Consider the following 55,747-nt stretch of genomic DNA (forward strand, 5'->3'; position numbering starts at 1 on the left):
TAACCACACCGAGCACCCCCACACCAAGGACCCCTGAAGCGAGCCCACCGGAACAGGACCCACCACCAGGTCGATGACCACCAGCAGGCTGCCAGCGGCACACACGCTCCGCGTGTGCCGCGCACAGTCATGCCCGCAACAGCAAGGCCGAACGAACGGGGGCGCAGTTCGAGGCGTAAGAGAACACTGGCGGAGCGGCGGCCAGTACAGTCAGCGAGTCGAGCCTGGCGGGCAGCAGTGGTGTTCCAGCAAGCAGTGGGTCTACCAGACCGGCAGTAGCAGAATGCAGCTGCTGAGACAGGCGCATTTTCGTCGACGGACGGCCATAATCGGAGGCTATGCAGGCAGCTGGTCGGGCGGTGACCGTGGTGGTGCTGACGCTCGCGGCGACGGCGCTGGCACCCCAGCTGGCGCCGGGTGGGTTCGACGCTGTTCAGCCTCCGGTTGCGTTGCCTCCGGCACCACCACCAGCGCCCGCGGGGCCCCCGCTCACACCGGAGCAGTTGTCCGCCCGCGTGGATCCGACGGTGGTCACGATCTCCGCCGAGTTCGGCACGTACGGAGTGGCCGGAACGGGATTCGTCGTCGGCGCGGACGGGTTGGTTCTGACGAACTTCCACGTCGTCGAACAGGCGACGGATGTGACTGCCGTGCACATGGGCAACGGCCTGATCTACGACGCGTCGGTGCTGGGCTACGACAAGTCCCGTGACCTTGCGGTACTGGAGTTGGCGACCGCGTCGGATCTCCCGCCGGCGCCCATCGGGTCCTCGGCCGACCTCGCGGTCGGTGACGCGGTCACAGCCGTCGGGAATGCGGCAGGCGGCGGAGTTCTCGTCCCGGCGCCGGGGAAAATCGTCGCACTGGATCGGGTTGTCACCGCGCAGAACTCGGTCGACGGAACCAGCAACGAGCTGACCGGGATGATTCAGATCGACGCCGACGTTCGTGCCGGCGACTCGGGCGGACCGCTCGTCGACGCATGGGGAGACGTCATCGGAGTGGACGCGGCCGGGCTCTCGGACGACGCCAGAGCCACGCAAGCTCCGGAGGCGTACGCCATCCCGATCGACGACGCCATGGCCGTCGTCGAACAGGTGCGGACCGGACGCTCGGGTGGGACTGTCCACGTCGGCCCGACGCCGTATCTCGGGGTGTCGATCCGGGACGTGTCGGCTTTCCGTTCGGCGGGCCCGTCGCAGGGAGCTGCGGTGACGTCTGTTCGGAACGACTCTCCCGCAATGAGAACCGGCCTGGCCGACGGCGATGTGATCGTCTCCGTCGACGGCAGACCTGTTCGATCCTCGAAGGACATGTCGGCGGAGATGATCGGGCGCAGGCCGGGGGAGACGATGCGTCTCGAGTGGGTGACCGAGCAGGGTATTCGTCAGGAGCAACCCGTGACGCTCGAGCTGGGAACTCCCACCGCCTGATTCGCACCCGCAGTGTTCACGCCTGCAACACGGACAGGATGTTGCCGGACGGGTCGGTGAACCAGGCGATCAGCGGTCCGCCGTGGCGGAAGATCCCCTTCTCGTCGGTTCCCATGTCCGGATACTGCTGAAAGACAACTCCTTCGGCCGTCAACGCGTCGACGGCGGCGTCGATGTCCGCGACCGGAAAGTTGAGAATGGTGTACGGCGCGGGTTCGTGCCGCTCCCGCGGGTAGATCAGAATCTCGACGGCGCCGCTCAGGCGAAGGTGGAGCATGCCCATCTCACCTGTCTCGACGGTCAGCCCGAGCGTGTCCGCGTAGAACGCTCGGGCCGCCTCCATGTCGTCGACGGCGAATCCGGAGAACGGTGGTCCTGTGAGTTCGAGTGTCGGCATGGTCCGATTGTTCACCCAATGCACGTGTTCTGCAGCGAAAACCTGCTTCAGACCCGTTCCAGAACCGTCGCGTTCGCGAGCCCGCCTGCTTCGCACATCGTCTGCAGACCGAATCGGGCATCGTTCTGCTCCATGGCGTTGACCAACGTCGTCATGATTCGTGCTCCGCTTGCCCCGAGTGGGTGGCCGATCGCGATGGCTCCGCCGTTGACGTTCACCCGGGACGAGTCTGCACCGGTTTCCTTCTGCCATGCCAGAACCACCGAAGCGAAGGCCTCGTTCACCTCGAACAGATCGATGTCGGCCAGGCCCAGGCCCGCCCGCTTCAACACCTTCTCGGTCGCTGGAATGACGCCGGTGAGCATGTACAACGGATCGGATCCGACGACAGCGACGCTGTGCAGGCGCGCGAGAGGCTTCAACCCCAAGCGCGTGGCGATCTCGCTCGTCGTGATCAGCAAAGCGGCGCTGCCGTCGCTGAGCGGACTACTGTTCCCGGCGGTGACGGACCAGTCGATCTGTGGGAAGCGTTCACCTACTGCATCATCGACGAATGCCGGCCGTAGAGCAGCCATCGATTCCAGCGTTCCGCCGCTACGGATGATCTCGTCGTGATCCAACTCCGCCAGGGGTGCCAATTCTTTCGAAAACCTGCCTCCGGTGGCGGCGGCGTAGGCCTTGGCATGACTGTTCAATGCGAACTCGTCCTGAGCGGTCCGGTCGAATCCCCACTTCGCTGCGATCAGCTCGGCGCTGTGACCCTGCGCCACAAGCCCTTCGGCGTATCGTTCGCTGAAGCCGATCCCTCGCGGATCGGAACCCGGCCTGACGTTGGAACCCATCGGCACACGTCCCATGGATTCGACGCCGGCAGCAACGACGATGTCGTACGCACCGGACATGACACCCTGCGCGGCGAAATGCACTGCCTGCTGGCTGCTTCCACATTGGCGGTCCACCGTAGTGCCGGGCACGGACTCGGGGTAACCGGCAGCCAGCAGTGCCGTCCGAGCGATGTTGAAGGCTTGTTCGTCCACCTGCGTGACCGCCCCGGTGATGACGTCGTCGATCATCGCCGGGTCGATCCCGCTTCGTTCGACGACGGCCCGGAGGCTGTGCGCCAGCAGATCGGCTGGATGCACACCGTGCAGCGCCCCGCTGGCCTTGCCTTTACCGACCGGAGTACGGACCGCCTCGACGATGACTGCGTCGCGGCCGAATGTGTGTGACATGGCAAGACCCCTTCGACTGGCTTTGGTTTACCCTAGCTAGCCTGACTATATCTTTGCATAGTCAACTCGTCCAGGTGGCATACGTCACCGACGGGAGTAGCGTTCAGTACGTGACTATTCGTCTCGGTTACCAGATGCCCAATTTCAGCTACGAAGGTTCCGTCAAGGAACTGTTCCCCACGGTCATCGCGCAGGCGCGCGAGGCAGAAGCCGCGGGATTCGACACCGCGTTCGTCATGGACCACTTCTACCAACTCCCCGGAATCGGCAAGCCGGACGAGCCGATGCTCGAGGCGTACTCCGCCCTCTCGGGGCTGGCCACTGCCACGGAGACCATCCAGCTGTCGGCCCTCGTCACCGGCAACACCTACCGGAACCCGGCAATACTCGCCAAGACCGTCACCACGCTCGACGTCGTCAGCGGCGGACGCGCGATCCTCGGCATCGGTGCGGGCTGGTTCGAACTGGAGCACACCAGCTTCGGGCTCGAGTTCGGCACGTTCACGGACCGTTTCGAGCGTCTCGACGAAGCCCTCCAGATCATCGAACCCATGCTTCGCGGTCAGCGACCGACGTTCGACGGCCTCTGGTACCAGGTCGAGAACGCGATCAACGAGCCTCGCATCCGCGACGATCTGCCCATCATGCTCGGCGGCGGCGGCGAGAAGAAGACGTTCGGTCTCGCGGCGCAGTTCGCGGATCACCTCAACATCATCTGCAACGCAAGCGAATTGCCGCGCAAGGTCGCAGCCGTCGAAGCGCGCTGCGAAGAGGTGGACCGCGATCCCAAGGATCTCGAAACCAGCTTCCTCGCGTTCGTCATCATCGACGAGGACGGCGACAAGGCAGTGAAGCTGAGGAACGACTACCTGCTCTCCACCGGCGTCGACGTGTCCAACCTGTCCGACGACGATGCCGCGGCCGCCACCGATCGCATCTTCTGCGGCACTCCCGACGACATCGCCGGGCAGATCCAGAAGCGCGTTCTCGACCACGGTATCGACGGAATCATCATCAATCTGGTCACCAATGGACACGAGCCCGGCGTCGTCGAACTTGCAGGTAAAACCCTGAAGCCGCTCGTCGGGTAAAGCTGGCACGGGGGAACTGCGCGTGGCATAGTTCCCCCGTGGCTCAGCTGACTTTGAACGGGCACCGAGTGCTCGTCGCGAATCTGAACGGTGACTCGCTGCGCGCGATCACCGGATCGATGGTCGCGTACGAGGGCGACGTCGCCTTCAAGAACGCCGGAATGGGCGGTGGTGGAGGTCTGCGCGCTGCGCTCAAGCAGAAGGTGACGGGCGAATCCCTCTCTCTGATGGAGGTTTCCGGTAAAGGCACCGTCTATTTTGCCGTCGACGCCCAGGACGTCACCATCGTCGACATCTCCGGTGACTCCATGCACGTCGAAGCGTCGCAGCTACTGGCTCTCACCGGTCAGCTGAAGACCGAGGTCAAGTTCTCCGGCCTCCGCGGAGCGTCGTCGGGCCAAGGACTGTTCACGACGGTGGTCAGCGGAACCGGCCAGGTCGCACTGCTGTCGGCGGGCGGGCCGCTCATCGCGCTGGCCGTCGACCCGCAGTACCCGCTCGTCGTCGATCCCGACGCGTTCGTCGCCCACCGCGGGCAGCTGAACCAGAGCTTCGTGACGGACGTGACCTGGCGATCCGCCATCGGAGGCGGCAGCGGCGAAGCCTTCTCGCTGCGTTTCGACGGCCACGGCGTCGTCTACATCCAGCCCGAGGAGCGCTGACATGCCGCTGGAACTCGTCAACAGCAAAGTCGTCAAGTCGACCCTCGCACCGGGCCAGAACGTGTTGGCACGCAAGGGTTCCATGCTCTACTACACGGGCGACGTCCATTTCATCCCGCACTCGATGGGTGGATCGGCGGGTGCCATGCCGTCGATGGGTGGCGTGGCGGGCATGGCGGGGAGGATGATGTCCGGCGAGCACGTCGCGATGATGGCGGCCGAAGGCCAGGGTGAGGTCTTCTACGGCCACGCGGGCCTGTACGTCGAAGTGATCCACCTCGACGGGTCGTCGAGGCTGACCGTCGAAGCGGACCGCCTGCTCGCGCACGACGGTTACCTCCAGAGCTCGATCGTCGCGCTCACCTCACAGGGTGGTGTGCGTGGAGCAGTTCGAGGAGCGATGACCGGCCAGGGCTTGTTCACCACTCAGCTGACCGGGCAGGGCAGCGTTGCCGTTCTGTCTCACGGCGGGGCCATTCCACTGCAGGTCGGGCCGGAGCACCCCCAGGTGGTGGTCGATCCCCAGGCGTACGTCTGTCATATCGGAAACATCGAGGTCGACATCTCCGCCAACGTCGGATGGCGTGACGCCGTCGGTAAAGGCAGCGGCGAGGCCATCCAGTTGAAGATGACGGGCTTCGGGACTGTCTGGGTCCAGGCCTCCGAGCAGAAGTTCTAGGAGCTGACATGAGCCTCGAGATCCACACCCCACACACGCTCCCGGTCAACGACAACGTCCCCGGCAACGACTATGTCTTTTGCGTCGAACTCGCCGGCCAGCCCTGGTTCACGTCGAAGGGCGCGATGATCGCCTACTACGGCAACGTGCGCTTCGAACCGCTCGGCCAGACGTCGATGCCTGCCATCGTCGCCGCGCGATTCTCCTCGCCGCTGTACTCGAACGACTGGGTGCTCGCACAGGGTCAGGGCAAGCTGATCCTCGGCGACCGCGGCTTCAACATCAACTCCTACGACCTCGACAACGGCAATCTGACCATCCGGGCGTCGAACCTTCTTGCGTTCGAGCCGACCCTCGATCTGAAGCAGTCGATCGTTCCTGGATTCCTGACCTTGCTGGGTACCGGCAAGTTCCTGGCGTCGTCGAACGGGCAGGTCATGTTCGCCGAACCTCCACTGCGCATCGACCCGGAAGCTCTCGTCGGATGGGCCGACTGCCCGTCGCCATCGCATCACTTCGACGCAGGCTGGATGCAGAACTTTCTGGGCGCAGCGCGCGGATTCCTCGGCGCGAACAGTGGTGAAGAACGCCAGTTCGACTTCACCGGCGCAGGCACCGTGCTGATCCAGTCCAGCGAAAAGGTCCTCGACGACGGTCACCTGCTGCGCCACATCGAGTCGCAGACCGTCACCCTCGGTCAGAACAGTCTCCGGGCCCTGCACAACACGATCGGTGCACGGCTTCAGCAGTAACTCCGCAGCAGGCGCACACTGGAGACATGACCAACAACGGACCGTTCAACATCGACCCCGAAGACTTCGATCGCTTCGCCAAGGAAGCGAGCGACGGACTGCGTGACGTCGTCGGCCAGGTCGGCAAGATCATCGGCCAATCCGGTGCGATCGGGCCATGGGGTGCATTCTTCGGTGAGGCGGCAGCGCCGACGAGGAAGTCCGCTCCGGAGCCTGAGACCACCGGCGACAAAGGCGACGGCGTCTGGACCATCTACACCGTCTCCGACGACGGTGCTGCCATCGACCAGGTGTTCGCCACCGAACTCGACGCCCTGCGAGCACACAAGGACAACACCGACCCGACGAGAAAGGTGCGTTTCCTGCCCTACGGCATGAGCGTCAGCGCTCTCGACTAGACGCGAGCAGTAGAGGTCACCTCGCTGCGCTCACCACCGCATCGGCCGCCTTGTCGATCCCACCGCATCCGCGGACGTCGGCACCGATGTCGGCGAGGCGTCGGCGCATGTCCGCGGAGTCTGCGACCTTCCCGACGGCGTCGCGCAGCGATTCCACCGTCACCTCGTCGTTCTGGAGCTGGACGCCGACTCCGAGTTCCTCGAGCAGTGACGCATTTCCGAACTGATCCACCGCCTGCGGGATGGCGACCGTGGGGACCTCGAACCACAGTGCCTCGGTGCAGCCGCCCATTCCTGCGTGGGTGACGAACACCGACGCGGCACGCAGGACCGTGAGCTGCGGAACGCGCGCATGGATCTCGATGTTCGACGGCACGTCTCCTAATTCCGCTGCGTCGACACGGTTTCCGATGGAGATCACCACGTGCCAGTCCGTTCCGCCGAACGCATCGATGCAAGTGCGGTAGAACTCCGGCCGCTCGTTGAACCCGGTACCGAACGAGATGTAGAGAACGCGTGCATTCGGGGCCGTCCAGCCTGTCTCGGCAAGACGCCCGGCATCGAGACACGGGCCGACGAATTGCACCCGGTCCGGTACCCGGTCCGCATTGGGCTGCATCGCACGCGGAATCAGCGACAGAACGTGTTCGGGATGGGAGATCCAGTCCCAGGCGTCGACGTGAATACCGTTGTCGGTGAGCCATGTCGAGTACGCGGCGTGGTACTTCTGCCCCGTCTCGGATGCTCGTAGTGGACCGAGCATCTCGGACAGATCGTCCTCGTATCCATCCCATGCGACCATCGCGGGTGAGAGTTGGACGGCCTTGACGTCGTAGCGACGACCCAACACCGGTGCCGCCAGACCGCCGATGTCGTACAGGAACAGATTCGGGCGGTCCTCGTCGTAGAACGCCGCCAATCCGGCGAAGGATTCCAGCGCCTCGTCCAGGAACACGTGCATCGCCGACGCCGGGTCGTCCGGCCAGTCGTCCTCACCCTGCGGGAGGATGGAGGAGAACGAAACCACCTCCACCCCAAGGGTTTCGACCAGCCCGGCCAGCTGTTCACCGACGGCGTACGTGACCCGATGCCCGCGGCGCACCAACTCGGCGATCAGGCCGAGAGAAGGGTAGATGTGGCTCGGCGCCGTCGTGCCGATCATCGCGATGTGCATGTCGACGACGCTAACGCGTGCTCTCGCGCGGTGCTACCCGATTTACGGCGACTCGTTGGCGATGAGGTCCAGCAGGCCGGGGAACCGCTCGTTCAGTTCCGGCCTGCGCAGCGTGACCTTGCGACTGTTGCCCCGATCGACCTGGAACACCAAACCGGATTCGCGCAGAACCCGAAAATGATGCGTCAGAGTCGATTTGGTGACGCCCAACTCGAACGACATACACGTTCGCTCGGCACCGTCGTCGTCGCCGACCAGCTCGGTGATCACCTTCCTCCGCAACGGATCTGCCAACGCGGACATGACTTTGCCCAGTTCCATCTCCGACACCTCGGGGTGCCCGTTCTCGTCCATGGTCCCACTTCCTAGTTAATAGGTACGGCTTGCGTCGTACCTATGTTTCTGCTTGTCTGGTACGGCAATCATCGTACCTAGGGGGAGCCGATGCAATCCAAGAACACTCTGGTCGTCGTTCTCGCGGCGCAATTCGTCGTACCCATGTCGATCGCGGGAACGGCCATCGCACTACCGGACATCGCGCGCGACCTCGGCGACGCCCCCGGTCCGCTGCACTGGGTCGTCAACGGGTTCAACCTCGCATTCGCGCTGTTCACGGTCGTGTGGGGCGCAGTGTCGGACCGCATCGGGCACCACATCTCGTTTCGGCTCGGTGTCGCGCTGACCGGCCTGGCCGGCATCGTGAGTGCCGCCGCTCCCTCGGTGGAGATCCTCGACGCCGCCCGGGTTATCGCCGGAATCGGCGCCGCGGCTGTGCTCGTCGGATCGACATCGATCCTGTCGCATCTCTACACCGGTGCCGACCGCGCAACGGCTTTCGCCGCGTTCGGCACAGTCAACGGGCTCGGACTTGCGCTCGGCCCCACGATCTCCGGCTTCCTCGTCGGCGGAATCGGCTGGCGAGGAGTCTTTCTCGCGCAGGCAGCGGTGTTGATCGTCGCGCTGGCGGGGACAGTCGTACTGCCACGCATCCGGCCCGAACGCGTGGGCTCGGCCCCTATTCTCGACGTCGGCCTCCTACGCAACCGCACCTTCCTCGGCCTGTGCCTGGTGCCCGTCGCGGGCGCGATCGGATTCGTCACCCTCCTGACCTACCTGCCGAATGCACTCAGCGGCATCACATCGATGGATCCGACGTCCGCGGGCCTGTTCATGCTGACGATGACGGTCCCCGTTCTGCTCGCACCTGCCGTCGTGGCCAAGCTGATCACAACGGGGTCGGTTACGCCGAAGACGGTCATCGGCGTCAGTCTCGCCGCTCTCGTTCTGGGCGATCTCGGGATGCTCGCGCTGCGGCCCGACTCTTCCCTGTGGTGGATCGTGGTGCCGATGGTGGCCGTCGGCCTGGGATTCGGTCTACCCATCGGTTTGGTCGACGGAGAAGCTCTCGCGGCGGTTCCCCCGGAGCAGACCGGCACGGCTGCGGGCGTCCTCAACCTGTTCCGCATCGGCGGCGAGGCTCTGCTCGTCGCCGGCTATGCGTGGACGCTCACCGCGTTCGTCACGGCCTCGATGCCCGACAACCCCGTCGCCGACGCCACCGCAGCCGGGATTCCCGGCCATCCGCACGAGTACGCGGCGGCATTCCACGATGTCGTGGTCGTCCTTGCGCTGCTGGTCGCGGTGACAGCCGCTGCGGTCGTGCTGCTCACCCGCTCGCGCAAGCGCACTGACGTATCGTCGGCCGCGTGACTTTCCTGCAGCCGGTGACGTTGACCAACGACGTCGTGACGCTCGAACCGCTGAGCCACGACCACCTCGAAGGACTTTCCGACGCCGTTCGCGACGGTGAACTCTGGAACCTCTGGTACACCTCGGTGCCGAGGCCGGAGAACATGGCCACCGAGATCGATCGGCGACTCGGCCTGCTCGACGCCCAGTCGATGCTGCCGTTCACCGTGCGCCGTAACGACACGGGGCAGATCATCGGCATGACGACGTACATGAATGCCGACGCCGCGAACCGCCGACTGGAGATCGGGTCCACCTGGAACGCCACCTCCGCTCAGCGCAGCGGAACCAACACCGCGAGCAAATTGCTGCTGCTCACTCATGCGTTCGAGGAAATGCACTGCATCGCAGTCGAATTCCGTACCCATTGGATGAACCTGCAATCACGCACCGCCATCGCACGGCTCGGCGCCAAGCAGGACGGCATCCTGCGTAACCACCAACGCATGCCCGACGGCTCCCTGCGCGACACCGTCGTGTTCTCCATCGTCGAGTCCGAATGGCCCGCTGTTCGTAACGAGCTGGTGCGTCGACTGGCGCGGTAGTCGGCCGGTCGGCGGCACCGCCACGGTAAGTTGGCGCACGTGCGAGTCGACGGGCGGGACATTCCGGTCACCGGGAGTCTGTTGCAACCGCTCGTCCGACGGACAAGCGACATCCTGCGTGTGGTGCTGTCCGTGCTGCTGCTCGCGACGGTCATCGCGGGCTCGCTCATCACCCGTAATCAGTGGGACGCCCTCGAGATGTCGGTGTCGAACATCCTGGGTGTACTGAGCCCCGATCAGTCGAATCTGGTCTACCTTCTGTACGGCGTCGCGATTCTGGCACTGCCCTTCGGCATCCTCATCGGGTTGATCGCCGGACGGAAATGGAAGCTCCTCGCGGGGTATGCGGCGGCAGGACTCATCGCAGGCCTGTCCCTGTCCATCACCGGGACCGGTATCTCGACCCCGGACTGGCACCTCGACGTGCCGGATCGTCTCGACACCTTCCTGTCCCAGTTCCTCGACGACTCCCGTTGGATCGCGATGCTGGCTGCCGTCCTCACGGTGTCCGGCCCGTGGCTACCCGCGCGGTGGCGTCGGGTGTGGTGGTTCCTGCTGCTCGCCTTCGTGCCGATCCACCTGTTCGTCAGTACCGTCGTGCCGGCTCGGTCGATGCTCGGCCTGTCCGTCGGGTGGTTGGTCGGCGCACTGATCGTTCTCGTCGTCGGCACGCCTGCGCTCGAGGTTCCGCTCGACGCCGCCGTCCGGCTCCTCGCCAAACGCGGTCACACCGTCATCTCGCTGGAAGTACTGAAGCCTGCGGGGCCAGGCCCGCTGGTTCTCTCGGCGGCAGCGGAAGGACCGGAGCCCGAGATCATCGTCGAGATGTACGGCCAGAACCAACGTAGCGGGGGAGCCCTCCGGCAGGTGTGGCGATGGCTGTCGTTCCGTAACAGCGAGAGCGCGCCTCTGCACGCGTCGATGCGCCGAGCCGTCGAACACCGCGCACTGATGGGCATCGCCATCGGCGACCTCGGCGTCGCCAGCAGCAGGCCTCTGGCCGTGTCGGCACTCGACCGAGGTTGGGCGTTGTACGCCCACAGCGCACCCCGCGGCGTCCCCGTCGACGAGACCTCACCCGACGAGTTGGCGTCGAGCATCTGGAACGGACTCCAGACACTGCACGAGGTTCAGATCTCCCACGGTGATCTGCGCAGCGCGGAGCTCCGCAACGACGACGGCACGGCCCTGTTCGGCGGGTTCTCCAGCGCCGAACTGGGCGCATCGGACGCGCAGATGCAGTCCGACGTCGCGCAACTTCTGATCTCGACATCCGCGCTCTTCGGTGAGGAGCGGGCAGTCCGGATCGCCGTCGACACCCTCGGCGAGGACATCGTCGTCACTGCAGCCGGGCGGTTGACCAAGACCGCGATTCCCACGCGCGTGCTCGAGTCCGTCCCCGACGGCAAGGGCATCATGAAGTCGGTACGCGACGAAGTCGTGAAGCAGACCGGCACCGAGAAGATCGCCACCGAGCAGGTCACTCGCTTCACCCGGAACCAGATCATCCAACTGGTCCTGCTGATCGGTCTCGTGTACGTCGCCTACCCGTTCATCAGCGCCGTCCCGACCTTCGTCACCGAGTTGCAGACTGCCAACTGGTGGTGGGCACTGCTCGGACTCGCGGTATCGGCGCTGACGTACGTCGGTGCGGCCGCGGCACTGTGGGCGTGCGCATCCGGACTCGTCAGCTTTCGGAACCTCACGATCATGCAGGTGGCCAACACGTTCGCCGCGACGACGACGCCTGCCGGGGTCGGTGGCCTCGCGCTGAGCGTCCGCTTTCTGCAGAAGGGCGGCCTCGGCGCGGTACGTGCGACCGCCGCTGTGGCACTGCAGCAATCGGTCCAGGTGATCACGCACGTCTCGTTGCTCGTCTTCTTCTCCGTCGCCGCAGGCACATCGGCCGACCTGGCGCACTTCGTACCGGACGCGACGGTGCTCTACCTGATCGCGGGTGTCGTCCTCGGCATCCTCGGCACCGTCCTGTTCGTCCCGACGCTTCGGCGCTGGCTGCGCAATGCCGTGCGCCCGCAGCTGAAGGAGGTGTTCGGTGAACTCGGAGATCTGGCCAAGGACCCCAAACGATTCGCGATCATCGTCCTCGGCTGTGCGGCAACCACTCTGGGCGCCGCACTGGCCCTGTGGGCGAGCGTGGAAGCGTTCGGCGGCGGCACCACGTTCGTCACCGTCACCGTCGTGACGATGATCGGCGGAACCCTCGCATCGGCAGCGCCCACACCCGGTGGCGTCGGCGCCGTGGAGGCCGCCCTGATCGGCGGGCTCGCGGCGTTCGGACTCCCCGCGAGCGTCGCTGTCCCGTCGGTGCTGCTCTATCGCGTGCTCACGTGTTGGCTGCCGGTCTTCTGTGGGTGGCCGACTCTCCGATGGCTGACGAACAAGGACATGGTGTGACATGCCCACTGCCGACGAACTCCTCGGCGCCGGAGTCGTTACCGAATTGGTCCGGCACCTCGGCGGGCGAATGCCCGCGACACTGGCCACCACCAGGGACTTCGACGGACTGAGCCTGAGCGACCGTGCCCGCGTCGTCCGGGACGCCCTGCTCGCGGAACTGCCGGCGGCCTACGCGCCGTTCGAGAAGAAGATCCGCACTGCGCTGAAGAAGAGCACCTTCACCGGATGGATGATCTGGCCCGTCACCGAGGCCGTCGCCGTCAGGGCAACCACTTCCGGCAAGCCCGGCCCGGAAGGAGAGGCACCGACAACGGCGGACACCGCCACGTTCGATTCCGGCTTGGCGCTGCTCGCCGACCTCACCCCGCGTCTGACGTCCGAGTTCGCCGTCAGGACCTTCATGGACGCGAACCTGGACCGCACGCTCCAGGCCGCCCTCACGTGGACCTCACACAAGGACGAGCATGTCCGCCGACTCGCCACCGAGGGCACCCGTCCGTTCCTGCCGTGGGCGAGGAGAGTCAAGGCACTCACCGCCCGGCCCGACGCGACCGTCCCGATCCTGGACGCGCTGTACCGCGACGAGTCCGAGTACGTGCGTCGATCGGTAGCCAACCATCTGAACGATCTGAGCCGCACGGACCCGACGCTCGTCGTCACGACCGCACGCCGCTGGACCGAGGCGCCGGACGACAACACCCCGAGACTCGTTCGGCACGCGCTGCGCACCCTGGTCAAGAAGGGCGATCCCGACGCCTTGGCGCTGCTCGGTTTCGCGCCGCCCGACGGCGTCACGGTGCACGACCTGACGGTGACCCCGACGAACGTGATCAGCGGCGGCGAGCTGACGTTCCGGTTCGAGCTCGCGTCGACGTCGGAGCAGGCGGTCGCTGTCGACTACGTCCTTCACCATGTTCGAGCGAACGGCACACGCAGCCCCAAGGTCTTCAAATTGACCACACGGACGCTCGCACCCGGCTCGCCCGCGGTTCTCACACGGTCACATTCGTTCCGGCCCATCAGCACTCGCCGGTACTACCCCGGTGAACATGTGCTCGAGATTCAGGTGAACGGTTCGACCCTCGCTCGTACCGTTTTCAACCTGGGCTGATCGAGCAGATACCATGCTCGCGTGACGAAGGTACTGCATGAACTTCCTGTCGGTGAGCGCATCGGCATCGCATTCTCCGGCGGCCTGGACACGTCCGTTGCCGTGGCGTGGATGCGTGAACACGGCGCTGTCCCGTACGCGTACACCGCCGACATCGGCCAGTACGACGAACCGGATCTGTCCGACGTTCCCGCCCGTGGCCGCGCCTACGGTGCCGAGCAGGCTCGCCTCGTCGACTGCCGCGAACCGCTGGTGGAAGAGGGATTGGCCGCGCTGACGTGCGGCGCCTTCCACATTCGTTCGTCGGGGCAGACCTACTTCAACACCACACCCCTCGGCCGCGCCGTCACCGGCACTCTGCTGGTCCGCGCGATGCAGGAGGACGGCGTCTCCATCTGGGGCGACGGTTCCACCTACAAGGGCAACGACATCGAGCGGTTCTACCGCTACGGTCTGCTCGCCAACCCGGAACTGCGAATCTACAAGCCGTGGCTGGACAAGGCCTTCGTGACCGAGCTGGGTGGCCGTCAGGAAATGTCGGTCTGGCTCACCGAGCACAACCTGCCCTACCGCGACTCCGCGGAGAAGGCGTACTCCACCGACGCCAACATCTGGGGCGCGACGCACGAGGCCAAGAGCCTCGAATACCTCGACACGTCGCTCGAGATCGTCAACCCCATCATGGGTGTCCGCTTCTGGGACCCCGAGGTCGCCATCGACACCGAGGACGTCACGGTCGAGTTCGAGCGTGGCCGTCCCGTCGCGATCAACGGCAAGCGCTTCGATAATGCCGTCGACCTGGTGATGGAAGCGAACACCATCGGCGGACGTCACGGTCTCGGCATGTCCGATCAGATCGAGAACCGCATCATCGAAGCCAAGAGCCGTGGCATCTACGAGGCACCGGGCATGGCGCTGCTGCACATCACCTACGAGCGCCTGATCAACGCGGTCCACAACGAGGACACCGTCGCGTCGTACCACAACGAGGGCCGTCGACTCGGTCGGTTGCTGTACGAGGGCCGCTGGTTCGACCCGCAGGCCCTGATGCTGCGTGAAGGCCTGCAACGGTGGGTCGGCAACGTCGTCAGCGGAAGCGTCACCGTACGTCTGCGCCGCGGCCAGGACTTCACGATCCTCGATACCCAGGGATCGAACTTCAGCTACCACCCCGAGAAGCTGTCGATGGAGCGCGCGAAGGACCAGGCGTTCTTCCCCGGCGATCGCATCGGTCAGCTGACCATGCGCAACCTCGACATCGCGGACTCGCGCAGCAAGCTCGAGCAGTACGCGTCCCAGCATCAGGTCACGGCGTTCGAGGATCTCGTCGGTCAGGTTCCCGCCGGTGGGGCAGCAGCCATTTCCGCGGGCGGGAACTCCGACCAGGTCAATTCGGACGCCCTCGACCACGCCGCCATCGAGTCCGGTACCGACTGACGTCCGACTGCCCGAAACCCCGTCGCATAACCTGATCGCTGGTACGGTTCGACCAGGTCGATTCGACGGGGTGGGGGCCCTCGAAGTACAGGGAGTGCGCCTGCCTCGCTCGACGCAGGCTCGATCGGCGTCGAGCGAACGAGAGGTCCAGTGACCGTGGAGGGTGTCACCGAGTCCGGTTCGGATTCGCAGACCGATCGGTCGCACCCCCAACCGCCGACTCGGCACGGCATCAACACCTACGAACCCGACGTCCCGGTCGCCGAAGCTCCCGAGGGTGAAGCCTGGGGACGAAAGCTGATCGGGCTTCTCACCGCGTCCTTCGGTATCGCCGGCCTGTTGATGATCCCGTCGGGGCAGTTCACCGACGTGGAATCGGTGTTGGTGGCGCTGGCGTCGGCGTCGACGGTTCCCGTTGCTCTCGCCTGGATCCTGGGCCGGTGGCCCAGCCGGCGGATGGCCAACGTGTACGTCCTGTGGGCGGACATCGGCATCCTCTTCGTTCTCCTCGCGCACGAATCACCGTTCGTGGCCATGCCTGGGTGCGCGATGTTCGCCATCGTCGCGCTGTTCGCCATCGTCGGAACGTCGCCGCGAGTACTCACTGCGCACCTGATTCTCGCCGCCCTCGTTCTTGTCTATCTCGCTGTGATGGCGGCCCGCAGCGGTATGGAACCGTGGTCGGTCGCCTCACGCGTCGTCACGATCGGCTCTCTCTTCATCACACCGTTCGCGCTGCGCCCCTACATTCGCTTCCTTCGTCAACGCGCACAGGTCGGACTCCGCGACTCGTTGACCGGGTTGTGGAACCGCCGCGGACTCTTCGACATGGTCGACCAACTGAACTACGCCCGAGCAGGCACGAAGGTGGAATCCCGAGCAATCGGCGTGGTGGTCGTCGACATCGACCGGTTCAAGGCCATCAACGACCGCTACGGACACCCGACCGGTGACGCCGTTCTCGTCGAGGTCGCAGACCGGTTGCAGCAGGCGGCGTCGACCGGGAGTGGAGACGGCAGAAACGACCCGACCACGGACTCGGTGGTGTCACGGCTCGGCGGAGACGAGTTCGTCTGCGTGCACATCGGCACTCGCGCCGAGGTCGACGACGCCGAGCAGCGGCTACGCGCCGCGCTGGAAGAATCGTTCAGCGGTCCGCCCTTCACGACCAGCGTCGGATCGGCCGGAGACACGACCATTCGCGGTGACGCCACCGGCACCCTCGTCCGAAAATTGATCGCGTTGGCGGACATCGAGCTGTACCGAAACAAACAGGAACACTCCGACGGAGATCCCCGCCGCTCGCACGATCCACTGCTGGTTCGGGACCGGATCGAAAGTCTCGTCTCCGACGGCGGCCTGACGGTGGTGTTCCAGCCGATCTGCGAGACTGCGACCACTGCCGTCGTGGGATACGAAGCGCTGTCGCGCTTTCCGTTCGGACACGGATCCCCACTGATGTGGTTCAAGGACGCGACCGCGGCCGGAGTCGGACCACAACTCGAACTGGCCGCGATCGACGCCGCATTGAGTGCGATGCACGTCCTGCCGGAGACGGCGTTCGTCTCGCTGAACGCGTCCGCGTCCACCATCCGCTCGACGGATCTGCTGTCGCGGCTGCGCCCCCACCTTCACTCTCGGGTGCTCTACCTCGAAATCACCGAACACGAACGCGTGGACGACTACCGGGCCATTGCCCGATCGGTCGAGGGGCTACGAGCGGCAGGCGTTCGCATTTCCATCGACGACGTCGGCGCAGGATTCTCCGGCCTCAGGCAGGTCGTCGAACTCAAGCCCGACACACTGAAGATCGACTACACCCTCGTCCATGGGATCGACACCGACCCGACACGGCGAGCGGCGACAGCGGCTCTCGCCGCGTTCGCGCGTGAGGTCGGTGCGACCTTGATCATGGAGGGCGTGGAGACGGAGGAAGAACTCCGCGTCGCCGTCGAACTGGACGTCGACATGGTGCAGGGTTTCTACACCGGTCGTCCGGTGACCACCTAGATGTCGGACACCGTGTACTTGGTCAACCCGGGCACGGCAGCCAACAGTGGACCCAACTCGGTGGTCTTGCCCGGACCTGCCCTGAACTCACGGTACTTGGCGTCCGCCTCCGCCGATTCCCAACGCTCGTAAGCGATCCAATGGGTCTCGTCCTCCTCGTCGACGAGGACGTCCACCCCGAGGCACCCCTCGAACGCCCGCGTCTCGGCGAGCACCCGTCCGAGAACCTGCTTGCCCTCGTCGAGGGCTTCGGGCTTCAGTGTCACATCGAGCAGGGCAACCAACGTCATGGTGAATCTCCTGGGTAGTTTCTTTTCGAGCATTCGGCTGTGCAGCTGTTCGGCCCAGCCTATGCCTCGTCGTCGGACAGCGGCTTCGCATCGCGGCAGAACGCCCGCACCCGCTCGTCCGTCCAGACCTGAGCGGGGACTGCGCCGCCCAGCAACTCCCGGGTCAGTGCCGGGTCGTCGCCGAGTGGGACGTCGCTCCCCGCGATCACGACGTTGCCGTAACGACGGCCCTTGAGCATCGCCGGATCGGCGACGATCGAGGTGTACGGGAAGATCTCACCGATGGTCGCGGCCTCACGCTTCGCCATCGTCAAGTCCCGGGTGTCACCGCAGTTGACCACGTACAGCCCGCCGGGGGACAGAACCCGTCGGACATGCTCGGTGAACTGCCGGGTGGTCAGTGGCCGCGGAGTCACCGCACCGGCGAACACATCTCGCACAACCAGATCGCGACTGTTCTCGGACAAGGTTTCGGTGACGGCACGCGCCTCGCCCACCCGGATGCGGAGCAGCGGTGCACGAGGTAGATCGAACCAGTCACGTACCAACTCCGCGAGCTTGCCGTCCAACTCGACTACCACCTGCCGCGCATCGGGATACACCGCCGAGAAGTACCGCGCGAGGGTGCACGCGCCACCGCCGAGATGCAGGGCCCGCAGCTTGCCGTTCGAGGATGCGGAGCGCGAAGCAGACGTGCCCGAAGAATCGTGATGCTCGACGAGAGACGCGATCCACCTCATGTACTCGAAATCGAGCCGCTGAGGATCCAGGGCGTCGATGTGCGAGCTGGGTACGCCGTTCACCTCGAGCGTCCACCCGTCGGCGGACAGGGAATCGCGCACGAGTGTCGCTGTCCCGGTGTCGATTCGATACTCGCCGGCCTCGGCCGTTCCCGAGCGCGCCGCGGGCGGTCGACGGGATTTCGGACTGCGCGCCTTCGCACTCATGGTCGTGGTCTCATGGTCGCCGTCTCATGATTGCGACACACAGAACGCGCGTCGGACGGTCTCGGCGAGAGCCGATTTGCGGCGCTCGTGTACGGCGTCGCTCTCGTCGGAGTCGGCGACGTGGACTATCGCGGCCTGCGCCCACGTGGCTGCCAGTGCAATCACCATCGACCAGAGATCCTCCACGGCAACGTCGTTCACGACCGTCCCGCGCTTCTGCGCGTCGTGCAGCGGAGCCAGCTTCTGATTGTCGTGGTCCTCGCCGCGGTGGTGGAACAGATTCCCGGTCGGGGTTCGTTCCAGCCGCGCCCAGGTCAGCAGACGAACCAGCTGAGGGTCGCCCAGGTACATGTCGTACAGCGACGTGACGTAACCCGGCAGATCGTCGGCATCGAGGGGAACCCCGGCAATGTCTTCGTCGACGCGGGTGTCGAAGACCGTGTCGAACAGCTTGTCCTTGCTGCCGAAGTAGCTGTAGATCTGAGACTTGTTGATGGACGCGTTCGCCGCGATTCGATCCACCCGCGCGCCGGCGATTCCGTAGCGCGCGAACTCCTCGGTCGCGGCATGAAGTATCCGCTCCCGCGTTGCCACTGCGTCACCCATGCGCGCCAGCCTAGCCTGCTGTAACCAACTGGTTGGTTGCATCCTCGGCAAAAGCAGCTACGGTGGTGTGACCAACTAGTTGGTTGGAACCATCCGCCGAACACATCGACACCTCGGGAGACGCCATGCGAGCCACGACGGGATACCGCGCCACAGCACCGAACACCCCGCTGGAGAGGGCCGTTCTCGAACGACGAGAACTGCGGCCGGGCGACGTCGCCGTCGAGGTGTCGCACTGCGGCGTGTGCCATACCGACCTGCATCTGACGAGCGATCCGTCCGGCACCTACCCGGTGACACCGGGCCACGAGTTCGTCGGCACCGTCGCCGCCGTCGGCTCCGACGTCACGGACTTCTCGGTGGGCGACGCCGTGGCGGTGGGCAACATCGTCGACTCCTGCGGTCGATGCGACATGTGCGTCGCCGACCAGGAGAACTTCTGCCGCGAGTTTCCGACACTGACTTACGGCGGAACCGATCGAATCGACGGGACGACGACGATCGGCGCGTACTCGCGGGAATACGTGGTCCGCGACGCGTTCGTCTACCGCCGCCCGGTCGGCCTCGATCCGGCCGCCATTGCCCCGCTGATGTGTGCAGGTGTCACCGTCTGGGAACCGCTGCGGCGATGGAACGTGGGTCCGGGAGTACGCGTCGGGATCGCGGGGATCGGCGGTCTCGGTCACCTCGCCGTGAAGTTCACTCGAGCACTGGGCGCCGAGGTCACGGTCATCACGACGTCGGCGACGAAGGTCGGCGAGGCCGCCGCACTGGGCGCCGACAGCACGGTAGTGTCCACGAACACCGAGCAGATGTCCGCCGCGCGCGGGAGCCTCGATCTGATCGTCGATTGTGTACCCGTTCCGCACGACGTCGCGCCCTACCTGTCGCTTCTCGCCTTGGACGGCACCCTGTGCTCGCTGGGTTTCCTCGGTCCGCAGTCCATCGAGATCATGAACCTTCTCGTGGGCCGGAAGTCCTTGAGCTCGGCGGGAAGCGGTGGACGTCGCTACACGCAGGAGATGCTGGATTTCTGCGGAGAACACGGGATCACCGCGGATGTGGAGACCGTGCCGTCCGCCGAGGTGGGCCACGCGTTCGATCGGTTGAGGAAGGGCGACGTTCGCTACCGATTCGTCCTCGACATGTCCGATCTGGACTGAAGCCCCCACTGCGACGAGGAGTCGCCTTCGGGTCGACTTTGCGGGAATGGGAGCCGAGGCGCATACTGACTTGCATCGTGCAAGTCACTAGCCGCTAGGGGTAGCCATGCTCACCGAGGAACACCAGCGTTCGCAGACTTTCTCCTGGGTCAGCCCCCGAGAGGTGCTGCGTCACGCTTCGACGCTGAGCGGATTGGAAATCATGCAGGCGGTGGCCTCCGGCGAACTGCCACCACCGCCCATTGCGGTCCTCATGCAGTTCGCTCCCGTCGAGGTGAGCGACGGCAAGGTCGTCTTCGAGTGCACACCGTCCGAAGCGCACTACAACCCCATCGGTACCGTGCACGGCGGGTTGGCCTGCACCTTTCTGGACACCCTCGTGGGCTGCGCCGCGCACACGACGCTGCCCGCCGGCGTCGGCTACACCTCGATCGATCTGAACGTCAGCTACCTCAGAAACATTCTCGACACCTCCGGTCCGCTGGTCGGGACGGGAACGGTCACCAAGCGGGGCTCACGCGTGATCTTCGCCGAAGGTTCGATCGTGGACAAGGACGGTAAGCTCGTCGCTACCGGCACGAGCTCACTGCTGGTCATCCCTCCGAGGTAAGGCCGAGGTACAAACCGTGCAGCGCAACGCTTTCGACACGATGGGCTGCCCTATCGCGTCCGCGCTCGAACAGGTCGGCGAGTGGTGGACGCTCCTGATCCTGCGCGACGCCCTCGACGGCTTCACCCGGTTCGACGAGTTCGAGCAGAACCTCGGCATCGCGCCGAACATGTTGACGCGCAGGCTGAAATCGCTCGTCGAATCCGGGTTGCTCGAGCGTCGCCGGTACAGTGATCGGCCTCCGCGATTCGAGTACGTCGCCACGCAGCGCAGCCGTGAACTCAGCTCGGTCATCGTGGCGTTGTACGCGTGGGGCAACGAACACATCGAACACGAGGACCGAGAGGTCGTTCTCGTCGACGCCGACGGCGAAACCATCGACCCGGTCTTCGTCGATCGGCGTACCGGACGCACTCTGGCCGAGAGCAGAGCTCACTTCGTCGCCGGGCCTGCCGCGTCGGACATGATGCGCGAACGGCAGGATCCGGACAAGCGGCGCTCACGCAGGAGCCGGGCGGCTTCCGTCGGTCGCGAGCCGAACAGCCAACAGGCCCAACACAGTTCCCATGACGTAGCGCTGCATCCTCATCCAGGTCGGACGTAACGCCAGGAACCGAGCGATGGACCCGGCACCGACGACGATCAGCGCATTGACGGTCACCGCGACACCGATCTGCACCCCACCCAGGGCGATGCCCTGCAGGAACACCGAACCCGCCGCGGGATCGACGAACTGTGGAATCACCGAGATGTACATGACGGCCATCTTGGGGTTGAGCAGGTTGGTGAACAGCCCCATCGTGAACAATCTGCGGTTCGAATCCCGATGCAAGCCCTCGACTTCGAACACTTTCGTCGTACCGCGCACAGCCGAGACAGCCAACCACAGCAGGTAACACGCGCCGACGATCTTGATCACGAGATACAGCGTCGGGACCGCCGCGAACACGGCAGCGAGGCCGAGATTGGTGGCGATCACGTACACCACCAACCCCAGCGCGACACCGCCCAAGGACACCAGTCCAGCACAGCGTCCCTGGGAGATGCTGCGCGACACCAGATACACCATGTTGGGGCCGGGAGTCAGCACCATCGCCAGAGCGACAGCGAAGACCCCCAGCACAGCTGCCGTGGACACCATGCCTCCCACAGTGTCACCGACGGACGCCGATGTATCGGTCCACTTCTACGATCCTGGCCCGCTCACTCTTCGGACAGCTGATCCGGTGCGCCCCCGTCGGGCGCAGTCGGCTAGAGACCGATCGAATCCGCGACGACCCGGGCGAATGCCGCCATTCCCGCGGCAGTGGGATGCAGCGGCGCTGCGGGATTCGCCGGAACGACACCTTCGAGGTACCTCTCCGCGGGTGCGGCACATGCATCGTGTCCGACGCTGACCGGACGCACGTCGACGAACCGAGCACCGTGCTCGGTTGCCTGCTGGGCCAGTGCGTCGTTCATCCGGTCGACGCTCGCCTGCAGATAATCCGCATCGCGGGCCCACACCGCCTGCGTTCCGTAACACCCACCGGGGCGAACGTACGTTCCGTATCCGACGACGACCACCTGCGCGTTCGGCGCCCTCTCGCCGATGGCCTCGAAAACCTCACCCCACCCAGGAGCCGCCGCGGCGATGGCGTCGGCAAGCACATCGGTGCCTCCGGCGGTCGATGCGTCCGCGCACGACTCTCCGTTCGGCTCCGGTGAGAAGTTGACGCATCCGCGGGCCTGCCCGACGAGGTCGACGTCGTTGCCGCCGATGGTGACGGTCACCAGATCGGTGTCCGACGACAACGCATCGAGCTGCAGCGGGATCGGCCCACTGTTGGTCTGTTGTTGCTCGGTGACGATGTTCTCCGACCGCGCCCCGGAGCAGGAGACGTCCGTGAACGACGCCGCACCGACGAGCCCGGCGAGGACATGCGGATAGTTGGAGTCGGACTGCAGGCACCCGGGCGTCCCCGTCGACCGGGGAATCAACGGCCCCGATGCTGCCGAATCACCCAGTGCCACGTAGTCGATGTCCGTGCCGCCGGAGACCGTCGGCGTAAGCGATTCGAGCCCGGGCGATTCGAGCACGGACGACTCGAGCCCGGACGACTCGACCGCGGAGGACTCGGGAGCGTCGGGGGATTCGGTGGAGCAGGCGGCCAGCATGCTCACCGCGCCCAGGACGAGTGCAGCAGTGAACCTGGTGGATACAGAAATCCCCAGTGCTGCGCGCCGCATAGTGGACGACGTTACTCCCGCGCGACGACTTCCCGGACGGCGTCTGCGACCAACTCGTTCATGGCCGCGGCGTCGGGATCGTCGTTCGCGGTTCTCGACAGCACGACCACGAGAATTCGCCGCCCGTCGGGCCCGAGCAGAAGACCCGCGTCGTTGGAGACTCCATAGGACCCGGTGCCGGTCTTGTCCGCCGTCGTCCAGCCGGCTGGAACTCCGGCTCGGAAACGGGTGTCCGACGTCTGCGTGCCCGCCATCCAGTCCAGGAGCGTGGCTCTCGACGAGTTCGACAGCGGCCCGTCGGTGAGCAGGGACCGATATCCCGCGGCGAGGCCGGCCGGGGTCGTGGTGTCGCGGTCGTCGCCGGGCAGGGCGGTGTTCAGGTCGGGTTCGATGCGGTCCAGACGGAACTGAGCGTCGCCGAGGGATCGCGCGAACGCCGTCAGCTCGCCGGTCCCGCCGACTGCGTCGATCAACAGGTTGCCTGCGGTGTTGTCGCTGCGGGTCAGTGCGGCCACGCACAGCTGTTCCAGAGTCACCACCTGGCCGGCCTCCCAGTCGATCGCCGATTCCGGCACCTTGTCCTCGGCCTCGACGATGCGTGTATCGGTCAGCGACAACGTCCCGGCGTCGGCAGCGGCGAGTACGGCACCGGCCGCATACACCTTGAAGGTCGAGCAGAACGCGAATCGCTCATCCGCCCGATAGGTCGTGGTCACCTCCGAACCCAGGTCGACGGCGAACACTCCCAGCCGCGCGTCGAACCGCTGCTCGAGCGCGGCGAACTGCTTCTCGGCGCCGGTCGGCTGTTGTTCGGAGGCATCCGACTGCCTGGATCCAGCGGGGTCGGGGGAGGGGTCCGTGCCACAGGAGACCGCGAGAGCCGCCGAACCTGCGATGACGAAGAACTGCCTACGAGATCGTGTGTGCGCCATGCGTCCCAGGAGACCACGAGTACCGATTCACAGGAACCTCCCAGTGCCGACGGGCCCGTGTACCTGGTCGGGCCCGCATTCGACCGGTACCCTCGACCGGGTTCACCTGGAATACATACGAAAGACGAGACACCTATGATCACGAACTTCATCAACCTGATCCTCGGCGGCGTCGGCACCGCGTCCGCCGGCAGCAGCGGCTTCGAGTTGCAGCCGGGCGTTCTCCCCTTCGGTCTCTGACAGTTCGCTCTCCTCTGACAGCCCTCCTTCGGGTGTCCGTCACGGGTGATCGGCTGCCGATCTGCGCGACCTGCGGAGTCCAGTACGACCACGACTCCGCAGGCCGCGACGTTCTTCCCGCCACGTGCATCATCTGCGAGGACGAGCGGCAGTACGTCGGCTACGACGGCCAGCGATGGACGTCGCTCGCGGAACTCCGGGAGCAGGGCCACAGCGTCGAGATCCGTGAGGAAATTCCGGGTCTGTGGGGACTCGCGACCTCCCCCGCGCTCGCCATCGGACAGCGTGCACTCCTCGTCCCCGGCCACGGCGGGACCGTCATGTGGGATTCGGTCACCTACATCGACGACGATGCCGTCGACCGAGTCGCCCAGTTGGGCGGCATCTCCGCGATCGCACTGTCGCATCCGCACTACTACAGCTCGATGGTCGAGTGGTCCCACGCCTTCGACGACGCCCCCATCTACGTTCACGAACGTGACGCCCGTTGGCTGACGCGGACCGACAACGTCGTCCTGTGGTCCGGTAAGCGCACGGAAGTACTGCCCGGCCGCACCCTCCTCCGTGCAGGCGTCCACTTCGACGGCGGAACGGTCATGCACTGGGCCGACGGCGTCGACGGGCGCGGGGCGCTGTGCGCGGGTGACATCTTCACCGTGGTTGCCGACCGCCGCTGGGTCGGTTTCATGTACAGCTATCCCAACTTGATTCCCGAACATCCGGACACCATCCTGCGCGCCGTGAACATGGTTGCCCCGTTCGGCTTCGAATCCCTCTACGGCGCATGGTGGGACCGGATCATCACCGACGATGCCCACGCGGCGGTCGTCCGCTCTGCCCGACGGTACTTCGAGCACATCGGCGCCCGCGAACACGCACTCGCGCTGGAAAAACCGGGCACTGTGGACCGCGGCGTTATCCACAACCGTCCCGACTGACGCGGTCGTCGTTGCCGTCCACTGCTTCTCGCCGCTCGCGAACTACGGAATCGCCGTCGTCACGATCTTGACCCTGTACATCGTCAACGGAACGGTGAAGAACGTTCTCATCGCGACCATTACGAGCTCACAGAAACTGGCCGACGAAGGTAGCCACCCTGGCGATGAGCAGACCAATTGTCGGTAGTGAGTTCCGCAGTGAGGTCCGTTCCAGCGGAGCTGTAAATCGCCAGGCAGTTCATTCTGCTCGAGAACATTTGCGGTCAGGTCACACCGCGAGATTTGCTGCCGCCCAATTCATGTGCTGACATGCTCCTTCCGCCGGCGCGAGAATCGCTGGGTGCAGACGGCGTCGACTGGATAGTAGTTTCCCCCGGTGTCCATGTTGCCCAATGCTTTTACTCGCCCGGCAGCCTCTATTGACAGCGGATCGAACCCTCGAGATTGCTCCACGAGTGCAGGAGAGTCTCGCTGTCCGCAGATCTGCAGAGTAGACGGTGGAAGTCCAACTCGGCTTCGATTCGGCGGCCGCATTGTCCCGAACCGTGATGCCGCGATCGCGCAGTACTCCGGTGGCTCTTGTTGCTGCGAAGCAGTTCTCCGCAAAGTAGCCTTGGCGCGTCGAGCATGACAAACCCAGCCGCAATCCACTATCTCCGACATCGGCCATGGTTCCGGTGATGCGTCCGAGACATGACAGCTTGATTAAAGTTGTCGGCGTCAGCGTGCATGATCCCTGCCACACTTGTTCGATGACGTCCACTCTCAACGAACAGTCTCGCATCACGATGCCTCGCCCGGTTGACATGGAACCGCCACTCCAGTATTCGTCCTCTTCGACGCGAATGACGTTTCGACGCTTGGTAGTAGCCCTGAGTTCGCAGCACAACAACGACTCGCATGTGCGGCAGATCCGTGCCGCGGATCTGGGAACTGCAACATCCATACGCAGACAGGTCACTGCCGAAGACGACCAAGCGGTGGTACTACTCGATCTCGAGTTCCTGATCGCACCGACTGCACGCGCTGCACGGATCACCTATGCCGGTCTCGCTGACGCAGGCGATCCCGTTACCTCCACCGTTCGATACATAGGAACGCCGTCTGGTTTGGCCTGCCTCATCGCCGACATCGGTGCGGCACACGTAGCGGACGGGGTCACCCTCACCGATCTAGGAGACTCGGAGTCCGCTGATCTGTTCGTGACGGAAACTATCGCGGTTCTGGTCAGGGACGGCACCCTCGACATCGAAACGGCCGAAGCGCTGCGAACCGCCGCGATCTCGTGACTTCCTCTGCCGGGTATGAGGCAGAATGTGTGCACAGTATTACATCCGCGGCGAGGAAGTGACGGTGCCATGGAAGTTCGTGAACTCGAATGGTTCGTCGTTCTGGCGCGCACAGAGAATGTCACCAACGCCGCGGTCCAGTTGCATGTCAGTCAGCCGACGCTGTCGCGTGCGTTGGCCCGGATCGAACGCCAGCTCGGCGTCAAGTTGTTCGACCGGAACCAGAACCGTCTCCGGTTGAACAAATACGGCGAAATCTATCGTGCCCATGCGATGCGAGCTATTCAGGAACTGGCCCAGGGTGAGGAACGAATCAGGACCCTGGTGGATCCCGAGCGCGGAGTAGTCTCGATCGGCTTTCTCCACTCCTTCGGGTCCTGGCTCGTGCCGTCATTGTTGGACCGATACCGCGCGGCGGCGCCGCTCACCACTTTCGAACTGGAGGGCGGTGCGGCCGATTCCATAGTCGAAGCCGTGCGAAGTGGGCGTATAGACGTGGGTTTCGTGGCACCGCGGCCCAACGCCGACGATCTCGCCTGGGTGGCGCTCGGGCGCGAACTGCTCTGCCTCGAAGTGCCCCCGGGCGACGAGTTCGCCGATCGGGAGTCGATTTCGATCGCTGAGATCGCCACCCGCCCGATGATCGCCCTAGGACCGACGTACGGCCTGCGCCACGTCGTGGACAGACTGTTCGACGATGCCGGATGCGTGCCGTCGATCAGCATCGAGGCAACCGAACTGTCGACTTTGCGTGCGCTCGTGCGACACGGAAGCGGTATAGCGATCGTCCCGGTTCCGCGCGCGGATCAGCAGTCCCCCACGGTGACTGTTCCGATTTCCGACGCCAATGCCTTCCGCTTCTACGGCGCGATCACCCGCATCGACGGACCGACCGGACGTGCAGCGCAAGCGTTCTTGGACTACGTGACCGGGGAGTTCGCGACCTCGGTTCTCGAGGACGAGTGACGGTCTCCAGAGGGTTCCGGTGGCGTCGTCGGGCCGGTCGCTCGAGCGGCCCGACGGCGCACTCGATTGCTCTAAGCCGGAGCTAGGACGATGTCGAACGTGACGTCGGTCCACGACGACACCGACCGACCTTCGGGCGCCGGGCCGGACGAGTGGCGCGTGAATGACTTGATCAAGGACTCCTTGACTCCGAACACAGCGTCTTTCCAGCCGATTTCGTCACCGTCCACGAAGATATGAGTTACCAGTCGGCGGAATGCCGGCGCGGTAACCATGAAGTGCAGATGACTTGCTCGCATGGGCGAACGACGTACTGCAGCAAGCATTTCTCCCACCGGCCCATCATGCGGGATCGGGTACGGCGTCGGCGTCAAACCCCAGAATCGGAACTCGCCGTTGCCGTCCGCAAACAGATGTGCTCGGGCCGCCGTTCGATCATCGCTGTACTGGACGTCGTACCGTCCGTCCTCGTCTGCTTCCCAGACCTCGATCCTTGCGCCGGGAACCGGATTGCCTTCGATATCACGAACGCTACCGGTTACCCAGCACGGCTCGCCTGAGGCGCCGAAGGCCATGTCTCCTCCGAGTTCGATGTGCGGCGCACCGTCTACGAAAAATGGCCCGAAAACGGTTGCCTCCGTGGCATTTCCGCACGGTGGATTGTTCATGCCGATCACCTGCATCGATAGTCCGAGCACGTCGGAAAGAAGGATGAACTCCTGACGAGTGTCCGTGCAGGCCTGCCCGGTTCGGGTGAGAAATGCAATCATGGCATCCCATTCGGCTTCGGTCAGACGAAGCTCCCGTGCGGCAGCATGGACGTGACGGACCACCGTCTCCATGATGGCCCGAAGCCGGGCGTCCGACGTACCGTCGAAGGAGCGGACGACGGTGTCGACCAAACCCTGCTCACGAGTCGTCTGAACGTCGTTCTCGGTCATCACTTCTCCTGAGAATCGTTGTTTCCGAGCGGATCGCCCGCCCACGCGGCCGCTATCAACGAACGTAGATCTGCCCGATCCGCAGGTCGCGGATTCGAAGCCGGCACCAACTCGCACACAATGTCGGCAGCATGATCGATACCGTTCTCCGGCATACCCAGTTCGCGCAGCGAATCGACGACTCCCAGTTCGCGACGGAAATCGTACAGACCTTGTGCCGCCGGTGCGACACCCAGCGCATGCGGTGCACTACCCAGTGCATCCGAAACCCGTTGCGCAGCAGTCGGTGCTGCAGCGCCGTTGAAGTCCATCACGTAGGGCAACACCACCGCGTGCGTTTCAGCGTGCGAGAGCCCGAAGGCGCCCCCGAGGACATGACAGATCTTGTGATGAAGCCCGCTTCCCGCGGATGCGAACGCCACTGCCGCGAGGTACGCGCCATAGATCGTGCCTTCTCTGGCGTCGAGGTCGTCTGTGTCGGCGGCAATCCCGCGTAGGCCCGGCACGAGGGCCCGCAACCCTTCTGCACCCAGAGCAGCATTGATGGGATCGGCATTCGGCGCCCAGAATCCGTCGACCGCGTGAGCCACGGCATTGAGGCCGGACGCCACCGCCATCGGTCCGGGCAGGGACGCGAACAGCGTCGCATCGTAGATCACGATGCGCGGCAGCACATTCGGGCTCGTTCCGGTGGTCTTCCTATCTCCGTCGGTGTGGCCCCACACACTCGTTGCCTCCGACCCGGCAAACGTGGTCGGAACGGCAACGATCGGTATACCGGTCTCGCGGGCGACGTATTTGGCCAATCCTGTGGCCGAGCCCCCACCGATACAGACGACGGCGTCCGCCGACGCGCTGCGGGCCGACACAACCGCGGCCTCGCCACTGGCCACCGGCACGTGTTGAATTACCTCGCCGACCCGAGCGACGACTGGGACTCGTCGGGCGACGCCGTCGGCGATCTCGCCGACGAAGGAGTCCGCGACGAGCAGGACGCGTGAGGCACCGAGCGCATCGACCGCTGCTGCAATGTCGTCGACCGCACCTCCGCGCCGAAACATCACACGCTGCCCGGAGGTGGTGTGGTCGAAGGACTTCACTGCCCAACCTCGGCAGACACGTTCGACGTCGCTGCGATCCCGGCGATCCATCGACGAAGTACACCGGCGACGGCATCGGGCGCCTCGAGGGTCGAGAGGTGACCGACGCCGTCCAGGAGGTCGAACTCCGCGCCGGGCACCGAGTCGGCGACTTCCCGGCCGAGATCGCTCGGAGTGATCGAATCCTCGCTCCCCGCGATCACCACGGTGGGCACGTCGAGTGACGACAACTCGTCGCGGCGGTCGTCGCGCGTCATGACTGCTATCTGCTGCTCGACGAACACGTCGACGCCCAGATCGAGCGCCATCAGGGCCGCTGACTCGGCGATGTCCGACCGCCCCGGCGCGACCGCCGAGGTGATGAGTGCAACCGCCTGCTCGAACTGTCCTCGCCTGGCCATTTCGACGACGCGGAGGGAGTTGGCCCGACGGTGTTCGTCGGCCGCGATAGCGGAGGAGTTGAGCAGGGCGAGTCCGGCCACCCGCTCCGACTGCTCGCGTATCGCGACGTCCAGCGCCACGTATCCACCCATGGAGTTTCCGGCCAGGAGGAACCTCTCGGGACTGCGCTTCAACACGCTGTCGGCCATCGCTCGGATCGAGTTACCCTCACCCCGAACGACAATGGTTTCGAGGACGCCTGCAAGCCGGTCTGCAACCGGCTGCCACAGCCTGTCATCGCACCCGAGTGCGGGGACGAACACCAGCGGCGGGAGCGCCATCACGAGGCCGCCCCGTCCACAGCGAGAATGCAGCCGGAGGTGAATCCGGCATCCTCGGACACGAGGTAAGCGACCGCGGCCGCGATTTCCGTGCCGGTACCTGTCCGACCGACCGGGATCGCTGCACGTGTAGCCGTCTGCGCGTCCTCGGACAGTGCATCGAAGATCGTCGTCACGCGGCCTTCGTTGGGCAACACCAGGCCCGGCGACACCGCGTTGACGGTGATACCCGTCTTGCCTAGATCCTTGGCCAACTGCTTGGTGAAGCCGTTGATCGCAGCCTTGGAGGCGGCGTAGGGCAACCGGGCGCCGACCGTGCCCGACGGTCCGGCCAACCCGTTCGCAACTGCAGACGAGAAGTTCACGATCCGGCCGTATCCACCTCGCTCCATGAGGGACACTGCCTCACGACTGCAGAGAAAGGCACTGGTGAGGTTGTTCTCCAGCACCTTTCTCCAGACGTCGGCACCCAGTTCGCCGAGCTGCCGCACCGGATCTGTACCACTGCCGCCCGCGGTGTTGACCAGCGCGTCGAGTCGACCGAAACGTCGATCGATCGACTCGAAGGCTGCGACCACAGCGTCCTCGTCGGAGAGGTCGACCACTTCGGTGGACAGCTCGACACCGGGTGTCACCCGCGCGATGTGCTCGCGTGTCGCATCGAGCCCGGACTTCTGCATGTCGAGGAGAACGAGCGCGAAGCCCTCTCGCGCCAATCGCTCGGCAATCTCGGCGCCGAGGCCCTGCGCAGCGCCGGTAACCGCCGCGACGCGCTTGTCGATTCTGTGTTCAGGCACGTGTTTCCTTGGATTGCAGTGTGCGTGGAAGGGTGTTCGAGGATTCCGTCACCCGAGCGGTCCCCAGAACGTCTCGCCGCCGTACGTGTCGGACATCGGCTCCAGCGTCTCGGGCCAGATGCCGGCCTCGACGACGCGTCGACTCTCGGGAGGCCGAACTGCACCGTCCCAGCCAACCTGCTCCATGTAGTAGTAGAGCTGCATGACGTGGCCGTCCGGCCCGACCGCATGTACGGCGTAGTCGATACCCGGGTGGATCTCGGGAGGCAGATCGATCAACTTGACGCCGCGCTGTTCGAGAAACTCCTTGGCCTTGCGGAGCTGCTCGTACGATCCGAGCTGAATGCCGAAGGACAGGAGGGTGGATCCGTCACCCAATCCGAGTGATTCGCGCGCCTCGACAGGGAAGAGCGCAATGCTGTGATGCTCGGTGTTGGCCCGCATGAACACCCCGCGATGCCCGAGGACGGTGGTTTCCTCGGACTTCACGAGCCCGAGAGTCTCGGTGTAGAACCGCTCTGCCGCGTCGAGATCGGCGACGAAGATGCTGACCGGTCCGATACGAACAGGTTTGAACGGACGGGCCAGGAGCACGCCGCCCACGTCGTATGTCTTGGGCAGCGTGTCGATCCACCGGTGACCGGAGGTCAAGTCGATGCCCTCGGCCTCTGCGTCTTCGAGCTCGGTCGCCTCGGATCGCGTGGGCAGATCGGGGTGCTCGTTTGCCCACGGCCACATCACCTCGGGTTTGCTCATCCCGTCCCAACCGACCTGCTCGATGCCGTACTCGAGCTCGTTGGTGTGTCCGGTGGGATCCGGAAAGTACGTGTGCCAATTGGATCCTGGGTCGCGGCCGTAGCGGTCGATCTTCGAACCCTGCTCCTCGAGCCACAGCCGTGCCTGCACCACCTCACGCAAAGATCCGACCTGCCAGGTGATCTGGTTGACCGTGATGTCGCTTCGAGCGGGGTTGTCGTTCTTGTCCACCCACGAGCGCGGCATGATGACGAAGGTGTGGTGGTCACTGTTGTGACGCAGGAAGTAGATCTTGGTGTCCGCAACGCCGTCCAGCCACGGGCCCGGATCGTACTTGTTCAGATCCAGCATGTCCGCGACGACGAAGCCGAGCAGATCGCGATAGAAGCCGACGGCCTCGCCGGTGTCGGCCACGCTGATACCGAAATGATTGAGCCTACGAATCTTGAACGGGCGCTCGTAGGAAACGCCGCCGACGGAATACTTCTTCTCTCCCATTTCTACTGCTCCCCACGCGTTCCGGATACAGTATTGGTGATCGAACCGATCAACGACGAGCTGATCTCGACCACATCCCCGGGGTCGAGGAACTTGGAATCGTCGGCAAAGCTGCCGTCTGCGTCGCGAGCGCTCGAGTCGACGGCCGTCCCCTTCGGCGTACCGCCGCTGATCAGATCACCGGGAAACAGCGTGGAGTCTCTGGACAGGTACTCGCCGAGGGATGCGAAGTTGTGAATCATGGATTTGGTGTTGCCGCTTTGGCGGATCTCTCCGTTGATGCGGGCCTCGACCGGGATGTCCTGTGGATCGAGTCCCTCGTCCACCACGATCCACGGGCCGACCGTGGCAGCGCCGTCGAAGTTCTTGGAGTACTGGAAGTCCGGGCCGAACGAGACGTTGTCGCGAATGGACCAATCGTTGACCAGGGTGTAACCCCAGATGTAAGAACCGAATTCGGCGGCGGAGATGTCCTTTCCGCGTTTGCCGATCACGACTGCGACTTCGGCCTCGTAGTCGAGGAGATCGGTGCGCCGCGGAAAGGCGAGGTCGTCGCCATCGGACGACACCACCCGCGGGTCTTTGATGAAGTACTTCGGCCCACCGGCGACGAGCCGGTCCAGGGTCGCCTTGTCGTTTCCGCTCGACGTGTTGCTCGCCGCGGCTTGCATGTGATCGGCAAAGTTGGCCAGTGCCGCGAAAATTCGTGACTTGCCGTCGATCGGCGCATACAAGGCGACCGAGTCCAACGCGTGAATCAACTGTTCACCGTCGATGCCGGTCGTGACCGAGCTTTCTGCGAGGTGATCGAGTGCAGCGCGGGACCCCGCGAGCGCGTCGTCTCCCTGCTCGATGAACCCATTGAGATCTGCCGGAACCTCGTGTGCGGCTCTGGCTCTGGGACGAACGCTGTTCTCGACGTCGGCCAGGTATCTGGCGTATGCGCCGTTTATGTCGACGATGTCGTTGTCCAGAACGACGCCGACGCGTCTGCCCGGCCCGAAGACTGCGATTTTCATAGCTGGTTCCTCTACTGGTCTTTGCGTGAAGTACTGGATGAGGTCGGGTCGACGCCCACTTTGTTCAGGAGCCGTCCGCCGTCCGGGGACAAGCTGTAGATGGCCAGGCGGACGATCTTTCCGTTGCGAACAGTGAAGAAGTCACCGAGCACGACCGTCGACCCTGCTGTGTGGAGATCGATCTCCACGGCCACGTTCTCACCGTCAGCGATGACGTGCCGTGGAGACGGCGACATTGCGCCCGGTGCCAACCCACCGAAGTACATCCGCGATATCGCTTCCGCACCGGTGAGGGTCCCAGCTGCATTGTGCAACAGGGCATCTTCGGCGAACAGGGCACTCACCGCGCCGGCGTCACCTGCCCGCACTCCGGCGAAGTACGCGTCCACGACCTCGACGGGACTGGCCGCGGTCATGACTGCAGGTAGCGGGTCGAGGCGTACACGGACTGGTACTCGAGGTATGCGTCGATGGCTTCGGGTCCCAGTTCGCGCCCGATTCCCGAGTCCTTGAATCCACCGAACGGTGCGCCGAGATCCAGTGTGTAGTAGTTCAATCCGATGGTTCCGGTGCGAACGCGTCGAGCGACTGCCAGGGCACGGTCCTCGTCGGCACTCCAGACGGATCCACCGAGGCCGTAGTTGCTGTCATTTGCCATTCGTACCGCTTCGTCGTCCCCGCCATCGAACGGAATGAGTGCCATCACCGGGCCGAAGACCTCCTCCCGCGCCAATCGGTCGGAATTGTCCACATCGGCGAAGACAGTGGGCTGAACGAACCATCCACGATCGAGGCCGTCGGGACGTCCACCGCCGGTCACCAAGCGTGCATTCGAGTTCTTGGCGATCTCGACGTAGCCGAGCACCTTGTCGCGGTGGCCGCTGGTCGCCATCGGGCCCATGGTGGTTTCAGGATCGAGTGGATCGCCCAGGGTGTAGGCATCGGCGAAACCTGCGATCGCATCCACCACCTCGTCGTATCGAGAGCGCGCGATGAGAATGCGCGACTGCGTCGTACACGTCTGGCTGTTGTTGAGGAACGAGGCGTTGTCGAGACCCGCGAGCAGAGTGTCGATGTTCGCGTCGTCGAGGACGATCGCCGCGGACTTGCCGCCCAGCTCCAAGGTGGAACGCCGGAGCAAACGCCCGCATTCCTGTCCGATGATGCGACCGGCCTCGGTGGAGCCGGTGAAGGCAATCTTGTCGACCAATGGATGCGAGACGAGCGCGGCACCAGCGTCGCGGTCGCCGAGCACGATGTTCAGAACTCCAGCCGGCAATCCGGCCTCCTGAGCCGCGTCCGCGAACACGTACGAGTCCAGAGCCGTCTCGGGTGACGGCTTGAGAACGACCGTGCATCCAGCAGCGAGCGCAGGGGCGATCTTGAACATCGCCAGAGCCTGCGGGAAGTTCCACGGGGCGATGGCACCGACGACACCGACAGGGAGTCTACGAACGATGGTCGATCCGGCTTGGCTGGGACGAATTTCTTCGAGTTCAAGGTGTTCGACGACGTCTGCGTACATCCTCAGCAGTGCGCCGGGGGCTCCGCCGTTTAGTGCTTGGGACAGCCCGAGAATCATGCCGTTCTCGCGGCTGACCAAGGATGCGGTATCGCCTGCGCGGGCGTCGAGCGCATCGGCGAACGCGCGAAGAACGACTGCGCGTTCAGCGGCTGTCGTGCGCCCCCACGGCCCCTCGTCCAGCGCACGCCGTGCGGCGCGCACAGCGGCGTCGATATCGCCCGCGCCGCCGAGCGCGGCAACTCCGATGCGCTTTCCGGTCGCGGCCTCGATCTGGTCCCGTAACTCGACCTGGACCGGGTCAGTCCAGTTCCCATCGATGAAGAAGCGGGTGCGGTCCAAGCTGCTCGGCCGGTCGACGGTGACTGACATTGAATTCTCCTTGAGACGAGGACGGTGCGTGATCTCCCGACACCGAGTGGGGGTGCCCGACCGAGCTCGACGCGTGCTGCGTCGAGATCTCGATCACTGTCGATTTTGTGCCCTGCACCACAGCGTGCACAACGCCAGGATGTTCTCAGCGCCCATGCTCCTGACGTATCGCCGCAGGTTGAATGACATGACGGCAGATCCGACCCGTTGACACGGCGGATACTGTCGGGGGCATGTCAACGACGAGAATGCGCTACGTGCAGTGTCCGTGCGGAACGCTGATGGAAGGCGCCACCGACGATGTTCTGGTAGAGGAAGTCCATCAGCACCTTCGGTCTGAGCATCCTGGGCTCGAGTACCATCGTGACCAGATTCTGGCGATGGCGTACTGACCGTCGACCGTCGCAGCGGTGTTCAAGCCCGCCGACGGATCAGTTCGATGGCAGACCTCGTAGCAGACGGTGCGCCGCTGCGAGTATCGGCGCGTCGACCATGCGCCCGTCGACCTCGACCGCTGCACCACGAGAGGCAGCAGCGACGATCCTGCGGGCTCTCTTCACGTCTTCCTCGCTGGGGCGCAGCGCATTCCGGATCGGTTCGACCTGCGCGGGATGGATCAGAAGTTTGCCTGCCATACCTAGCTCGACGCCGTGCAGCATGTCGTCGATCGTCGATGCCGAGTCGGTCAGCTCTGTGGTGACCCCATCGATCGGAGCAGGCTTTCCGGCCAACCGTGACGCAAGGACGAGCTGCGACCGGGCGTGCAGCATCGCAGTCCGGGTGGGATGGGCGGCGACGTCCACTGCGTAGTCCAGATGGCCGAAAGCCAGACGCGCGACGGAAGGATCGCGAGCGATGCCGTTCGAATCGTGCACGCCAGCAGCCGATTCCACGAGAGCGATCACCGGACAGCTCAGTGAGCGACGAAGGTACCCGTAGTCGACGATCTCCACGGCCTTGGGAACCATCACGGCAGTCAAGCCCCGCACACCTTGGAGCGCGTCGACGTCTCTGAGGTGATGAAGCTGATCGACGGCATTGATCCGAACACACCCTCTACCTCCTCCCGACAACCATGAAGCAACGTGGGCGCGTGCGCTCGATTTGTTCTCCGAGGCCACCGCGTCCTCGAGATCGAGCACGACGACGTCGGCGCCTGCTGCCGCAGCCTTGTCGAATCGGTCCGGCCTGTCACCGGGAACGAACAGGAACGTCCTGGCGTACGCGACGAGAGCGTCCTTGTCCGCCAGTGTCGGCACACTGGGAAGCTGCTCAGGCACTGGCTGACGCCACACTGGGCGTGGCGAGCCCGAACTCAGCAAGAACTGCGTCGGTGTGCTGTCCGACCTCCGGGATCGGTGCCATCACAGCCTCGAAGTCCGACATGGTCACCGGTGGAACCAGTGCGCGCAGTTCGCCGGCAGGCGATCCATACGACCGCCAACGGTTCCTCGCTATCAGTTGCGGATGGTCGGCCAGGCCATCCATAGTGCGCAGCAAAGCATTTGCGATGGAAGCATCTTCGAGTTGCGCAGCGACCTTTTCTGCCGTCGAACTCCGGAACACCGCCTCGATGACGGCTCGAAGTTCCGCAGCGTGTTCGACCCTCAGCGAGTTTCGGCTGAAGCGAGGGTCGACGGCGAGCTCGGGTGAGTCGAGGATGCCTACGCAGAAGGTAGCCCATTCACGTTCGTTCTGGATACCCAGAAAAACATCGTTCCCGTCGCCGCACGTGAATGGACCGTAGGGCGCGATCGCCGCGTGACGTGCGCCGGCCCGTACGGGCGAAGAACCGCCGTACATCGCATAGTTCAGTGGAAAGCCCATCCATTCGGCCAAGGCCTCCAGCATCGATACCTCGATGGTGGCACCTACTCCACTTCGCTCGCGCCTGATCACCGCCGTCAGAACACCCGTATAGGCGTACATTCCCGAGGCGATGTCTGCGATAGAAATCCCGACTTTGGACGGCTCGTCCTCGGTTCCGGTGATGGAGACCAGTCCCGCTTCGCACTGCACCAGAAGGTCGTACGCCTTCTTGGCCGAGTACGGCCCGCCCTCGCCGTAACCGGAGATCGATACGTGAATCAGCCTCGGATTGCGAGCTCGGAGCTCCTCGGCACCCAAACCCAGCCGTTCGGCCGCTCCCGGAGCCAGATTCTGTACGAAGACATCGGCCCGATCTATCAACGCGTGCACAGCAGCCTGCCCCTCGTCCGTCTTCAGATCAAGCGCGACCGATTCTTTGGAGCGGTTCAACCATACGAAGTGGCTGGCAAGTCCGTTGACCGTTTCGTCGTATCCCCGCGCGAAATCACCGACTACCGGTCGCTCGATCTTGATGACGCGTGCGCCGAGGTCGGCGAGTTGTCTGGTGGCGAAGGGGGCCGCGACAGCCTGTTCCAACGACACGATCGTGAGTCCGTCGAGAGGGTTCATGCTGGTGCTTCTTTCGTTTCGGGGGTGTTCGCCGCTCCGCTTCACACGGTCAGCAGCGACGGGCTTTCGAGCGTCTTGGTGAAATACAGTGCCTCGGCCGCGAATTCTCGGTCTCGCGCCATTCGACGAAAGACCTCGAGGTCCTTTTCGCGCTTGACCGGATCCGACGAGTGGAAGAGCAGCTTCTTGTTCGACGCCGCGCGTGGGCTCGCTTTGTCCACGAACACGGTTCGCCGCTGCCGCGCGTACTCGGTCAGGATCTCGTCGCTCGCTCGGCCACGCGAGACAGCTCCGAGACCTTCGATCAGCGCATACGAGTCGAACAAACCCATGGTCAGACCGAGCCCACCGGTAGGGTTGGTCGCATGCGCGGCGTCGCCCGCAAGCAGCGCGCGACCCGAACGAAAGGCGTTGGCGGCGCGTTGATGCATCCGATAGGGAGACGCTGCGACGACGTCGATATTCTCGCCCACCTCCGGTCCGAACACGGCGGCGAGGAAGGCCGGCATCCGCTGGTCTACCGAATCGGCGGGCAGCGCAGCGTCTTCCATGTAGGTGTAGCGCCACATTCCGTGATCACCGGACTCGTCGATCTTCGCGATGATCGCTCCGTACACGTCGTCGAGGTAGAACGTCGACTGAGCCCATCCGACGCGATCATCGGGAAATCTCACGTTGGTGGCCACGAATCGCTCGGGCCACGTCATGCCTTCGAAGTCGAGCCCAAGGAGTCGCCGAACGGTCGATCCCGCACCGTCGGCACCGACAAGCCAGTGTGAACGCAGCGTGGAGATGCCATCGGGGCCGCGCACCGCGACATCGATTCCCACCGCATCCTGTTCGATCCCGGTTACTTCGTGGCTCCACAGCACACGAACGTTGTCGAAGCCGCGTAGGTCGTCGAGAATGACGGCCGCCAGCGCACCCTGGCCGAGATGCAGGTTGTACGGTCGGGCGACCTTGCCGTCGAGCGCAGCCAACCCATAGGCGATCGTCTCGCCGGTGGCCCGCACGCGGTAGGCGTAGTCCTGTTTGAGGAATCCGGCGGCGCTCGCTTTCTCCAGCAAGCCGAGGCGAGCGAGGCCGTCCAGTGTGGACCAGTGGTAGACGATGGCGCGCGGGGTGTCCTGCACGGCAGGTGCGCGCTCGACGACAGTGACACTGATCCCTTGTTGAGCAAGCCCCAGTGCGGTCAGCAACCCGGTCGGGCCGGCACCCACCACGATCACTTCTTGGTCTTCGGACACAGTTCCTCCAAACCGCATGCACGGCAGTTCGAGGCTGCCGGTTCGATGTTCACGATCCTTCACTTGGCCGCAGATGGCCAATACCATTGCAATGCCGTTGCCATACACTCGGCGCATGGACATCCGGACTGTGAAATACTTCCTGGCCGTCGCAGACGCCGGATCCGTCACCGAGGCAGCACGAATTCTGCATCTTTCCCAGCCACCGTTGAGCAGCGCGATGACAAAACTCGAGGCCGACCTCGCTGTCCAACTCTTCGAGCGTCACCCTCGCGGCATCACCCTGACCGACGCCGGGCGCTACCTGCAGAGCGCGGGTCGGCGTCTGGTCGCCGAGGAGAAACGCATCACCTCGGCACTCCGGTCGATGGGCCAAGGCCTCGAAGGCGACCTCCGACTCGGCGCCGAACCTATCGGCCTGTGGCACTTCGTCAGTGCCGCCGTCTCCGATTTCGTATCCGAGTATCCCAGAATCACACTGGAATTGGCCGACGCCAATCCGTTGGTGTTGCTCGAGAATCTGGCGAACGGATACCTCGACCTCGCCGTCGTTCCGGTGCTCGCACAGGAGCCGTTGCCGATGGTCAACGAAGTGGCCTTCACAACGACCATCCTCGCGCACTCCCCGCTCACCCTGGTGGTTCCACGCTCGTCCACGTTGAGTTCGCAACCATCCCTTCACCTCTCGGACCTGCGCCGAGAACGATGGATTCTCCCCTCGCGGCTGCCCGGCGCGCGTAGCCTGTCGAGGTTGATCGACGATCGTTTCGCCGTCGTCGGCGGCAGCCCAGATTCCGTCATCTCGGTACCGACCGTCGAGACGGCTGCCAGCTTGGTGACCGCTGGTGTCGGTGTGTCGGTGGTGAGCAGAACGCTCGCGGAACGACATCCGGGAGTGGTCGCGGTACCGGTCGAGGAGGGTTGGCCGGACCTGCCGTTGGGCGTGGTGACCCGACGCGACGGCGTCGTGACACCCGTGGCCGAACGATTCGTCGACATTCTTCGATCGCACGGTGACCGTCACGAGCCCGGAGACGATCACATCGACACAGCACCGGCGGGCAACATGGGCTGAACAGCCTTCCATGATGTCGGACGCCGCAGCAAAGCACGGAGTTTCACGAATTCTGCGCGCCGTTCGAAGGCGATAACGCCCGTGACCGTATCGCCCTTCCGGTACACGAACAACGAACCGCCGTCTTCTCGGCTCTCGACCACTTCTTCGGACCCGGTGAGGAAACCCGCGAACTGAATACGAACACCGTGTTGATCGGACCAGAAGTACGGGACCGTTGCACACTCGATCGAAGGCAGATCGGACACCGTATTTGCGGCATTGATGCCGGCCACGCGCCCGTGTTCGGCCGCGTTCGTCCAGTGTTCGATGCGCATGGTGGCGTCGAATCGCCCGTTCGGCCACTGCACCACATCACCCGCAGCGAATACCCGGTCGGCGGCCCGGAGCGTGGCGTCGCACAGGATCCCATTACCGAGCGTCAACCCCGACGGCTCCAACCACTGCGTCGCCGGGCGTACGCCGATACCGACCAGAATGACGTCGGCGGGTACAGTCCTGCCGCTGGCAAGTCGTAACACTCGGGCGTCGACGGAGTCCTCGACGCCCACCACCCCATCGCCGAGTTCGAGTGTGACACCGCGGTCTCTGTGCAGCGCTGCGTATTCCGCTGCAACCAGGTCGCCGAAACGGCCCAGTGGCCGTTCGGCAAGATCGACGATGGTGACGTCCCGGCCGTCCTTGGCCAGCGTCGCCGCGAACTCGCCACCGATGAAACCGGCTCCGATCACCGCGACAGAGCGACTTCGGTCGGAGACGGCCGCTCGCAGGTCGGCCGCGTCGCCGAATCGTCTCAATACGAACACATTCGGTAGATCTCGAAACATCGGTGGAAGGATCGGTTCGCATCCGATGGCCAGAACCACTGCACCGTAATCGATGTCGCCTCCGCTGGTGCCGACACGTCGACTGGTGACGTCGAGGTTCGTCACGCGGGTATTCAGCTCGAACCGAACACCGTGCTCGCGTAGACCTGCCACGGATGGATAGGTGAGTTCTGCCAGATCGAGGCTGTCGGTCAATGCGATCTTCGACAGCGGGGGACGCTCGTAGGGCAGGTGTGGATCATCGCTGGCCAACGTCACCGACAACTCGGGCGCATGGCGCGTGATCGCCTCCGCCGCGCGCACTGCAGCGACGGAGCCACCGACGATGAGGACGTCAGCGGTGTGTGTCATCGGGCGAGTCCTTCGGTCAGAGTTCCGCGGGCACAGACGACACCCGCGGCGCTTCGTACCTCGGCACCGCTGACGAGCCCCTCCCGAGCAGGCACGACTGTGAAGGTTTGCGGACGAGTCATCGGTGAGATCAGTCGATAGTCGAAAGTTCTGCTCTGCAGCGAGATTCCCTGTCGCCTCATGTGTTCGGCCATCATGAACGCCAACAGCGGGCCGTGTACCACGAGTCCGTCGTAACCTTCCTTACGACACCACTCGAGATCGTAGTGAATCCGATGCGAGTTGTAGGTCAACGACGAGAACCGAAACAGAAGCTTCTCGTCGACCGACAGAGACAGCGACGGTTCGGCCACCGGATCCGTCGCGGGAGCGGGCGTGGGCAAGGGCGCAGATCCACCGTCGCGATAGACGATGTCCTGCTCTTCGCGGATCATCAACTCACCGTTCTGCGTGATCTCGTGCAGCACGGTCGTGAATGTGAGGGCGCCGGTGCGTCCCACCTTGTCCACCGACTTCGCGATGGAGGTGACCTTCGTGGCGGGCTCGCCGATGCGGAGGGATCCGAACGTGGTGACCCGTCCGCCGGCGAACATCCGCCGTCGTCCCGCACTGGGAGGCGCGGGAATGCCGACAACGGCGTGGCCGTCCTCACCGAGGTCGCGCTCGGCATCGCGTGGCAGCAGGTACAGCCAATGCCAGATCGGTGGAACGACGTCGCCGATTCCGTGCGGGGTCTCGATGTCGAGGACTGCCGCCATCGACTCGGCCGGGACGGACGAGATCACCTCGCTACGTTCTATCGTGTTCGGAGAGTTCATGATGTCGGTGCCCTTTCGGCTGTCAGAACGGCAAGGAGTTCGGTCAGGTCGTCAGCGGTGTCCAAGTTCTCGACTGCGGAGACGAGACGGGCTGCCACGTCGGGTCCGACAGCCTCGAGCAGTACGGTCGCCTTCTCCACCACGTCCTCGTGGGTCATGGGTGTCACCGCGGATCCGCGGGCGTCGGTAGGATTCCCAGCGTCGACGGTGATCGTCTCGCCGTCGGTCAGCGCGAAGGTCAGCCTCGGGCCGTCTTCTATCTGGATCGACTCGTCGACGACCATCGACACCTTGTCGAACACAGCGGAGATGCGCGGCTCGGTCAGTCGAGGTGGATCGTAGTCCTGCAAGCCGAGATGACTCCCGCACAATGCGAGGCTGACGGCATAGGGGAGGCTGAACTGCGCGTCGAACACTGACTCGATCGGAGAGACCGACAGCATGTTCACTGCGGTGGAACCGGCGGTGATCGTCACCGATTCGATACTTTCAGGAACCAGGCTACGTTGGGCAACAACAGCTTTTACCGCATCTACCGCGGAGTGACTGCCTCGACAGCAGGCATAGGGCTTGAGGTAGGACGACGCCACGTTGAAGTCGGAGCCGAGATTGCGCAGTGCTCGATCGGTATGCCCGACACCCCCAGCCATCACGGAATACAACCCTCCCCATTCGGCTTCGAACACTCGCCGCGGTCCGGTGATTCCCCCGGCTGCGAGAAGCGCTGCGTCGACACCGGTCTCGCCCGCTTTGCCGGGGTGCAACCGCTTGGTGAGTGCGCCGTCGTCGATGAACGCCCAGACACCACCGGTGAAGGAACCGGCGATCCCCAGCGCGTCCGCAAACGACTCGGCCTCTGCGCCGAGGCATTTCGCAGCCGCAGCAGCCGCACCGAGGCTGCCCATGGTTCCACTCGAGTGCCACCCGCGATCGGTATGCGCAGCGAAACCGCCGAGCGCACCGAGAGCGCGATATCCCACGTCGTATCCCGCGACAACAGCGGCAATGAGCTCGCGGCCGCTGCACCCCGCACGCTCCCCTACCGCGAGCGCAGCCGGAAGAACCGTCGAGCCTGCATGTCCGGCACCACCGCCGTCGTCGAAATCTCTTGCGTGAGCTGATGTTCCGTTCACCAGCGCGGCGTGCGCGGGTACGAATCTGTGATCGGTCCCCCAGACCAGTGAACCGGTAGGAGAGGACGAACACGACGCCAGTGCCGTCGTCACCGCTCGCACCTCCGGGGTGGCCGCTCCGACCAGCGCGACGGCGAGCGTGTCGAGGATGTGGTCCTTGACTCCGTCGATCACCTCGGACGGGAGGTCGCCGTATTCCGTCTTCGCCCACAGTTGCGCGAGGTGCTCTGTCACCGAAGGTTCGGGATTGTTCACGAGATGTCCTTCGACACCGACGGCCCGAGATCCACCGCCAGCGACCCGACCAACCACCGTCCGCCGCCGTGCCCGATGTCGGTGCCCTCGTCGACGACGGTCGCCTCGGGATACCTGTCGAGGAGGAAGCGAACGACCTCTTCCATTTCCACTTTCGCGAGACTCTGTCCCAGGCAACCGTGAAGCCCGGTACTGAAGGTCAGCGGCTGGTTCCGTCGACGATCCAAATCGAAGTCGTCGGGGTTCTCGAACCGTTCCGGGTCGCGATTGGCTGACCAGACGGCCACGTGGACATCGGATCCTGCCGGAATCACAGTGTCGGCAAGTTCGATGTCGGCGGACGCGATCTTGCTGACGATGCCAGGCCTAGGGTAGAGGCGGCATGCCTCGACGACGGCGGCCGGGATGAGAGAGGGGTCGCTGCGCAGCCGCTTCCACGTGTCGCGCTCGCGAAGCAGCGTCCACACCACGAGGCCGGTCTGGTGAGCGGTGTTCACCGAACTGGCCTCGAGCATCGCGGTTGCTTCGCTCAGCAGCTCCTCCGAATCGAGCTTGCCCTCGTCCTCCTGGCGAATGAGGAACGACAGCATGTCGTCGCCGAGTCCGATCTCCCGTTTGCGTGCGATCAACGCGCGCAGATAGGTGAACAGCTCGTCGTACGATGCGAGGATCGAGTCGGTCAGACGTGGATCTCGCTGCAGCAGCGCGAGGGTTCCTGCGGACAGGCGAGCAACGAGCGGGGCATCCTCAGCGGGAGCCCCGGCCAGGTGGCAATAGATTCGAGCCGGAATCTTCTGCGCGATAGCCGCATTGAGGTCGACGGGCCCGCTCGCGCCCCGACCAGGGTCGATATCGTCGAGGATACCGCGTAGTACCGCGCGGATGTCCTCAACAGTGGTCGGTCCCATGAATCGGGCTAGCGGAGTACGCAAACGTATGTGCCGCTTGCCCTCGGCCATGATCACGCTCTTGGAACGGAAGTCGTGAACGGGACCCTCGGTGATACCGAACTGCTCCATCAACGTCAACGCGGCGTTGATGAATCGGTTGTCACGCAGGACTGCGGTCGCGAGCTCGAAGTCCAGAACGGCGAACCCGTAATCGCCCTGCACGAGCGACCGGCCGTCGACGGCACCGCCCGTGTGCTCAGAAGAATCGGGCGCAAAAGGATCGAAGGCGTGAACTGTACTCATGAGCGTGAAATCGCTCCCATCGGGCAGCAGAGCACAACCTCGTCGAGGTCCTCCGCGCGGTCGTCGGTGACGCTGGTCGCGAGCTGCTCGAGCAATCCGTTGTCGGCAATGGCGAACACGTCGGGCATGAGAGCAGCGCAGGTGCCATTGGCGTCGCATCGCGCGAAATCTATCGAGACTTCGATCATGACTGGGTCCTTCCTAACGTTGGCCGGTGCGGTAGGCGGTCGACACCGTCCTTGCGCCCACCGAGCCGGAAACTATGTCCTACGACACAGTCTCGATCTCCTCGGAGTATTTGACAAATATTAAAAAGACGCCCCATGCATACATTTCACGTATGCCTGGGACGCCTTCGCCGGACGTGGCTGCAGCGTCATCACAGCTGGTAATGGACCACCCGGGGCGGCCCGGCACACAGTGGCTGCAGAAGCTCTCTCACCTGCGCACCGGCGTCGGACGCCGCGAACATTTCGGTGTGGTCCTCGAGTCGGTCCCAGTGCGCGACAAGCAGGAAAGTACGGGGTGTGTCCACGCTGCTCAACAGCCTGGCATCACTGCACCCGTGCGCACCCAGCAAGAGTGTGCGCACGTCGGAGAACGACGATTCGAGGTCCTTTCCCAGACCCGGTTTCACCTCGATCTCGACGTGTTCGGCGATCATCGCTGACCCGACATGTCGACGAAGCGGCCACGCAGGAAGATCAGCGGCTGCTCGGCATCCCGTTTCACAACGTCGAGTACCTTGCCCACAACGTGCAGGTGGTCCCCGATCCGGTCGACCCGATACGGCGCGCACTCGACGGTGACCGTCGCACCGTCGAGCAGCGGCACACCTCGGGCGGAGCGGGTCCACGCGACCCCACTGAAGCGATCCCGCCCACGTCGCGAAAACGCGCGACACATCTCCTCCGATTGCGACCCGAGAACATTGATACCGAAAAACTCGGCTTCGGAAATCAGCGGCCACGTCGTGGACCCGAGGTCGACGTAGAACGCCACCAACCGCGGATCCAAGGAAACGGAGGTGAAGGTGCCCACCGTCATTCCAGCCGGACCTGCATCGGTCGTCGCGGTGATGATCGAAACCGACGTCGGAATGTGGCTCATCACTTGGCGATACGCCTCCGGACCGAGAGTCGTCGCGGTCGTGCCGTCCGCTGCTGGGACCGTCATGTCAGAGGCCGATGGTCGGATCGTAGTTGCCGAGCAGCTGTCGGCCGTACGCTTCACGTCCGATCTCGGGAGTGACCAGCGCATGCCGTGCGGCAGTCTCGCTGTCTCGCCAGATCCGAGCGAGTACATTGACGTCGGCGAAGGAGCCGGCGCCGTTGGCGGTGAGCAGGTAGTCGATCTCTTCTTTGACCAGCTCAGCCACCACACCGGTGTCGTTTCGAATCCGCGCGAGAATCTCGGGGCTGGGCAACTCGTGCTCGACTGCGGCGCCGTCGATGTCCGAGGCCATCGCGTCGATCAGTAGTTCGGCGAGACGGAGCTTGGTAGCCGCGCGCGCCACACCCAGCTGATGCGTCGGCGAATCCTTGGCCTGGCCGTATGCGGTATAGGCCACGGGCTTCTTCGGCAGCTTCTCGCGAGTCAGCTCTAGCGCGTGACGCCCGAGGCCGATTTGAGGGGCCACGAGTATCCCTGCCGCTACTGCGTTGAACGGCATCGAGGCGATGTGCTCTTCGGTGAACGGCGAACGGAACTTAGAGGCGAACATGTCGGCCACCGGCTGGACGCGGTACTCGGGCACGAAGTGATCTTTGACCACGATTGTGTCGCTACCTGTTCCCTGCATGCCTGCCACGAACCACGTCGGCTCAATGGTGAAGGCCTCGGCCGGAATCAGCGCCATCCCCGGAGCGCCCCCCTCGAGCGTGATGGTCAGGCTCGCCCACTGAGCAGCGAACGACCCCGAGGCATACGGCCACTTTCCACTGACCAGGTAGCCGCCTTCGACCTTCTCGCTCTTGTCACCCGGCGAGAAAATGCCGCAGATTCGTGCACTCCGGTTCGATCCGAACACGTCTTCTTGCGCCTGGGTGGTGTTGGTGCTGCCGTATGCCGTGGCAAGCAGGGTGAGAGCCGTGACCCAGCCGGTCGAACCGTCGCCGCGCGCGATTTCGGCCACTACGTCGCAGGCGGTTTTGAACGTCGCACCCTGTCCACCCCAGCGTTTGGGCACCATCACGTGGAACAACCCCGCCGACGCGATCGCATCGATTACCTCGGGAGATACTTTGCGGTTCCTCGTGGCATCGGCTGCGTGTTCGCGAATGAGCGGAATCAGCGCGGTGGCTCGGGCCACCAGGTCTACGTCGGACACCTCGATCGCGTCGAGATCGGCGAGTTCGTTGTTGGCGAGCTGGGTCATGATCGTGTCTCTTTCTGATGAGAGGACGGATCTCGATGGGGTTTGGTGACCCCGATCACGTCTGGCTACTCAAGAATGTGACGCGGCCGCCACTGTCGCAATGACACAAAGTTGGCCGATTCCATGCACCAAGCACATCGAGGCTGGTGATCGGGATCAAATGAAGCGATCGACAAGGTCGCAGACCCCGAATCATCGGCCACCCCGACCGACAGCAGAAGGGTACGAAGTGGTCGGACTGGTGGGGTGTGCCACCCGGACGCCCAGTGCCTTGTGTCGAAGATCGACAGGAGAGTCGACGTCACCAGGCTCGGCCTCGATCGCCCTTTCGTCGAATCCTGCATGACACCTACCGAAAACACTCGGCTTGCGCCATTGCACGAAGCTCGCGTCCGCTGGCACGCCGTTCGGTGCAGGCGAGCGAGGCTCGCCGACCTTCTGAACTGGGTCGATGCTCCTTACGTATGGAGTGCACGACGATCTTGACTGTGGACCGCGAGGCTCGGCAGTGGTCGGATGTAACTCACGTCACAAGCAGTGGACGCGGAAGCGGTACGACATAGTCCTATCGCCCACCACAAGGAGCACACATGAGTCGAACAATCATCAGTGGAGCATCCGGAGATCTCGGACGCCGAGTTACCGGACTACTCCTCGCAGCAGACCCCGACCGAGAATTGATCTTGACCACCCGCACGCCCGAGAAGCTGGCTCACCTGAAGTCGGACAAAGTCCAGATCCGGCACAGCGATTACCAATACCCGCCGACGGTCCAGGACGCGTACGAGGGTGGTGACGTGCTCTTCCTCATCAGCGGTCTCAACCTCGGACGGCGTGTGTCCGAGCACCGTGCCGCAATCGCTGCCGCGCAGCACGCGGGCGTCCAGCACATCGTGTATACCTCGGTCGGCGGAGTCCAGCCGGGCAACCCGGCACTGTCGGCTCGCGATCACTTGCAGACCGAAGCCGACCTGCGAAACTCGGGAATCCGCTACACCTTCTTGCGCAACCATCTCTACGCGGAGATCGTCAGCAACATTCTAGTAGCGCCGGCCGTGCCGTCGGGCGTCCTGTCGCAGGCCACCGGCGACGGCATGTTCGCTCCCGTCGCCAAGGACGACGTCGCCCGCTCCGCGGCGGAATGCCTCATGCACCCAGAGGCACATGCCGGCCGGATCTACGAGATTACCGGTCCTGAGCTCCTCGACTTTCACCAAATCGCTGCCCTCGCCTCTCACCTGCACTCCTCTCCGCTCGAGTACAAGCCGGTATCGGAAGAGGAGCGTCTGAGCTTCTTCGACGCCGTGGGAATACCCCGCACCTACGACCCGAACATGCCCCCCAGCCCCGATGGTCATCTATGGGCCAGCGACGAACTGGTCTCTGCCGAAATCGGTCTGGCACAGGGATTTCAGGCACTTCAGAGCCGCCACGTACAGCAGATCACGGGGCGTGAGCCGGAGCCGCTCGCCAGCGTCATGGAACGAGTTCGCGAAGTTCGCTACGACAAGATCGACGCGACCGTCGCGTGAGATTGCGCCAGGAGCGTAGCGACGACGACAGTCGTTGCTACGCTCCCGGCATCGTTCCTGAAAGACGGTCTCCTCCCGCCTCGCGCCTCCTACCCGAAGCCTCTCGGAGGCCTAGACACACCATTGATGGAGCCAAGGACATGAGTACCCCTGTCGACCCGACACGGACCGAGCAGTCCCCGCACGCTCGCGACCCCGGTGACGATCGGACGCGCGCGAAGCAGATACGACGCGTAGTGTTTTCCAGCTACCTGGGCAGCACCATCGAGTACTACGACTTTCTGCTGTACGCGACGGCTGCGGCCATCGTGTTCGCGCCTGTCTTCTTTTCCGATCTCTCGCCGGTGGCGGGCACGATTGCCTCGCTGGGGACGTTCGCGGCCGGATATCTGGCACGACCGTTGGGAGGCGCGATTTTCGGCCACTTCGGTGATCGCTTCGGACGCAAATCGATGCTGCTCGTGTCGATGTCTGTAATGGGCGGTGCGTCGTTTCTCATCGGCCTGGTACCACCCGCGTCTGCGATCGGCTCGTGGGGGGCGATCATTCTGGTGCTGCTGCGAGTGGCGCAAGGCATCGCCATCGGCGGCGAATGGGGCGGAGCCACATTGATGTCTTTGGAGCACGTAGGAGATCGCAGGCGCGGATTCGCAGCGGCATTCACCAACGCGGGAGCCCCGACTGGATCACTGCTCGGAACAATCGCTCTCGCGGTGGTGACGCGACTTCCTGAGGACCAATTCCTCTCGTGGGGATGGCGAATTCCGTTCCTGTTTTCCGCTGTTCTGCTGCTGCTCGGCTTGTTCGTCAGAAGCCGCGTCGCCGAGAGTCCGGTGTTCCAAGAAGCCATGGCGCAGCGTGAATCAACCGGTAGCGCATCTCTTCCCATCATGCAGATACTGCGTCGGCCACGAAATGTGATTCTTGTGGCCGGAGGCTGCATGGCCAGCGTCGCGATTCAGATCATGTTCGCCACGTTCGGGGTCGGCTACGCAACGAACTCCGGGGTCGACCGATCGGATGTTTTGGTCGGGTTCGCGATCTGCCAATTCATCGCGATTTTCGCGCTGCTCGGTTTCGCCAGACTTTCGGACCGCATAGGACGGCGGCCGGTGATGCTCGCAGGCCTAGCCGGCTTCGCATTGTTCGTGTTTCCGATCCTGTCCATGCTCGCGTCCGGTGATACCGCATTGGTCACTCTCGCATTCATACTGGGCTTCAGCATGTTCCAGTCCGCGACGTTCGGGCCGATGGCGGCATTCATCGCCGAACAGTTCGGTACGTCGGCTCGATACACCGGCGCTTCTCTGGGGTACCAGGCCGCGACACTTCTCGGAGCCGGTTTCACACCCGTAATCCTCGTGTCGCTGCAAGCAGCCGCGGACGGAAGCGTATATCCGGTCGCGGGATTTATGATCACACTTTCCGTAGTCAGCGCAGTTTTCATCGCTTTCACTGGAGAGAGCAATGATCGAGATCTAGCGACGTACCAACACTGACCGCATTCAACCCACGCACCTGTACCGATGGATTCTATGAACAGTGCCCACCGGGACCACATTCAGCCGTAGTGTCTCCACGCGATGCAGAGTCGTACGATGCACGAGCCTCATCGATTTGGTCCGAATGTCGGAAGCCCCAGTCGATCACGGTCATGATCAAGTCGGACAGTTCCCGCCCTAAAGGCGTCAGAGCGTACTCGACGTGCTTGCGAGCGTCGGCAACCTCGGTTCTGGTGTACATACCGTCGCGTTCGAGCATCCGAAGATTGTGGGTGAGCATCTTCCGAGACAGCGGATGACCGGGATCCAGGGTCCCAAGTAGCCGTCTCATGGCCGACGGGCGCAGCGAACCGACCCGCGAGATCACCAAAAGCCAGTTCCTCCAATAGTTTCCGACGTGTCCAACGATCCCGACGACTGGGCGTTTCTGTCCCTGTCGAACTCCAGAAGCGGCGCCGCTAGGTTGCGGAAGAGGTCGCGCGAAGCGTCTCCGCCATTCCGGCTGTGGGCTTGTACCCGCGGGATCCGCGCTGCATCGCTGGCAGAAAGAATCTGTTTCGGATTGGCGTCGTGTTGAGGACGAGTGGAGTGAAAAGCGGATCGGGTGTGCACCGATCCACATCCAACACTGTCGAATCTGGTTGCATGTGAGCACCTTTCATAGCGGCGTGAGACTTCGGTCACGTTACGTGCGTCACTGTTGCGTTGACAATTGGGAACCTTTAAGTGCCTTGCTCCCTCAGGTTCGTCGGTGCCTGCGACTCTCGCAACAGGCACCAATGGAGTCGGACCCGATCCTTCATGCTTGGCACGCATGACTGCAGCCAAGTACGTGATGTTGCCTAGGTCACTCCATCGCGTCACGATGGACCGCATTACAAGTTTCGACCTTGATGGAGGATCTTCGTGACCCGGATTGTTATCAGCGGCGCGTCAGGCGATTTGGCCCGCCGCGTCACCAAGCAGCTAATCGCCGCGGATCCGCTTCGCGACCTGACTCTCGTCACCCGAACTCCCGCCGGCATCGACGTCGACGGACCGAATGTCAGCGTTCGTCCCGGAGATTTCGCAAAGCCCGAGCTCTTCCACGAGGCATACCGCGGCGGCGATATTTTGTTCCTCGTGAGCGGCCTGAATCTGGGTCGTCGAACTATCGAACATCGAAACGCGATCGAAGCGGCGAAGAAAGCAGGAATCGGCCATATCGTCTACACCTCGGTCGGTGGAGTACAGCCGGGCAATCCGGCTCTGTCGGCCATTGATCACTACGAGACCGAGCAAGACCTGCGCACCAGCGGCTTGGCGTACACCATACTGCGAAACGCGCTCTACGCCGAGATCGTCAGTGCGATTTGGCTGGCACCCGCCGCGCGCGAAGGAGTACTCGAGATGGCCACAGGGCACGGGGCTTTGGCACCGGTATCCAAGGTTGATGTCGCACGGGCGGCGTCAGCCATCCTCACTGCCCCGGACAGGCACGTGGGGGCCGTGTACGAAATCACGGGACCCGAGCTTCTGTCGATGACCGAAATCGTACGTCTCGGATCGGAGGCCTTTGGCACAGACATTTCATACAGACCCGTCTCGGAACAGGAACGGCTCGACTTCTTCGACTCGGTCGGAATGCCGCGCACCTATGACCCGAACATGCAACCTAGTCCCGACGGTCATATGTGGGCGAGTGACGAACTGGTTTCAGCCGACGTAGCGGTTGCCTGCGGCTACCAGGCGCTGCTGTCCAGACACGTCGAACAAATCACCGGGCAGCCGCCCATTTCACTGCGCTCGGTGCTCGACACCATGAAAGGTGTTCGGTACGACCGGATCGGCACTCTGGTGTAATCCAGTTGCTACAGCTCGATCCACCTTCCGTCACTCGCTCACTCGTCACGGTGTCGAAACGGTACACAGTCCGCTGAGCTGGGGTTCCACCGTCGATCGACTTGGTTGGGGCGGTCCAAACCGACTCAGAATCCGAAGAAGGCATCAAGCGACATACGAATACCTGTGACGTCGACGATGCCCACGCGGCGGTCGTCCGCTCGGCCCGCCGGTACTTCGAGCACATCGGCGCCCGCGAACACGCACTCGCGCTGGAAGAACCGGGCGCTGCGGACCGCGGCGTGATCCACAACCGTCCCGACTGACAAACGGCCCCGTACCGCGCCTTCGGTTCTACTATGTGACGATGCACTCGCTGCGGCTGTTCAGCTCGCGACTCGAACCGGCCGCTCTGTTCCTCGGCGTCGTGTTCTTCGCCTTCTCGATGACCCCGTCCCTGCTGCCGCGCGCCTGGTATCTGCAGGGCGTCGCGTCGGGCATCAGCATCGCCACGGGATACGGCGTCGGCTGCGCCGTGGTGTGGCTGGTGCATCGGTGCGGAATTCGTCCTCGATGGTCCGATGCGACGAAGCGCTACGGGTGGTGGGGTCTGGCGGTGTTCACCGCGATCGTGGTGCCTCTGTTTCTGATACTCGGATCGTGGTGGCAGCAGATCGTACGACAGCTCGTCGAGGTCGACGTAGAAGGTCCGGGCCGAATCCTCTATTTGGCAGTACTTCTCGTCGCAGTCGTCGTTGCCGTCCTCCTGCTTCTCGCCGCTCGCGGACTACGCTGGTGCGCTCGTCGGCTGGCCGTTCTGTGCACGAGGTTCGTACCGATCCCCGCGGCGAAGGCAATCGGAATCGCCGTCGTCACGATCCTGACGCTGTTCGTCGTCAACGGAGCGGTGAACAACGTTCTCATCGCGACCATTGCCAGCTCGTCCAAACTGGCCGACGAAGGTAGCCACCCCGGCGTCGAGCAGCCTGACGCGATGGAGAAATCGGGTTCACCGGACTCGTACGAAGACTGGGATTCCCTGGGAATGGAGGGGAGGCGATTCGTCGCGTCCGGCCCGACTGCCGAACAGATCGAATCGTTCACCGGCGCAGATGCTCTCACGCCGATCCGGGCATACGTCGGGGCTGCGGAGGCCGATTCGATCGACGAGGCCGCCGACCGCGTCGTCGCGGAACTGGAACGTACCGGTGCGTTCGACCGGGCCGTCGTCGCCGTGGCCACCACCACCGGACGCGGCTGGGTCAACGAAGCCGTCGCCGGATCGTTCGAGTACATGAACGGCGGCGACACGGCGATCGCGTCGATGCAGTACTCGTTCCTGCCCAGCCCCATAGCGTTTCTCGCAGATCGCGATTCACCGCGTGAAGCAGGACGCGCGCTGTTCGACAAGGTGTACGACGCAATCCTCGAACGCCCCGAGGGCACGCGGCCCGAGTTGGTGGCATTCGGAGAGAGCCTGGGGGCGTACGGCGGGCAGGACGCCTTCGGTGGCGCACGGGACATGGTGGCGCGCACCGACGGTGCTCTGTGGGTCGGTAACCCCAACTTCACCAAGCAGTGGGCGGAGACGACGGCGGACCGCGACGCGGGTTCACGCGAGATCCTCCCGGTGATATCGGACGGCCGCTACGTCCGGTTCGCGGGCAGACCGAGCGATCTCGACATCGGCACTCCCTGGGCCGAACCCCGTGTGGTGTACTGGCAGCACGCGTCGGATCCCATCACGTGGTGGTCGCCGGATCTTCTTCTGCATCAACCGGACTGGCTGCGCGAGCCCCGAGGAGTCGACGTCGACCCCGGCGTTCGATGGTTCCCGTTCGTCACCTTCTGGCAGACGACGTTCGACATGGTGTTCTCCACCGACGTTCCGCCGGGATACGGCCACAACTACGGCGAGGACGCCGTCGACCTGTGGGCCGAGATCCTTCAGCCCGAGGGCTGGACCTCGCAGGACACCGAGCGTCTTCGCGAGATCATCGCGGGTTGAGATCCCGCACTCGGGGTAACCGGGCCGCATGAGTGAAACGAACAAGAACCCTGATCCCGCGACAACCGATACCGATACGTCGCCGACGGGTGCCGACGACGACGTTCAGTCCGACCCCGCTGCGGGCGAGGAGTCCGGGGATTGGTCCGGTGAGGGCGGCGCGACCCACGACGGCCCCGCCACCGACACCGAATGATCCCCGTGCGTCGGTGACCTCAGGTTCCGGTCAGCCGACGCTCGGCGGGCCTGAGCAGGTGTACGTCACTGTCGGTCACGACCTTTTCGACGACGCATCGACCGGAGAGCCAATCTCCGGCGATGTCGAATTCCACGCGTAGATCCCCGAGCCAGTCGATGTCGACCACCACCCCGACGGTTCCGGCCGGTACCCCGCTGCACCATGCGCGCTTGCCCAGGTTGCGCGCGGCCACCACCACATCACCTCGCCGGTGCGAGTGCTGTCCTCTCCTCATGCATCCCCCAACGTCGATCCCCACGGTCCGTGACTACGGCGGTTCCCACGTCGAGTCAACCTCACCCCAGCGAGCCCTTCAAGTCGTAGACAGTCCGCTGAGCTGGGGTTCTACCGTCGATCGACTTGGTTGGGGCGGTCCAAACCGACTCAGAATCCGAAGAAGGCATCCAGCGACGTACGAATACCTGTGACGTCGAGTCCGTGCGCGCGCTCGTGCTCGGTCGGTGTTCCGTATTTGCGGAGCTCCTGCTGCCCGACGCCGACACCGAGTTGCCGGTGCGGTACGTCCACCAGCGCCAGCGCCACCTCGCGAGCCGAGGTACCAGCGAGGTACGGCTCGACGATCGCGACGCTGTTTCCGGCGAGGTGAGTGCGGAGACCTGCTCTGTCGAACGGCCTGACGCGTTCGGTGTAGAGGACGGTCACATCTCGATCGCGCACAGCGGCAAGTACGTTGTCGGCCGTCGGCCCCACCGCGACGACCGTGCCGCAACGCCCTCGCTGTAGAACCGTCAGACCGGGATGCTCGGCATACGGACGCGCGTTGGATGTGCCGTCCAACCGGATGTAGACCCGATCGTCGCCGTCCATCGCGGACCGCAACGCGCTCTCGGCTTCGTCGGCGTCTCCGGGCACGTGCACTCGCCAGCCGTCCAGGGTGTCGAGCAGCGCCACGTCACGGTGCCCGAAGTGAGTCTCGCCGCCGGCAGCCATCGAATACGAGCCCCCTGCACTGACGAGCACTGCCCCGACGCCTTGATGACCGAGGTCGAGTTTCACCTGTTCGAAGGGCCGTTCCACCAGGAACGGTGGGAACGTGTGCACGATCGGGCGCATCCCTGCCAGCGCTGCGCCTCCCGCGAACGAGATCATCAGCTGCTCCCGTATTCCCACGTTGACAACACGATCTCGCACTGCATCGGTGACGTGGGGTGCGATGTATCCCGCCCCGATCTCGGCCAGCACGAGCAAGCGTCTGTCGTCCGCGGCCAGCAGGTCCGGGATCGTTCGGTAGAAGCGCTCACGCTGGTCGGTGATCGTGGTCGTCCTCGCCGCTGTGTCCAGCATTCTCACCCCTTGCTCTCGGTATGTGCAACAACAACATTGGGCACTGCGAACCGTCTGGAGAATGCGCGGTGCAGCGCGTCGTGGTCACGACCGTCGACGTCCTCGGCGGCCCATCCCTCGACTGCGAACCGCGCCCCGATTCCGCCTGGCCAGCCCAGGCCGGCCGATCGGTTGTCGATGACGACGACCGTCAGATTTCCCAACCCAGCGCGACCCGCATACTGGATCGCCTCGGCGTTGCTTCCCTCGTCCAGCTCCGCGTCGCCGACGAGAACGATCACGCGCGCGTCGGAACCTCGGAGCGCCAACGTCGTCGCCGTGCCGGTAGCCAGTCCGATGCCGTGCCCCAGCGAACCCGAGGAGATCTCCACGCCTGGTACGAGCGTGCGGTCCGGGTGATAACCGAGGGGGGAGTCGAACCGTCCGAATCCGTCGAGTTGTTCTTCGGTGAGGAATCCCGCCGACGCGAGGACAGCGTAATAGGCCATGGGCCCGTGGCCTTTCGAGACCAGAAATCGGTCCCGCCTCGGATCGGACGGGTTCGAGGGGTCCGTGCGCAGGATCGTCGAATACAGAACCCAGATGACATCGAGCGTGGACG

At 64.1% G+C, this 55,747-nt stretch carries 58 protein-coding genes (1 of these 58 cut by a window edge); 24 read left to right on the top strand and 34 right to left on the bottom strand.

From position 1 onward, the window contains the following. The first annotated feature begins 338 nt into the window (after positions 1 to 338). The gene (locus CH289_RS08080) at positions 339 to 1,433 is read left to right on the top strand and encodes a S1C family serine protease (RefSeq protein WP_037183944.1); all 1,095 of its coding nucleotides are present in this window, start codon (positions 339 to 341) and stop codon (positions 1,431 to 1,433) included. Between the two features lie 16 nt (positions 1,434 to 1,449). Here CH289_RS08080 and CH289_RS08085 read toward each other — a convergent pair whose 3' ends face one another. Continuing rightward, positions 1,450 to 1,830 (bottom strand): VOC family protein, encoded by a 381-nt coding sequence (locus CH289_RS08085; RefSeq protein ID WP_094727734.1) that lies wholly within the window; start codon positions 1,828 to 1,830, stop codon positions 1,450 to 1,452. A 47-nt stretch (positions 1,831 to 1,877) separates the two neighbouring features. After that, positions 1,878 to 3,062, bottom strand: a complete 1,185-nt coding sequence (locus tag CH289_RS08090) for a thiolase family protein (protein ID WP_037140046.1) — start codon at positions 3,060 to 3,062, stop codon at positions 1,878 to 1,880. A 110-nt stretch (positions 3,063 to 3,172) separates the two neighbouring features. Between CH289_RS08090 and CH289_RS08095 the strand changes: the two genes are divergently transcribed. Genes CH289_RS08095 through CH289_RS08115 form a run of 5 tightly spaced genes read left to right on the top strand, consistent with a single transcriptional unit; the run spans position 3,173 to position 6,644 of the window. After that, entirely contained in the window at positions 3,173 to 4,153 is a 981-nt protein-coding gene (locus CH289_RS08095) for an LLM class F420-dependent oxidoreductase (protein WP_176458735.1), read from the top strand. A 38-nt stretch (positions 4,154 to 4,191) separates the two neighbouring features. Continuing rightward, entirely contained in the window at positions 4,192 to 4,815 is a 624-nt protein-coding gene (locus CH289_RS08100) for an AIM24 family protein (RefSeq protein ID WP_371828038.1), read from the top strand. Position 4,816: 1 nt separating this feature from the next. Next, positions 4,817 to 5,494, top strand: coding sequence for an AIM24 family protein (locus CH289_RS08105; protein ID WP_094654990.1), 678 nt, complete (start codon positions 4,817 to 4,819; stop codon positions 5,492 to 5,494). A gap of 8 nt (positions 5,495 to 5,502) precedes the next feature. Next, positions 5,503 to 6,246, top strand: a complete 744-nt coding sequence (locus CH289_RS08110) for an AIM24 family protein (RefSeq protein ID WP_094727735.1) — start codon at positions 5,503 to 5,505, stop codon at positions 6,244 to 6,246. A 26-nt stretch (positions 6,247 to 6,272) separates the two neighbouring features. Then, positions 6,273 to 6,644, top strand: a complete 372-nt coding sequence (locus CH289_RS08115) for a hypothetical protein (protein ID WP_019665265.1) — start codon at positions 6,273 to 6,275, stop codon at positions 6,642 to 6,644. Positions 6,645 to 6,660: 16 nt separating this feature from the next. Here the strand turns inward: CH289_RS08115 and CH289_RS08120 are convergent, their stop codons facing one another. Next, on the bottom strand, positions 6,661 to 7,818 hold the full coding sequence (locus CH289_RS08120; protein ID WP_094727736.1) for a macrolide family glycosyltransferase: 1,158 nt from the start codon (positions 7,816 to 7,818) through the stop codon (positions 6,661 to 6,663). Positions 7,819 to 7,860: 42 nt separating this feature from the next. Next, positions 7,861 to 8,172 carry an ArsR/SmtB family transcription factor gene (locus CH289_RS08125; RefSeq protein ID WP_033190287.1) on the bottom strand — a complete coding sequence of 104 codons (312 nt, stop codon included), beginning with the start codon at positions 8,170 to 8,172 and terminating at the stop codon, positions 7,861 to 7,863. Between the two features lie 90 nt (positions 8,173 to 8,262). Between CH289_RS08125 and CH289_RS08130 the strand changes: the two genes are divergently transcribed. From CH289_RS08130 to CH289_RS08155, 6 genes are all read left to right on the top strand, one after another. Next, the gene (locus CH289_RS08130) at positions 8,263 to 9,528 is read left to right on the top strand and encodes an MFS transporter (RefSeq protein WP_094727737.1); all 1,266 of its coding nucleotides are present in this window, start codon (positions 8,263 to 8,265) and stop codon (positions 9,526 to 9,528) included. After that, positions 9,525 to 10,112 (top strand): GNAT family N-acetyltransferase, encoded by a 588-nt coding sequence (locus CH289_RS08135; protein ID WP_094727738.1) that lies wholly within the window; start codon positions 9,525 to 9,527, stop codon positions 10,110 to 10,112. Before CH289_RS08130 ends, CH289_RS08135 begins: the two co-directional genes overlap by 4 nt. Positions 10,113 to 10,151: 39 nt before the next feature. After that, positions 10,152 to 12,527: a lysylphosphatidylglycerol synthase transmembrane domain-containing protein gene (locus CH289_RS08140; RefSeq protein WP_019665260.1), complete on the top strand. Its 2,376-nt coding sequence runs from the start codon at positions 10,152 to 10,154 to the stop codon at positions 12,525 to 12,527. Position 12,528: 1 nt separating this feature from the next. Beyond that, positions 12,529 to 13,641, top strand: a complete 1,113-nt coding sequence (locus CH289_RS08145; protein WP_019665259.1) for a DNA alkylation repair protein — start codon at positions 12,529 to 12,531, stop codon at positions 13,639 to 13,641. Positions 13,642 to 13,662: 21 nt separating this feature from the next. Beyond that, entirely contained in the window at positions 13,663 to 15,078 is a 1,416-nt protein-coding gene (gene argG, locus CH289_RS08150; protein WP_019665258.1) for an argininosuccinate synthase, read from the top strand. A 150-nt stretch (positions 15,079 to 15,228) separates the two neighbouring features. Beyond that, the gene (locus CH289_RS08155) at positions 15,229 to 17,088 is read left to right on the top strand and encodes a bifunctional diguanylate cyclase/phosphodiesterase (RefSeq protein ID WP_020110373.1); all 1,860 of its coding nucleotides are present in this window, start codon (positions 15,229 to 15,231) and stop codon (positions 17,086 to 17,088) included. On the opposite strand, the gene CH289_RS08160 is transcribed toward CH289_RS08155, so the two are convergent. From CH289_RS08160 to CH289_RS08170, 3 genes are read right to left on the bottom strand one after another with little or no spacing between them, the layout of a single operon-like run. Further along, positions 17,085 to 17,378, bottom strand: a complete 294-nt coding sequence (locus CH289_RS08160; RefSeq protein WP_019665256.1) for a putative quinol monooxygenase — start codon at positions 17,376 to 17,378, stop codon at positions 17,085 to 17,087. The genes CH289_RS08155 and CH289_RS08160 overlap by 4 nt on opposite strands. A 59-nt stretch (positions 17,379 to 17,437) precedes the next feature. Next, positions 17,438 to 18,325 (bottom strand): spermidine synthase, encoded by an 888-nt coding sequence (locus tag CH289_RS08165; RefSeq protein WP_020110374.1) that lies wholly within the window; start codon positions 18,323 to 18,325, stop codon positions 17,438 to 17,440. Positions 18,326 to 18,349: 24 nt separating this feature from the next. Further along, positions 18,350 to 18,931 carry a TetR family transcriptional regulator gene (locus CH289_RS08170; RefSeq protein ID WP_019665254.1) on the bottom strand — a complete coding sequence of 194 codons (582 nt, stop codon included), beginning with the start codon at positions 18,929 to 18,931 and terminating at the stop codon, positions 18,350 to 18,352. Between the two features lie 125 nt (positions 18,932 to 19,056). On the opposite strand from CH289_RS08170, the gene CH289_RS08175 reads away from it, so the two are divergent. From CH289_RS08175 to CH289_RS08185, 3 genes are all read left to right on the top strand, one after another. Further along, the gene (locus CH289_RS08175) at positions 19,057 to 20,094 is read left to right on the top strand and encodes an NAD(P)-dependent alcohol dehydrogenase (RefSeq protein ID WP_094727739.1); all 1,038 of its coding nucleotides are present in this window, start codon (positions 19,057 to 19,059) and stop codon (positions 20,092 to 20,094) included. A 106-nt stretch (positions 20,095 to 20,200) separates the two neighbouring features. Beyond that, positions 20,201 to 20,704 (top strand): PaaI family thioesterase, encoded by a 504-nt coding sequence (locus CH289_RS08180; RefSeq protein WP_094627236.1) that lies wholly within the window; start codon positions 20,201 to 20,203, stop codon positions 20,702 to 20,704. A 16-nt stretch (positions 20,705 to 20,720) separates the two neighbouring features. Then, positions 20,721 to 21,308, top strand: coding sequence for a winged helix-turn-helix transcriptional regulator (locus CH289_RS08185; protein ID WP_256977078.1), 588 nt, complete (start codon positions 20,721 to 20,723; stop codon positions 21,306 to 21,308). Here the strand turns inward: CH289_RS08185 and CH289_RS08190 are convergent. The 3 genes from CH289_RS08190 to bla all read right to left on the bottom strand — a co-directional run bounded on the left by CH289_RS08190 (position 21,204) and on the right by bla (position 23,865). After that, entirely contained in the window at positions 21,204 to 21,845 is a 642-nt protein-coding gene (locus CH289_RS08190) for a LysE family translocator (RefSeq protein ID WP_094727741.1), read from the bottom strand. The two genes, CH289_RS08185 and CH289_RS08190, sit on opposite strands and share 105 nt — an antisense overlap. 110 nt (positions 21,846 to 21,955) lie before the next feature. Beyond that, the gene (locus tag CH289_RS08195) at positions 21,956 to 22,933 is read right to left on the bottom strand and encodes an SGNH/GDSL hydrolase family protein (protein ID WP_094727742.1); all 978 of its coding nucleotides are present in this window, start codon (positions 22,931 to 22,933) and stop codon (positions 21,956 to 21,958) included. Positions 22,934 to 22,944: 11 nt separating this feature from the next. Further along, on the bottom strand, positions 22,945 to 23,865 hold the full coding sequence (gene bla / locus CH289_RS08200) for a class A beta-lactamase (protein ID WP_094727743.1): 921 nt from the start codon (positions 23,863 to 23,865) through the stop codon (positions 22,945 to 22,947). Positions 23,866 to 24,137: 272 nt separating this feature from the next. On the opposite strand from bla, the gene CH289_RS08205 reads away from it, so the two are divergent. The 3 genes from CH289_RS08205 (at position 24,138) to CH289_RS08215 (ending at position 27,298) form a co-directional block, all read left to right on the top strand. Beyond that, entirely contained in the window at positions 24,138 to 25,043 is a 906-nt protein-coding gene (locus CH289_RS08205; RefSeq protein ID WP_094727744.1) for an MBL fold metallo-hydrolase, read from the top strand. Between the two features lie 752 nt (positions 25,044 to 25,795). Beyond that, a complete protein-coding gene (locus CH289_RS08210; RefSeq protein ID WP_255182889.1) occupies positions 25,796 to 26,332 on the top strand; it encodes a hypothetical protein in 537 nt (178 codons plus the stop codon). Between the two features lie 69 nt (positions 26,333 to 26,401). Continuing rightward, positions 26,402 to 27,298: a LysR family transcriptional regulator gene (locus CH289_RS08215; protein WP_094709266.1), complete on the top strand. Its 897-nt coding sequence runs from the start codon at positions 26,402 to 26,404 to the stop codon at positions 27,296 to 27,298. Between the two features lie 71 nt (positions 27,299 to 27,369). Here the strand turns inward: CH289_RS08215 and CH289_RS08220 are convergent, their stop codons facing one another. The 11 genes from CH289_RS08220 to CH289_RS08270 all read right to left on the bottom strand — a co-directional run bounded on the left by CH289_RS08220 (position 27,370) and on the right by CH289_RS08270 (position 38,711). Beyond that, positions 27,370 to 28,239 (bottom strand): dioxygenase family protein, encoded by an 870-nt coding sequence (locus CH289_RS08220; protein ID WP_094727745.1) that lies wholly within the window; start codon positions 28,237 to 28,239, stop codon positions 27,370 to 27,372. Further along, complete coding sequence (locus CH289_RS08225) at positions 28,239 to 29,339, bottom strand: maleylacetate reductase (RefSeq protein WP_019665242.1); 1,101 nt, start codon at positions 29,337 to 29,339, stop codon at positions 28,239 to 28,241. The genes CH289_RS08220 and CH289_RS08225 overlap by 1 nt, the downstream gene beginning before the upstream one ends. Further along, positions 29,336 to 30,061, bottom strand: coding sequence for an alpha/beta fold hydrolase (locus tag CH289_RS08230; protein WP_019665241.1), 726 nt, complete (start codon positions 30,059 to 30,061; stop codon positions 29,336 to 29,338). Before CH289_RS08230 ends, CH289_RS08225 begins: the two co-directional genes overlap by 4 nt. Continuing rightward, on the bottom strand, positions 30,061 to 30,858 hold the full coding sequence (locus CH289_RS08235; RefSeq protein WP_019665240.1) for an SDR family NAD(P)-dependent oxidoreductase: 798 nt from the start codon (positions 30,856 to 30,858) through the stop codon (positions 30,061 to 30,063). The genes CH289_RS08230 and CH289_RS08235 overlap by 1 nt, the downstream gene beginning before the upstream one ends. A gap of 48 nt (positions 30,859 to 30,906) precedes the next feature. Then, positions 30,907 to 32,112: a VOC family protein gene (locus CH289_RS08240; protein ID WP_019665239.1), complete on the bottom strand. Its 1,206-nt coding sequence runs from the start codon at positions 32,110 to 32,112 to the stop codon at positions 30,907 to 30,909. 2 nt (positions 32,113 to 32,114) lie between these two features. Continuing rightward, positions 32,115 to 33,131, bottom strand: a complete 1,017-nt coding sequence (locus CH289_RS08245; protein WP_019665238.1) for a fumarylacetoacetate hydrolase family protein — start codon at positions 33,129 to 33,131, stop codon at positions 32,115 to 32,117. A gap of 11 nt (positions 33,132 to 33,142) precedes the next feature. Next, a complete protein-coding gene (locus tag CH289_RS08250; protein ID WP_019665237.1) occupies positions 33,143 to 33,547 on the bottom strand; it encodes a nuclear transport factor 2 family protein in 405 nt (134 codons plus the stop codon). Next, entirely contained in the window at positions 33,544 to 35,025 is a 1,482-nt protein-coding gene (locus CH289_RS08255) for an aldehyde dehydrogenase (RefSeq protein ID WP_020110380.1), read from the bottom strand. The genes CH289_RS08250 and CH289_RS08255 overlap by 4 nt, the downstream gene beginning before the upstream one ends. A gap of 431 nt (positions 35,026 to 35,456) precedes the next feature. Continuing rightward, entirely contained in the window at positions 35,457 to 36,284 is an 828-nt protein-coding gene (locus CH289_RS08260) for an HpcH/HpaI aldolase/citrate lyase family protein (protein WP_231383737.1), read from the bottom strand. 13 nt (positions 36,285 to 36,297) lie between these two features. After that, a complete protein-coding gene (locus CH289_RS08265) occupies positions 36,298 to 37,464 on the bottom strand; it encodes a CaiB/BaiF CoA transferase family protein (RefSeq protein ID WP_019665233.1) in 1,167 nt (388 codons plus the stop codon). A 41-nt stretch (positions 37,465 to 37,505) separates the two neighbouring features. Further along, a complete protein-coding gene (locus CH289_RS08270) occupies positions 37,506 to 38,711 on the bottom strand; it encodes an FAD-dependent oxidoreductase (protein WP_094709272.1) in 1,206 nt (401 codons plus the stop codon). 115 nt (positions 38,712 to 38,826) lie between these two features. Between CH289_RS08270 and CH289_RS08275 the strand changes: the two genes are divergently transcribed. After that, the gene (locus tag CH289_RS08275) at positions 38,827 to 39,786 is read left to right on the top strand and encodes a LysR family transcriptional regulator (protein ID WP_037187985.1); all 960 of its coding nucleotides are present in this window, start codon (positions 38,827 to 38,829) and stop codon (positions 39,784 to 39,786) included. Here the strand turns inward: CH289_RS08275 and CH289_RS08280 are convergent. The 8 genes from CH289_RS08280 to CH289_RS08315 all read right to left on the bottom strand — a co-directional run bounded on the left by CH289_RS08280 (position 39,750) and on the right by CH289_RS08315 (position 46,740). Beyond that, entirely contained in the window at positions 39,750 to 40,964 is a 1,215-nt protein-coding gene (locus CH289_RS08280; RefSeq protein WP_019665230.1) for an NAD(P)/FAD-dependent oxidoreductase, read from the bottom strand. The genes CH289_RS08275 and CH289_RS08280 overlap by 37 nt on opposite strands. After that, complete coding sequence (locus CH289_RS08285) at positions 40,961 to 41,782, bottom strand: HTD2 family dehydratase (RefSeq protein WP_019665229.1); 822 nt, start codon at positions 41,780 to 41,782, stop codon at positions 40,961 to 40,963. Before CH289_RS08285 ends, CH289_RS08280 begins: the two co-directional genes overlap by 4 nt. Beyond that, positions 41,779 to 43,170 (bottom strand): MmgE/PrpD family protein, encoded by a 1,392-nt coding sequence (locus tag CH289_RS08290; protein ID WP_094713631.1) that lies wholly within the window; start codon positions 43,168 to 43,170, stop codon positions 41,779 to 41,781. The genes CH289_RS08285 and CH289_RS08290 overlap by 4 nt, the downstream gene beginning before the upstream one ends. After that, complete coding sequence (locus tag CH289_RS08295; protein WP_019665227.1) at positions 43,167 to 44,363, bottom strand: cytochrome P450; 1,197 nt, start codon at positions 44,361 to 44,363, stop codon at positions 43,167 to 43,169. Before CH289_RS08295 ends, CH289_RS08290 begins: the two co-directional genes overlap by 4 nt. After that, positions 44,360 to 44,551, bottom strand: a complete 192-nt coding sequence (locus CH289_RS08300) for a ferredoxin (protein WP_019665226.1) — start codon at positions 44,549 to 44,551, stop codon at positions 44,360 to 44,362. The genes CH289_RS08295 and CH289_RS08300 overlap by 4 nt, the downstream gene beginning before the upstream one ends. Before the next feature lie 191 nt (positions 44,552 to 44,742). Beyond that, entirely contained in the window at positions 44,743 to 45,027 is a 285-nt protein-coding gene (locus tag CH289_RS08305; RefSeq protein ID WP_019665225.1) for an antibiotic biosynthesis monooxygenase family protein, read from the bottom strand. Continuing rightward, positions 45,024 to 45,539, bottom strand: coding sequence for a flavin reductase family protein (locus CH289_RS08310; protein ID WP_094727746.1), 516 nt, complete (start codon positions 45,537 to 45,539; stop codon positions 45,024 to 45,026). The genes CH289_RS08305 and CH289_RS08310 overlap by 4 nt, the downstream gene beginning before the upstream one ends. A 1-nt stretch (position 45,540) precedes the next feature. Next, the gene (locus CH289_RS08315) at positions 45,541 to 46,740 is read right to left on the bottom strand and encodes an acyl-CoA dehydrogenase family protein (RefSeq protein ID WP_094727747.1); all 1,200 of its coding nucleotides are present in this window, start codon (positions 46,738 to 46,740) and stop codon (positions 45,541 to 45,543) included. Between the two features lie 590 nt (positions 46,741 to 47,330). On the opposite strand from CH289_RS08315, the gene CH289_RS08320 reads away from it, so the two are divergent. Continuing rightward, positions 47,331 to 48,272, top strand: a complete 942-nt coding sequence (locus tag CH289_RS08320; RefSeq protein WP_094727748.1) for an NAD(P)H-binding protein — start codon at positions 47,331 to 47,333, stop codon at positions 48,270 to 48,272. A gap of 140 nt (positions 48,273 to 48,412) precedes the next feature. Continuing rightward, the gene (locus tag CH289_RS08325) at positions 48,413 to 49,771 is read left to right on the top strand and encodes an MFS transporter (RefSeq protein ID WP_019665221.1); all 1,359 of its coding nucleotides are present in this window, start codon (positions 48,413 to 48,415) and stop codon (positions 49,769 to 49,771) included. 34 nt (positions 49,772 to 49,805) lie between these two features. Here the strand turns inward: CH289_RS08325 and CH289_RS28690 are convergent, their stop codons facing one another. Next, positions 49,806 to 50,396, bottom strand: coding sequence for a winged helix-turn-helix transcriptional regulator (locus tag CH289_RS28690; RefSeq protein WP_256977079.1), 591 nt, complete (start codon positions 50,394 to 50,396; stop codon positions 49,806 to 49,808). 284 nt (positions 50,397 to 50,680) lie between these two features. Here CH289_RS28690 and CH289_RS08335 point away from each other — a divergent pair, with 284 nt between their 5' ends. Then, complete coding sequence (locus CH289_RS08335; RefSeq protein WP_094727749.1) at positions 50,681 to 51,616, top strand: SDR family oxidoreductase; 936 nt, start codon at positions 50,681 to 50,683, stop codon at positions 51,614 to 51,616. A 125-nt stretch (positions 51,617 to 51,741) separates the two neighbouring features. Here CH289_RS08335 and CH289_RS28265 read toward each other — a convergent pair whose 3' ends face one another. Next, complete coding sequence (locus CH289_RS28265; RefSeq protein WP_179276771.1) at positions 51,742 to 51,906, bottom strand: hypothetical protein; 165 nt, start codon at positions 51,904 to 51,906, stop codon at positions 51,742 to 51,744. Between the two features lie 56 nt (positions 51,907 to 51,962). On the opposite strand from CH289_RS28265, the gene CH289_RS08340 reads away from it, so the two are divergent. Then, positions 51,963 to 53,603: an alpha/beta hydrolase gene (locus tag CH289_RS08340; protein ID WP_176458737.1), complete on the top strand. Its 1,641-nt coding sequence runs from the start codon at positions 51,963 to 51,965 to the stop codon at positions 53,601 to 53,603. Between the two features lie 28 nt (positions 53,604 to 53,631). After that, positions 53,632 to 53,799, top strand: coding sequence for a hypothetical protein (locus CH289_RS28270; protein ID WP_019665217.1), 168 nt, complete (start codon positions 53,632 to 53,634; stop codon positions 53,797 to 53,799). A 19-nt stretch (positions 53,800 to 53,818) separates the two neighbouring features. Here the strand turns inward: CH289_RS28270 and CH289_RS08345 are convergent, their stop codons facing one another. The 3 genes from CH289_RS08345 to CH289_RS08355 form a co-directional block, all read right to left on the bottom strand. Further along, on the bottom strand, positions 53,819 to 54,076 hold the full coding sequence (locus tag CH289_RS08345; RefSeq protein ID WP_080738071.1) for a hypothetical protein: 258 nt from the start codon (positions 54,074 to 54,076) through the stop codon (positions 53,819 to 53,821). Between the two features lie 149 nt (positions 54,077 to 54,225). Further along, positions 54,226 to 55,146 carry a transketolase family protein gene (locus CH289_RS08350; RefSeq protein ID WP_033190277.1) on the bottom strand — a complete coding sequence of 307 codons (921 nt, stop codon included), beginning with the start codon at positions 55,144 to 55,146 and terminating at the stop codon, positions 54,226 to 54,228. Positions 55,147 to 55,148: 2 nt separating this feature from the next. After that, positions 55,149 to 55,747, bottom strand: partial view of a thiamine pyrophosphate-dependent enzyme gene (locus CH289_RS08355; RefSeq protein WP_094727750.1) — the 3' portion only. The gene runs 76 nt beyond the window's last position; 599 of the gene's 675 nt are visible here — the last part of the coding sequence; its start codon lies off the right edge, out of view; it ends in the stop codon at positions 55,149 to 55,151.

The organism is Rhodococcus sp. RS1C4 (assembly GCF_002258225.1).
In the GTDB taxonomy this organism is placed as follows: Bacteria; Actinomycetota; Actinomycetes; order Mycobacteriales; family Mycobacteriaceae; genus Rhodococcoides; species Rhodococcoides fascians_E.

What these genes read in the sequence shown, in the direction of transcription:
- CH289_RS08300 (WP_019665226.1), bottom strand. Translation starts at nt 44,551, where the DNA reads ATGATCGAAGTCTCGATAGATTTCGCGCGATGCGACGCCAATGGCACC.
- CH289_RS08285 (WP_019665229.1), bottom strand. Translation starts at nt 41,782, where the DNA reads ATGAACTCTCCGAACACGATAGAACGTAGCGAGGTGATCTCGTCCGTC.
- CH289_RS08105 (WP_094654990.1), top strand. Translation starts at nt 4,817, where the DNA reads ATGCCGCTGGAACTCGTCAACAGCAAAGTCGTCAAGTCGACCCTCGCA.
- CH289_RS08160 (WP_019665256.1), bottom strand. Translation starts at nt 17,378, where the DNA reads ATGACGTTGGTTGCCCTGCTCGATGTGACACTGAAGCCCGAAGCCCTC.
- CH289_RS08245 (WP_019665238.1), bottom strand. Translation starts at nt 33,131, where the DNA reads ATGAAAATCGCAGTCTTCGGGCCGGGCAGACGCGTCGGCGTCGTTCTG.
- CH289_RS08265 (WP_019665233.1), bottom strand. Translation starts at nt 37,464, where the DNA reads ATGAACCCTCTCGACGGACTCACGATCGTGTCGTTGGAACAGGCTGTC.
- CH289_RS08340 (WP_176458737.1), top strand. Translation starts at nt 51,963, where the DNA reads ATGCACTCGCTGCGGCTGTTCAGCTCGCGACTCGAACCGGCCGCTCTG.
- CH289_RS08305 (WP_019665225.1), bottom strand. Translation starts at nt 45,027, where the DNA reads ATGATCGCCGAACACGTCGAGATCGAGGTGAAACCGGGTCTGGGAAAG.
- CH289_RS08320 (WP_094727748.1), top strand. Translation starts at nt 47,331, where the DNA reads ATGAGTCGAACAATCATCAGTGGAGCATCCGGAGATCTCGGACGCCGA.
- CH289_RS08195 (WP_094727742.1), bottom strand. Translation starts at nt 22,933, where the DNA reads ATGCGGCGCGCAGCACTGGGGATTTCTGTATCCACCAGGTTCACTGCT.
- CH289_RS08295 (WP_019665227.1), bottom strand. Translation starts at nt 44,363, where the DNA reads ATGAGTACAGTTCACGCCTTCGATCCTTTTGCGCCCGATTCTTCTGAG.
- CH289_RS08315 (WP_094727747.1), bottom strand. Translation starts at nt 46,740, where the DNA reads ATGACCCAGCTCGCCAACAACGAACTCGCCGATCTCGACGCGATCGAG.
- CH289_RS08165 (WP_020110374.1), bottom strand. Translation starts at nt 18,325, where the DNA reads ATGAGTGCGAAGGCGCGCAGTCCGAAATCCCGTCGACCGCCCGCGGCG.
- CH289_RS08280 (WP_019665230.1), bottom strand. Translation starts at nt 40,964, where the DNA reads ATGACACACACCGCTGACGTCCTCATCGTCGGTGGCTCCGTCGCTGCA.
- CH289_RS08120 (WP_094727736.1), bottom strand. Translation starts at nt 7,818, where the DNA reads ATGCACATCGCGATGATCGGCACGACGGCGCCGAGCCACATCTACCCT.
- CH289_RS08325 (WP_019665221.1), top strand. Translation starts at nt 48,413, where the DNA reads ATGAGTACCCCTGTCGACCCGACACGGACCGAGCAGTCCCCGCACGCT.
- CH289_RS08145 (WP_019665259.1), top strand. Translation starts at nt 12,529, where the DNA reads ATGCCCACTGCCGACGAACTCCTCGGCGCCGGAGTCGTTACCGAATTG.
- CH289_RS08190 (WP_094727741.1), bottom strand. Translation starts at nt 21,845, where the DNA reads ATGGTGTCCACGGCAGCTGTGCTGGGGGTCTTCGCTGTCGCTCTGGCG.
- CH289_RS08110 (WP_094727735.1), top strand. Translation starts at nt 5,503, where the DNA reads ATGAGCCTCGAGATCCACACCCCACACACGCTCCCGGTCAACGACAAC.
- CH289_RS28270 (WP_019665217.1), top strand. Translation starts at nt 53,632, where the DNA reads ATGAGTGAAACGAACAAGAACCCTGATCCCGCGACAACCGATACCGAT.
- CH289_RS08085 (WP_094727734.1), bottom strand. Translation starts at nt 1,830, where the DNA reads ATGCCGACACTCGAACTCACAGGACCACCGTTCTCCGGATTCGCCGTC.
- CH289_RS08250 (WP_019665237.1), bottom strand. Translation starts at nt 33,547, where the DNA reads ATGACCGCGGCCAGTCCCGTCGAGGTCGTGGACGCGTACTTCGCCGGA.
- CH289_RS08240 (WP_019665239.1), bottom strand. Translation starts at nt 32,112, where the DNA reads ATGGGAGAGAAGAAGTATTCCGTCGGCGGCGTTTCCTACGAGCGCCCG.
- CH289_RS08255 (WP_020110380.1), bottom strand. Translation starts at nt 35,025, where the DNA reads ATGTCAGTCACCGTCGACCGGCCGAGCAGCTTGGACCGCACCCGCTTC.
- CH289_RS08125 (WP_033190287.1), bottom strand. Translation starts at nt 8,172, where the DNA reads ATGGACGAGAACGGGCACCCCGAGGTGTCGGAGATGGAACTGGGCAAA.
- CH289_RS08215 (WP_094709266.1), top strand. Translation starts at nt 26,402, where the DNA reads ATGGAAGTTCGTGAACTCGAATGGTTCGTCGTTCTGGCGCGCACAGAG.
- CH289_RS08080 (WP_037183944.1), top strand. Translation starts at nt 339, where the DNA reads ATGCAGGCAGCTGGTCGGGCGGTGACCGTGGTGGTGCTGACGCTCGCG.
- CH289_RS08180 (WP_094627236.1), top strand. Translation starts at nt 20,201, where the DNA reads ATGCTCACCGAGGAACACCAGCGTTCGCAGACTTTCTCCTGGGTCAGC.
- CH289_RS08210 (WP_255182889.1), top strand. Translation starts at nt 25,796, where the DNA reads ATGACGTCCACTCTCAACGAACAGTCTCGCATCACGATGCCTCGCCCG.
- CH289_RS08345 (WP_080738071.1), bottom strand. Translation starts at nt 54,076, where the DNA reads ATGAGGAGAGGACAGCACTCGCACCGGCGAGGTGATGTGGTGGTGGCC.
- CH289_RS08310 (WP_094727746.1), bottom strand. Translation starts at nt 45,539, where the DNA reads ATGACGGTCCCAGCAGCGGACGGCACGACCGCGACGACTCTCGGTCCG.
- CH289_RS08275 (WP_037187985.1), top strand. Translation starts at nt 38,827, where the DNA reads ATGGACATCCGGACTGTGAAATACTTCCTGGCCGTCGCAGACGCCGGA.
- CH289_RS08230 (WP_019665241.1), bottom strand. Translation starts at nt 30,061, where the DNA reads ATGGCGCTCCCGCCGCTGGTGTTCGTCCCCGCACTCGGGTGCGATGAC.
- CH289_RS08350 (WP_033190277.1), bottom strand. Translation starts at nt 55,146, where the DNA reads ATGCTGGACACAGCGGCGAGGACGACCACGATCACCGACCAGCGTGAG.
- bla (WP_094727743.1), bottom strand. Translation starts at nt 23,865, where the DNA reads ATGGCGCACACACGATCTCGTAGGCAGTTCTTCGTCATCGCAGGTTCG.
- CH289_RS08175 (WP_094727739.1), top strand. Translation starts at nt 19,057, where the DNA reads ATGCGAGCCACGACGGGATACCGCGCCACAGCACCGAACACCCCGCTG.
- CH289_RS08130 (WP_094727737.1), top strand. Translation starts at nt 8,263, where the DNA reads ATGCAATCCAAGAACACTCTGGTCGTCGTTCTCGCGGCGCAATTCGTC.
- CH289_RS08220 (WP_094727745.1), bottom strand. Translation starts at nt 28,239, where the DNA reads ATGACCGAGAACGACGTTCAGACGACTCGTGAGCAGGGTTTGGTCGAC.
- CH289_RS28690 (WP_256977079.1), bottom strand. Translation starts at nt 50,396, where the DNA reads ATGTGGATCGGTGCACACCCGATCCGCTTTTCACTCCACTCGTCCTCA.
- CH289_RS08090 (WP_037140046.1), bottom strand. Translation starts at nt 3,062, where the DNA reads ATGTCACACACATTCGGCCGCGACGCAGTCATCGTCGAGGCGGTCCGT.
- CH289_RS08115 (WP_019665265.1), top strand. Translation starts at nt 6,273, where the DNA reads ATGACCAACAACGGACCGTTCAACATCGACCCCGAAGACTTCGATCGC.
- CH289_RS08170 (WP_019665254.1), bottom strand. Translation starts at nt 18,931, where the DNA reads ATGGGTGACGCAGTGGCAACGCGGGAGCGGATACTTCATGCCGCGACC.